Annotated in this window: 38 protein-coding genes (1 of these 38 running past the window's edge); 15 read left to right on the top strand and 23 right to left on the bottom strand. The window is 64.8% G+C overall.

The genetic code is table 11. The features are described from left to right. Positions 1-22, top strand: the end of a protein-coding gene (locus DXK32_RS16045; RefSeq protein WP_247877182.1) for a hypothetical protein. It extends 341 nt beyond the left edge of the window; only the last 22 of its 363 coding nucleotides appear in the window; its start codon lies beyond the left edge, outside the window; it ends in the stop codon at positions 20-22. A 122-nt stretch (positions 23-144) separates the two neighbouring features. Here DXK32_RS16045 and DXK32_RS16040 read toward each other — a convergent pair whose 3' ends face one another. From DXK32_RS16040 to DXK32_RS16015, 6 genes are all read right to left on the bottom strand, one after another. Further along, positions 145-1056 (bottom strand): recombinase family protein, encoded by a 912-nt coding sequence (locus tag DXK32_RS16040; RefSeq protein WP_114859426.1) that lies wholly within the window; start codon positions 1054-1056, stop codon positions 145-147. A 665-nt stretch (positions 1057-1721) separates the two neighbouring features. Beyond that, positions 1722-3119, bottom strand: coding sequence for a glycosyltransferase (locus DXK32_RS16035; RefSeq protein WP_247877181.1), 1398 nt, complete (start codon positions 3117-3119; stop codon positions 1722-1724). Between the two features lie 491 nt (positions 3120-3610). Next, entirely contained in the window at positions 3611-4501 is an 891-nt protein-coding gene (locus tag DXK32_RS16030) for a ParB/RepB/Spo0J family partition protein (protein WP_114859424.1), read from the bottom strand. Then, on the bottom strand, positions 4491-5498 hold the full coding sequence (locus DXK32_RS16025) for an AAA family ATPase (protein ID WP_247877180.1): 1008 nt from the start codon (positions 5496-5498) through the stop codon (positions 4491-4493). Before DXK32_RS16025 ends, DXK32_RS16030 begins: the two co-directional genes overlap by 11 nt. Positions 5499-5676: 178 nt before the next feature. Then, on the bottom strand, positions 5677-7986 hold the full coding sequence (locus DXK32_RS16020) for a DUF4347 domain-containing protein (protein ID WP_114859422.1): 2310 nt from the start codon (positions 7984-7986) through the stop codon (positions 5677-5679). Positions 7987-8414: 428 nt separating this feature from the next. After that, positions 8415-11279 (bottom strand): DUF4347 domain-containing protein, encoded by a 2865-nt coding sequence (locus DXK32_RS16015; RefSeq protein ID WP_114859439.1) that lies wholly within the window; start codon positions 11277-11279, stop codon positions 8415-8417. A gap of 476 nt (positions 11280-11755) precedes the next feature. On the opposite strand from DXK32_RS16015, the gene DXK32_RS16010 reads away from it, so the two are divergent. Next, entirely contained in the window at positions 11756-12874 is a 1119-nt protein-coding gene (locus DXK32_RS16010) for an NAD(P)/FAD-dependent oxidoreductase (protein WP_114859421.1), read from the top strand. 28 nt (positions 12875-12902) lie between these two features. Here DXK32_RS16010 and DXK32_RS16005 read toward each other — a convergent pair whose 3' ends face one another. The 11 genes from DXK32_RS16005 to rfbF all read right to left on the bottom strand — a co-directional run bounded on the left by DXK32_RS16005 (position 12903) and on the right by rfbF (position 23627). Further along, a complete protein-coding gene (locus DXK32_RS16005; protein ID WP_114859420.1) occupies positions 12903-13469 on the bottom strand; it encodes an HAD family hydrolase in 567 nt (188 codons plus the stop codon). Positions 13470-13781: 312 nt separating this feature from the next. Further along, complete coding sequence (rfbA, locus tag DXK32_RS16000; RefSeq protein WP_114859419.1) at positions 13782-14645, bottom strand: glucose-1-phosphate thymidylyltransferase RfbA; 864 nt, start codon at positions 14643-14645, stop codon at positions 13782-13784. Positions 14646-14672: 27 nt separating this feature from the next. Continuing rightward, the gene (rfbD, locus tag DXK32_RS15995; RefSeq protein ID WP_114859418.1) at positions 14673-15572 is read right to left on the bottom strand and encodes a dTDP-4-dehydrorhamnose reductase; all 900 of its coding nucleotides are present in this window, start codon (positions 15570-15572) and stop codon (positions 14673-14675) included. Further along, positions 15569-16624, bottom strand: a complete 1056-nt coding sequence (rfbB, locus tag DXK32_RS15990; RefSeq protein ID WP_114859417.1) for a dTDP-glucose 4,6-dehydratase — start codon at positions 16622-16624, stop codon at positions 15569-15571. The genes rfbD and rfbB overlap by 4 nt, the downstream gene beginning before the upstream one ends. Positions 16625-16643: 19 nt before the next feature. Beyond that, on the bottom strand, positions 16644-17195 hold the full coding sequence (gene rfbC / locus DXK32_RS15985) for a dTDP-4-dehydrorhamnose 3,5-epimerase (RefSeq protein WP_114859416.1): 552 nt from the start codon (positions 17193-17195) through the stop codon (positions 16644-16646). A gap of 56 nt (positions 17196-17251) precedes the next feature. Continuing rightward, positions 17252-19084: a glycosyltransferase family 2 protein gene (locus tag DXK32_RS15980; RefSeq protein WP_205215729.1), complete on the bottom strand. Its 1833-nt coding sequence runs from the start codon at positions 19082-19084 to the stop codon at positions 17252-17254. A gap of 5 nt (positions 19085-19089) precedes the next feature. Then, positions 19090-20025, bottom strand: a complete 936-nt coding sequence (locus DXK32_RS15975) for an NAD-dependent epimerase/dehydratase family protein (RefSeq protein WP_114859415.1) — start codon at positions 20023-20025, stop codon at positions 19090-19092. After that, a complete protein-coding gene (rfbC, locus tag DXK32_RS15970) occupies positions 20022-20552 on the bottom strand; it encodes a dTDP-4-dehydrorhamnose 3,5-epimerase (protein ID WP_114859414.1) in 531 nt (176 codons plus the stop codon). Before rfbC (DXK32_RS15970) ends, DXK32_RS15975 begins: the two co-directional genes overlap by 4 nt. After that, a complete protein-coding gene (locus DXK32_RS15965; protein ID WP_114859413.1) occupies positions 20552-21784 on the bottom strand; it encodes a class I SAM-dependent methyltransferase in 1233 nt (410 codons plus the stop codon). Before DXK32_RS15965 ends, rfbC (DXK32_RS15970) begins: the two co-directional genes overlap by 1 nt. Next, positions 21781-22854: a CDP-glucose 4,6-dehydratase gene (gene rfbG, locus DXK32_RS15960; protein WP_114859437.1), complete on the bottom strand. Its 1074-nt coding sequence runs from the start codon at positions 22852-22854 to the stop codon at positions 21781-21783. Before rfbG ends, DXK32_RS15965 begins: the two co-directional genes overlap by 4 nt. Further along, positions 22854-23627: a glucose-1-phosphate cytidylyltransferase gene (gene rfbF, locus DXK32_RS15955; protein ID WP_114859412.1), complete on the bottom strand. Its 774-nt coding sequence runs from the start codon at positions 23625-23627 to the stop codon at positions 22854-22856. Before rfbF ends, rfbG begins: the two co-directional genes overlap by 1 nt. Positions 23628-23859: 232 nt before the next feature. Here rfbF and DXK32_RS32185 point away from each other — a divergent pair, with 232 nt between their 5' ends. The 4 genes from DXK32_RS32185 to DXK32_RS15940 are packed head-to-tail and all read left to right on the top strand — an operon-like array spanning position 23860 to position 32681. Further along, positions 23860-24075, top strand: coding sequence for a hypothetical protein (locus tag DXK32_RS32185; RefSeq protein ID WP_162801195.1), 216 nt, complete (start codon positions 23860-23862; stop codon positions 24073-24075). Beyond that, entirely contained in the window at positions 24072-24908 is an 837-nt protein-coding gene (locus DXK32_RS15950; protein WP_114859411.1) for an ABC transporter permease, read from the top strand. Before DXK32_RS32185 ends, DXK32_RS15950 begins: the two co-directional genes overlap by 4 nt. After that, complete coding sequence (locus DXK32_RS15945; protein ID WP_114859410.1) at positions 24898-26307, top strand: ABC transporter ATP-binding protein; 1410 nt, start codon at positions 24898-24900, stop codon at positions 26305-26307. The genes DXK32_RS15950 and DXK32_RS15945 overlap by 11 nt, the downstream gene beginning before the upstream one ends. A gap of 29 nt (positions 26308-26336) precedes the next feature. Then, a complete protein-coding gene (locus DXK32_RS15940) occupies positions 26337-32681 on the top strand; it encodes a glycosyltransferase (RefSeq protein WP_114859409.1) in 6345 nt (2114 codons plus the stop codon). Positions 32682-32717: 36 nt separating this feature from the next. Here DXK32_RS15940 and DXK32_RS15935 read toward each other — a convergent pair whose 3' ends face one another. The 6 genes from DXK32_RS15935 to DXK32_RS15910 all read right to left on the bottom strand — a co-directional run bounded on the left by DXK32_RS15935 (position 32718) and on the right by DXK32_RS15910 (position 40831). Further along, the gene (locus DXK32_RS15935) at positions 32718-33806 is read right to left on the bottom strand and encodes a glycosyltransferase family 4 protein (RefSeq protein ID WP_247877179.1); all 1089 of its coding nucleotides are present in this window, start codon (positions 33804-33806) and stop codon (positions 32718-32720) included. A gap of 171 nt (positions 33807-33977) precedes the next feature. Next, positions 33978-34916 carry a replication protein RepA gene (locus DXK32_RS15930; protein ID WP_114859407.1) on the bottom strand — a complete coding sequence of 313 codons (939 nt, stop codon included), beginning with the start codon at positions 34914-34916 and terminating at the stop codon, positions 33978-33980. Between the two features lie 452 nt (positions 34917-35368). Further along, on the bottom strand, positions 35369-36328 hold the full coding sequence (locus tag DXK32_RS15925) for a UDP-glucuronic acid decarboxylase family protein (protein WP_114859406.1): 960 nt from the start codon (positions 36326-36328) through the stop codon (positions 35369-35371). A gap of 131 nt (positions 36329-36459) precedes the next feature. Next, positions 36460-38346, bottom strand: a complete 1887-nt coding sequence (cysC, locus tag DXK32_RS15920) for an adenylyl-sulfate kinase (RefSeq protein WP_114859405.1) — start codon at positions 38344-38346, stop codon at positions 36460-36462. Continuing rightward, positions 38346-39251, bottom strand: coding sequence for a sulfate adenylyltransferase subunit CysD (gene cysD / locus DXK32_RS15915; RefSeq protein WP_114859404.1), 906 nt, complete (start codon positions 39249-39251; stop codon positions 38346-38348). The genes cysC and cysD overlap by 1 nt, the downstream gene beginning before the upstream one ends. Before the next feature lie 89 nt (positions 39252-39340). Continuing rightward, positions 39341-40831: a glycosyltransferase gene (locus tag DXK32_RS15910; protein ID WP_162801194.1), complete on the bottom strand. Its 1491-nt coding sequence runs from the start codon at positions 40829-40831 to the stop codon at positions 39341-39343. 612 nt (positions 40832-41443) lie between these two features. On the opposite strand from DXK32_RS15910, the gene DXK32_RS15905 reads away from it, so the two are divergent. The 9 genes from DXK32_RS15905 to DXK32_RS15865 all read left to right on the top strand — a co-directional run bounded on the left by DXK32_RS15905 (position 41444) and on the right by DXK32_RS15865 (position 57575). Further along, positions 41444-43204: a class I SAM-dependent methyltransferase gene (locus DXK32_RS15905; protein WP_162801193.1), complete on the top strand. Its 1761-nt coding sequence runs from the start codon at positions 41444-41446 to the stop codon at positions 43202-43204. A 43-nt stretch (positions 43205-43247) separates the two neighbouring features. Continuing rightward, positions 43248-44291 (top strand): rhamnan synthesis F family protein, encoded by a 1044-nt coding sequence (locus DXK32_RS15900; RefSeq protein WP_114859401.1) that lies wholly within the window; start codon positions 43248-43250, stop codon positions 44289-44291. Positions 44292-44437: 146 nt separating this feature from the next. Beyond that, complete coding sequence (locus tag DXK32_RS15895; RefSeq protein ID WP_114859400.1) at positions 44438-45904, top strand: mannose-1-phosphate guanylyltransferase/mannose-6-phosphate isomerase; 1467 nt, start codon at positions 44438-44440, stop codon at positions 45902-45904. A gap of 120 nt (positions 45905-46024) precedes the next feature. Then, entirely contained in the window at positions 46025-47104 is a 1080-nt protein-coding gene (locus DXK32_RS15890; RefSeq protein WP_114859399.1) for a glycosyltransferase family 61 protein, read from the top strand. 29 nt (positions 47105-47133) lie between these two features. After that, on the top strand, positions 47134-49593 hold the full coding sequence (locus DXK32_RS15885; protein ID WP_114859398.1) for a glycosyltransferase: 2460 nt from the start codon (positions 47134-47136) through the stop codon (positions 49591-49593). Positions 49594-50065: 472 nt separating this feature from the next. Then, positions 50066-52390 carry a glycosyltransferase WbsX family protein gene (locus DXK32_RS15880; protein WP_205215728.1) on the top strand — a complete coding sequence of 775 codons (2325 nt, stop codon included), beginning with the start codon at positions 50066-50068 and terminating at the stop codon, positions 52388-52390. A 12-nt stretch (positions 52391-52402) separates the two neighbouring features. Next, the gene (locus DXK32_RS15875) at positions 52403-53314 is read left to right on the top strand and encodes a glycosyltransferase family 2 protein (protein ID WP_114859397.1); all 912 of its coding nucleotides are present in this window, start codon (positions 52403-52405) and stop codon (positions 53312-53314) included. 53 nt (positions 53315-53367) lie between these two features. Then, entirely contained in the window at positions 53368-55413 is a 2046-nt protein-coding gene (locus tag DXK32_RS15870) for an FkbM family methyltransferase (protein ID WP_114859396.1), read from the top strand. Between the two features lie 74 nt (positions 55414-55487). Further along, on the top strand, positions 55488-57575 hold the full coding sequence (locus DXK32_RS15865; RefSeq protein WP_114859395.1) for a glycosyltransferase: 2088 nt from the start codon (positions 55488-55490) through the stop codon (positions 57573-57575). Positions 57576-57671: the final 96 nt, after the last annotated feature.

The following is a 57671-nucleotide window of genomic DNA, read 5'->3' as shown; positions in this document are numbered from 1 at the left end:
CTGGACGGCATCGAGCGTTTGAGGGCGTCGCCCATGCGGCCCTCCTGCACTGAACCGCGCCGGGTTTGTCGAAGGCTATGAAGGTCGGGACAGCCCAAATAAACGTCTCCTCACCAGCCCACCGCGTAGGCGACGGGCCAACCGCTACACGGTCCCCGCGTCTCGTACCAGCCCCAGCTCCTTGGCCCGGTCTAGCAGGTTCTTCACCGACGACCGGCTCCAGCGCAGGCCACCACGTGGCGTGCGCTGCCCCATGCCCCGCAGACGGAGCGCGATGCCGTCGAGCGTGATGCCGGGTTCGGCCCGCGCCAGCCCCGCCACCATCAGCACGAGGTCGTCGCTGTCGACCCGCTTGGGCGCCGGATCGAGGACGTCCTGACGAACCAGTCCCACCGCGGCCAACCGGCGCACGGCGCGGATCAGGCTGTTGGGCGTCCATGGCTTATGATCCCACGGCCGGGTCCGCCCCTGCCCCTTCAACGCACGCACGACCTGATCCCACGGTGCCGTTGGGCGCAACGCCTCGACGGTCGGCAGGAACTCCTGGGCGTGCGCGACGACCAACTCGTCGCGGGCGGTTTCGCGGCCCTGCCGCGCCTTTTCCAGCGCCGCAGGGTCACGTCGGCGCAGGCCAGGATTGCCGGGTTCCTTGCCCTTGGCCACAGCGGCCTTGAGCCCGGCGATCGAGCGCTCGCGGATCAGGGCCCGTTCCAGCTCAGCGGCGGCTCCCAGGACCTGAAGGGCAAAGCGCCCCTGCGGGCTGGTGGTGTCGATCGGGTCGCCCAGCGACTTGAAGGCAACGCCGCGCTGCCCCAGCCCATCAATCACCTCAAGCAGATGGAAGAGCGAGCGCGCAAGGCGGTCGATGCGCGCCACCACCAGCGTGTCGCCCCGCTTCAGGCTGGCGAGCGCCTTGGCCAGCACCGGGCGGTCGCGGTCGCCGCCCGACGCGTGCTCCTCGAAGATGACCGAACAGCCGGCCTGCCGCAGGGCAAGGAGCTGCGAGTCCGTGGACTGTTCCTCGGTGGAGACGCGGGCGTAGGCGACGAGGGCCATGGGGCCTCTTGGACGGTTCAGGCGGAAAAATGTCCGCCAGGGCCCCTTTGTACAAAACGTCAGTTGATCTTATCCACCCGGATGAACATGGAGGCATGGTTTGGAGCAGGGGCATGCCGACCACGGTGCCCCGGCCAGCCGGCTCCCGGCGCGCGACAAAAGCCCAAGCACCCCGAACTGCGGACGGGGTGGAATGACGGCTCTCTGGACGTCCATGGAACCGGGCGGAAGCCGCGGAAAGCCACAAGGGTGTCGGTTCTAAACCGATCCGCTCTCTTCTAAACGGATCCCCTCTGCAAAGCGGCCCCGGGGCGAGGGCGCAGGCCGCAGCAAACCGGCTTCTAAACTGATCTGCCCGACAGCGACAACAGACAACGACAACGCCCGCTGCGATCGAGTGCCTATCCGCGAACAGAAAGTGATGGCGCCAGGAGGCCATCCACTGACGGAAGAAAATTATAAGAATAGTATCATGGGTCCTGCTGGCGAAGTCGGTTGGTCTGTCCCGGACATGCCCTACCCCATGACGTTTGGGCGAGGGAGCGGGGGTGCATCACCATGATGGTGCACCCCCGCTCATGACGCCGCTGCGGCTGTCTCGCCTTCGCAACCACTTCACGGCCATTGTTACCCGAAGGGCCAGGGCCGTATGTCGCATGACAGGATCAAAGAGCCTTCAATTTCTTCCAGGCAAACAGCACCATCCGCAGCAGCAGCCAACCGTGGGTGAAGCGGCTGATCTGCGTCTCGCCGTAGCTGCGGTCGGCGTAGCGGATCGGCACCTCGACGATCTCCAGATTCAGCTTCGACGCGCCGAAAATCAGGTCGAAGTCGCCGAAAGGATCGAAGTCGCCGAAGTAGTGGCGGTTGGCAACGATCTGGTCGTAGTCGCGCCGCCACAACACCTTCGTGCCGCACAGCGTGTCGGTGAAGCGCGTGTTCAGCAGGAACGAGAAGATGCGGGCGAAGGCGCGGTTGGCGATCCAGTTCAGGAAGCGCATCGCCTCATCGGCCATAGGATAAACCAGCCGCGTACCGTTGATGAACTCCCCCTGCCCGGACGCGATGGCGCGGTAGAATTTCGGCAGGCTTTCCGGCGGTACGGTCAGGTCGGCGTCGAGGATCATCAGGATGTCGCCCCGCGCCGCGGCGAAGCCGGCCCTCACCGCGTCGCCCTTGCCCTTGCCGGGCTGCTTCATGACCTTGATATCCCAGTCCGGATAGGCGGCCTGGACGCGCAGGCATTCCTCGTAGGTGCTGTCCTGGCTGTTGCCCTCGACGTAGATCACCTCGAGATCCGGGCAGAAGCGCGGCATGCGCCGGATGGCGTTCTCGATGTTGCCGCGCTCGTTGCGGCAGGGGATCAGTACGGTGCAGGACGGCTGCCGCTCCGGCGCCCGGGCGACCGGACGGCCCACGACGTAGTTGCGCAGGCACAGCTTCCGAACTCCCGGCAACGGGGCAATGCTGCGGTTGATGAGCGTGCCGAGACCGAGCAGCCGGCGCGGCACGAGCTGCCGCCATTCGCGCTTCACCGGCTGCCAGCCGGCCAGGGTCAGCAGGCCGGCGATGTCGGCGCTGGACAGCCAGTTCATCTGCCCCTGCGGCATCTTCAGGCCGAACCGTTCGGCGGCGGCCAGGACCGGCTCCCACAGGCGGGAATGGTAGCTGACGATGATGCGCGTCTGCGGCGTGGCGAAGCGATGGAGTTGGCGCAGCGTCTCCTCGATGTCGTCGAGGAAGCCGACGGTGTCGGACAGCAGGATGACGTCGAAGCGCCCTTCGATCTCCGCCAGGACGGCGGGGTCTTCCGCGTTGCCGATGTGGAATTCCAGCCCCGGATGGCGCTCCCGCGCCCGTTCGATCATCGCCGGGCTGAGGTCGATGCCCACCCCGCGTGACGGTTCCAGGAAGGACAGCGTGTCGCCGGTGCCGCAGCCGATCTCAAGGACCGACGCCTTCTCCGGAATGAGGAAACGCAGATAGGCGCGGTCGGCCTCATGGAAGTCCCGGTTGCGCTCGACCCAGCGGTCGCGCTCGGGAGCAAGGCTGTCGAACAGCATCCGCACGCTCTTTTGGCGGGGCGACAGGGGACCTGCGTCACCGGCTCGGGTGGGCGCACCGGCTGCAGCGTCTTCGAAACTCTCAACAGTCATAAATAAGGTCCGTGACAACGTGTTCGGAAGCAACCGGGCCTCCGCCGAACAGGGCAAGCCAAGCGCGGCAGCCGGCAAAGGCCGGTGGTCCGGACGACAGTCCAACGGGCGGGCGTCACAGTGATACCGAACCCGGCAAAATGCAACCGAGGTGTGGAAGCACTCACCAGAGGACACAAGCCGGTGGTTTGTCACCAAGCGGAGGCCCCGTGGACCTCTGGGACGGCGGCGGATGGGGAGCCTGCCATTATGATTGCCTCCCGCCACCCTGGATGGAACATGGACCCCAGGATGTTGGAAGTCCGGTCATCGCTGCCGAAGGGTCGGTTTCCTGACGGTGAGAATTCTCACCGTTATGCCCAGAAGGGAACAACGGTGAGAATTCTCACCGCCGGCCGTCACTCCGGATCACCGTCCAGGATGGCGTCGATGCTGCTGCGCAACGCGCGCAGAACCTCGCGGTCCACGCCGTCCAGCCGCTTCGGTTTCTCCTGGAAAGCCTGCAGGGCGTCCCGTGTTCGCAGGATGTTGCGGGATACGCGCAGGCTGAAGGCGCTCAGCACGGCCTCCGGCTCATCCTCCCGGCGGGGCGGTCGCGCGCCCGGCGAGGCGCCATCTCCGGCCCGGGGCGGGGCGGCGGCGGGCAGGGGATCGCTGACCAGCGTGTCCCACAGACGAAGCTGTGCCTCCGGATCGTCGAGGGCGGCGACTTGGTACAGCTTGTAGCGCGCGAGCTTCCTGGGGGCGGTTTCATACCGCTCGCGCACCGCAGCGGACACCTTCGTCAGGGCGATGGTGCGGGTGATCTCCGCCCGGTCGCGTCCCATGATCTGGCCGAGATCGGTGTGGGAATAGCCGTGCTTCTCCACCAGGGCCACGAAGGCGTCCGCCTCCTCGAACGGTGTCAGCTCGGCGCGCAGGACGTTTTCCACCACCGCCACCTCGGCGGTGTCGATGCCATCCGGCACCAGGATGCAGGGGACCGTCTGCTGGCCGAGGGCGCGGACCGCGCGCAGGCGCCGCTCCCCGAAGACGAGCTGGAAACGGCTCGGCCCCAATTCCCGCACCCCGATCGGCTGCTGCAGGCCGTGCTTGCGGATGGAGTCCGTCAGCGCGGCGAGGTCCGCCTCGTCGAAGCGGCGGCGCGGCTGGTCGGGATTGGCCTCGATCCACTCCACGTCCGGATACACGAGCTTCACGCCCTGCTCCGGTTCCGCGAAGACGGCGAGCGCGCCGCGGCTCATGGCGTTCAGCCGGGCGAGGTTTCCGGTTCCAAGCTTACGCGACATGGGCCACCTCCACACGCTTGTGGCGTTCGGCGGCGATGGCGTCGGCAAGCGCCCGGTAGGAGGACGCACCCGGCGCGTCGGGCACCGCTTCCAGAGCGGCGCGCCCGGCAAGGGCGGCGTCGCCGTAGATGGTCGCCCGCGGCACCGGTGGGAAGATGCGCAGCGTGCCGCCCAGCGCGCTGTGAAGCTGTTCCAGAGTCACCTGATGCTGGTTCAGCCGGGCGTTGTGCATAGTCGGCAGGATGCCCAGGACGGCGAGGCTGGGATGGCAACGCCGCTTCAGCTTGTTGATCGTCTTCAGCAGATGGTTCACGCCGATGGAGGACAGATATTCGGTCTGGCAGGGGATGACGATGACGTCCGACGCGACCAGCCCGTTGGCCGTGCACTGGCCCAGGTTCGGCGGGCAATCGATGAAGATGAAGTCGTAGGCTGACCGCGCGTCCTGCAACCGCTCCCGCAAGGCCATCGGACCGCTGGGATCGGCGGTCAGTTCCACCTCGACCGAAGCCAGCTCGATGCTCGACGGGGCGATTTCCAGACCGATGTCGCCGACCGGGACCACGATGTCCTCGACGGCGACCTCCTCGCGCAGCACATGGGCGAGCGACTTGCGCCGGCCCTCTTCATACTCGATCAGGTCGATGCCGAGATGCGCCGTGGCGTTGGCCTGAGGGTCGGCGTCGATGATCAGCACGCGGTAGCCCTCGCGCGCCAGGATGCTGGCGGTGTTGACCGTACAGGTGGTCTTGCCGACCCCGCCCTTCTGGTTGGCGAGGCAGACGACCAGCGCCGGGCCGTGCTTGCCCTCCACCACCGCCGTCTCCTTCAGCAGGAAGCGGACCACCGCATCGGGGATCTTCTCGCTGTTGCTTTCCCAGCGGGAGATCTTGGACCGGTCGTAGCGCCGCTCCAGCCGGTCGTTCAGCCAAGCCGCGAAGTCCGGCTGTGAAAGTTTGCGCTCCTCGCGCAGAAGCCTCATGTCTTCGCCACGCACGTCAACCTCCACAGCGAATGCGCTTGCCGTGTTCAACCGATACGACGGAGCCCCGAATCGGTCAAGGTTGATGGTCACTCCTGTTGCATCAACAGCCGACATCAACAGCAAAAAGCCGGCCCGGAGATTGCTCCGGGCCGGCGCTTTTCGGCGCTGTCTCAGACGACAGCGTCTCAGGTCACAGGTTGATGAAAGCCACGTAGTTCTGGCCGTCCACCGAACCGGTGGTCATGCTCATCGCGCCCACTGACTTGCCGGTGAAGGTCATGCTGGCGTCGATGGTGCCGTTGCCATCGATGTCGCAGTGGACTGTGGCGCCCTTGTAGCCTTCGGCGCCGCCCATTTCCTCCCAGGTCAGCTTGGAAACGCCCTCCTGATACCCCCACAGGGTCGACCACTCGCCCTGCTCCAGGTCGGTGACGGTGGACCAGGTCGTCGCGCCGCCACGGCCATCGACGAAGAAGGTGTCCTTGCCCGAGCCGCCGATCAGCCAGTTGGAACCCGCGCCACCGTCCAGCACGTCGTCGCCCGCCCCGCCCCAGGCCGCGTCGTCACCGCCCAGCAGATTGAGGAAGTCGTTGCCGTCGGACCCGCCCAGCACCTCGCCACGGTCGTCGCCCAGGAAGCTCCACTGCAGGCCCGCGAACGGGCCATCGTAGGCGTAGGCCTTCACGTCCTCCGTCACGCCGTCCACCGTGCGCTGCATCGACGCGAAGGGCCGGTCGTCCACCGGCGGTTCGGTGCCGGTGGGCGGCGTGGTGGTCGGCGGCTCCGTCGTCGGGGGAGTCGTGGTCGGCGGCTCGGTGGTTGGCGGCTCCGTCGTCGGAGGAGTCGTGGTGGGGGGTTCCGTCGTCGGCGGTGTGGTGGGCGCATCCACCAGCGTGACGGTGCTTCCGCTGATCTGGAATTGCCCGGCGGTGAAGCTGCCGGCGAAGCGCAGGGTGACGTCGGCGCCCGCCGTGGCGTCGGTGCCGATGTGCAGGAGGGTGACGCCATCCACCGTCTCCGCCTGGACCTGCCCGACGGTGAGCTGGCTGCCGTTGCCGGCGGTGGCGGTCCCCGACATCGCCGTGCCGGTGACGGTGAAGGCGTCGCCGACCATGGCCCCGGTGATGCCGCTGGTGAATCCGTTGGCCTGGGCGATGGTCATCGTCACCGTGTGACGAGCGCTGCCGACCAGATCGAGATTTTCCACGCTCGCCAGGGTCATGCCGGAGATGTCGATCTGCGGCGTCGCCGTGGTGATCTTGCCTTCCGGATCGGTCACGTCGTCGGAACTGATGCGCAGCGTGTCGGTGCCGTCGCCGCCATCGTAGGACACTGTGCCGGCATCGCCCTGGGCGGCGATGATGAAGGTGTCGTTGCCGGCCCCGCCCAGAATGACGTCGGCCTCGTCCATGGTGCCGTGTTCGCCACTGTAGAACACATCGTCGCCATCACCGCCGACCATGGTGTCGGCGTCCCAGTCACCGACCAGCGTGTCGTTGCCGGCCCCGCCCATCAGGCTGTCCTTACCGCCGCCGCCGACCAGCAGGTCGTCGCCGTCGTCGCCATAGAGCATGTCGTCGTCGGCGCGTCCGAAGATCAGGTCGTTGCCAGCCCCGCCATGGACGGTGTCGTTGCCGTTGCCGCTCTCCAGCGTGTCGTTGCCGGCCCCGCCGGTCACCGAATCGGCGCCGTCATGGGCCCAGAACCACACGGGGTCGTTGCCGGCCACCATGGTGTCGTCGAAGTTGGAGCCGACCCAGCGCTCGATGTCGATGAAGCTGTCACCCGCAGCATCGCCCGTGCTGTTGCCCGGGGTCAGCAGGTCGAGCACGATTCCCGTGGTGGCGGTCTCATAGGACGCCTCGTCGAAGCCCGCCCCGCCATTCAGCACGTCGGCGCCGGCCCCGCCGATCAGCGTGTCGTTGCCGCCGCCGCCGATCAGGGTGTCGTTCCCCGCCCCGCCCTCGATGACGTCGGGCTCGTCGTCGCTGGTCAGCAGGTCGGGACCCGCCGTCGGGGTACCGGTGACGGCCAGCACATGCGACCAGCCCTCGGTGCCCGCGAAGGGGGAGGGGGTGAAGATGGGCGCGGTGCGCACGTCGAGCGCCCAGGAGGCGTCCAGCGCGTCCGGGCCGACCAGCCCCGAGGATGCGGCGACCGTGGCGCCCGTGGCGGCGGCCAACCGGTCGAGCAGGAGGCGGCCGGCCTCGCCCGCACCGGCATGGCAGGCGTGGATGTGGATCTCGGTGCCGCGCGCGTCCGGCCAGGAGCGGTCGAGCAGCGAACCGGCATCCAGCGGCTGGGCACCGATCAGGACCCGCCCCGGCTCGCCATGGGCGACCAGATGCAGGACGGACGGGCGGGCGGCAAGGGCCGCGGCCAGCACGGCATGGCCATCGTCGGCGGCGGAGACGAGCGTGACCTGAACGCCGGGGCCGCGATGGCTGAGCAGTCCGTCGAGATCCTCAAGGCCAGCGTCCGCGATGATGACTTCGGTCAAGGGAGACTCTCCGTGGATTTTGTTGTGATCGCTGGGGCGCCCGGTCGCATCGTTCACGGATACGGGGTAGCGCGACACCCATTCACATGCGCCTTCGGAGATGCATCCTGCAATTGCCCAATAAGAAATAACACATCGTCATCATGAGAACTTAATTAGTGCGTTATCTTACTTGATAATGTAATTCTCATTATTCATATGATCAATCACTTACCTATGAAGACTGGATAAATATTCCGTCCATCAAGGGGGTATTGAGGAAAACATGGCGATCGCGACCTGAAATTTCGGAGAGCACGCCTCACCCAAGCGGGCTAACGTCATCCCGACCAAGCCACCAGAACAGGCCGCCAAAGCACAAAGAAGCCGGCCCGGAGCGAACTCCGGGCCGGCGGTTTTCAAGCCGTTTCAGATCAGGGCGTTTCGGATCAGAGGTTGATGAACGCGATGTAGCTCTGGTCACCAATCGAGCCGGTGGTCATGCTCATCGCGCCCACCGACTTGCCGGTGAAGGTCATGCTGGCGTCGATGGTGCCGTTGCCGTCGATGTCGCAACGGACCGTGGCGCCTTTGTAGCCGTCGGCGCCGCCCATCTCCTCCCAGGACAGCTTGGAAACGCCCTCCTTGTAGCCCCACAGGGTGGACCACTCGCCCTGCTCCAGGTCGGTGACGGTGGACCAAGTGACCTGGCCGCCACGGGCGTCGACGAAGAAGGTGTCCTTCCCCGCACCGCCGATCAGCCAGTTGGAACCCGCGCCACCGTCCAGCACGTCGTCGCCGCCGCCACCCGCCGCCGCGTCGTCACCGCCCAGCAGATTGAGGAAGTCGTTGCCGTCGGACCCGCCCAGCACCTCGCCGCGGTCGTCGCCCAGGAAGCTCCACTGCAGACCCGAGACCGGACCGTCGTAGGCATAGGCCTTCACGTCCTCCGTCACGCCACCCACCGTGCGCTGCATCGACGCGAAGGGCCGGTTGTCCACCGGCGGTTCGGTGCCGGTCGGCGGCGTGGTGGTCGGCGGTTCCGTCGTCGGGGGGGTCGTGGTCGGGGGCTCCGTGCTCGGCGTCGAGGGTGTCCCGCTCAGGGTGATCCCGCTGCCGCTGACCTGGAACTGATCCGCCGTGAAGCCCCCGGCGAAGCGCAGGGTGACGTCGGCGCCCGCCGTGGCATCGGTGCCGATGTGCAGCAGGGTGACGCCGTTCACCGTCTCCGCCTGGACCTGCCCGGCGGTGAGCTGGCTGCCGTTGCCGGCGGTGACCGCCCCGGACAGCGCCGTGCCGGTGATGGTGAAGACATCGCCGCCGGTGGCGCCGGTGATGCCGCTGGTGAATCCGTTGGCCTGGGCGACGGTCATCGTCACCGCGTGGCGGACGCTGCCGACCAATTCCAGCCTCTCCACGCTGGTCAGAGTCATGCCGGAGATGTCGATCTGCGGCGTCGCCGTGGTGATCTTGTTTTCCGGATCGGCGACATTGTCGGAGCTGATGCGCAGCGTGTCGGTGCCGTCACCGCCGTCGTAGCTCACTGTCCCGGCGTCGCTCTGCGCCGCGATGATGAAGGTGTCGTTGCCGGCCCCACCCTGGATGATGTCGGCTTCCGGCAGAGGGTCGTGCGCGCCGCTGTAGAAGACGTCGTCGCCGGCGCCGCCGATCATCGTGTCGACGCCCCAGTCGCCGATCAGCGTGTCGTTGCCGGTGCCGCCATCGAGCATGTCGTTGCCGCCGCCGCCCGCCAGCAGATCGTTGCCGGCCTCGCCGTACAGCATGTCGTCGTCGGCCCGCCCGAAGGCCCGGTCGTCGCCGGCGCCGCCGTAGATCGTGTCGTTGCCGATGCCGCTTTCCATCGTGTCGTTGCCGGCCCCGCCGATCTCGAGATCGTTGCCGCCGTGACCCCAGAACCAGACGCCGTTGTCGTTGCCGATCAACTGGTCGTCGAACTCGCTGCCGATCCAGCGCTCGATGTTGGTGAAGCTGTCGCCCGCGGCGTCGCCCGTGCTGTTCGCCGGGTTGCGCAGGTCCAGGATGATCCCCGCGGTCGAGTTTGCGTAGGTGACCTCGTCGAAGCCGTCGCCGCCGTCGAACACGTCGGCACCGGCGCCGCCCTCCATGGTGTCGTGCCCGATGCCGCCGATCAGCGTGTCGTTGCCGTCGCCACCGTACATCAGGTCGTTGCCCTGGCCGCCGTCCATGCTGTCGTCGCCGGCACCGCCGTACATGGTGTCGGCGTCGCCCTCGCCGAACAGGGTGTCGTTGCCGGCGCCGCCATCGAGCATGTCGTTGCCCCAGCCGCCGTAGATCAGGTCGTTGCCGTCCTCACCATAGAGCACGTCGTTGTCGGCGCGGCTGTAGATCTGGTCGTCACCGGCGCCGCCATAGACGGTGTCGTTGCCGTCGCCGCTCTCCATCGTGTCGTTGCCGGCCCCGCCGATCTCCACGTCGTCGCCCGCATGACCCCAGAACCACACGGGGTCGTTTCCGGCCACCATGGTGTCGGCGAAGTTGGAACCGATCCAGCGCTCGATGCCGGTGAAGGTGTCGCCCGCGGCGTCGCCCGTGCTGTTGGCCGGGTTGCCGATGTCGATGACCATGCCAGCGGTGGCGTTCTCGTAGGTGACGACGTCGAAGCCGTCACCGCCGTCGAACACGTCGGCACCGGCACCGCCGTCCATGGTGTCGTGGCCGATCCCACCGATCAGCGTGTCGTTGCCGCCATTGCCGATCAGAATGTCGTTGCCGGCCCCGCCGTTGATGTTGTCCGCCGCATCGTCGCTGGTCAGCGTGTCGTTGCCGTCGGTCGGCGTGCCGGTCACGGCCAGCTCATGGGCCCAGCCGCGCGCGCCGACTCCCTGAACCCCGGCGAAGGGGGAGGGGGTGAAGACGGGCGCGGTGCGCACGTCGAGCTTCCAGGAGGCTCCCCGCTCCGCCGGGCCGACTGGGCCCGAGGATGCGGCGACCGTGGCGCCGGTGGCGGCGGCCAAGCGGTCGAGGAGCAGGCGGCCCGCCTCGCCCGCACCGGCATGGCAGGCGTGGATGTGGAGCTCGGTGCCGCGCGCGTCCGGCCAGGAGCGGTCGAGCAGCGACCCAGCGTCCAGCGGCTGGGCGCCGATCAGGACCCGCCCCGGCTCGCCATGGGCGACCAGATGCAGGACGGACGGGCGGGCGGCAAGGGCCGCGGCCAGCACGGCATGGCCATCGTCGGCGGCGGAGACGAGCGTGACCTGAACGCCGGGGCCGCGATGGCTGAGCAGTCCGTCGAGATCCTCAAGGCCAGCGTCCGCGATGATGACTTCGGTCAAGGGAGACTCTCCGTGGATTTTGTTGTGATCGTTGGGATGCCAGATCGCCTCCTTCGCGGACATTGGGAAGGTGGCGACATCCTATGACATGAATTTGCATGGCATATTCCTGCAATCCTCTAAGAAGAAATAATCCACGCTCCTCAGTGTTACCGGAAAATTCCAAAACATAAGACCGGATAAGGCAATTTAATCAGTCGCATATTTTTGTCTTTATTGGCGATGTCCGGATAATCCGGCACCCCCGGAAGAGGGGCAGGAGAGGGCTAGCGCCCTCTCTACTCCGCATTTTCGAAGGGAGCAGAAGAGCGAATGGCCGTCACACAGATGCATCCGCCCTTCTTTCGCGGTACGCCCAGCCACTTTCGGCTTCCGTATCTCCGTGGGGAACGGCGCCGCGCGACCTTGGATAGCCTTGTGCGGCGGGCGGGCCTGGTCTCTTTATGGCCATGCATGGAAGATCGGAGAGGAACACGATGGAGCGGGTGGACTGCGTGGTGGTCGGTGCCGGGGTCGTCGGGCTGGCGGTCGCCCGGCGGTTGGCCCAAGCCGGCCGGGAGGTGGTCATTCTGGAAGCGGCCGATGCCATCGGCACGGGCACCAGCTCACGCAATTCGGAAGTCATCCACGCCGGCCTCTACTATCCCACAGGAAGTGTCCGGGCGCGCCTGTGCGTCGCCGGACGCGCCGCGCTGTACGCCTACTGCGCGGCGCATGGAGTCGAGCACAAGCGCGTCGGCAAGCTGATCGTCGCCACCGACGAGGCCCAACTGCCCAGGCTGGCGGCTATCAAGGCGCAGGCTGCGGCGAACGGGGTGGATGACCTCCACGAGATCTCCGCCGCCGAGGCGGTGGTGCTGGAACCCAATCTGCGCTGCATCGGCGCCTTGATATCGCCTTCCACCGGCATCATCGACAGCCACGGGCTGATGCTGGCCCTTCAGGGCGACGCGGAAGAAGCCGGCGCCATGCTCGCCCTGCTGAGTCCGCTGAACCGCACCCACCGCACCGCTGACGGTTTCGAATTGGAGGTCGGCGGGGCGGAACCGGTGCGCATCGCCTGCACCACCCTGGTCAACGCCGCCGGGCTGGGCGCCTGGACGGTGGCGCGGAGCCTGGAGGGATTTCCCGCCAATCGGGTCCCGCCGCGCGTGCTGGCCAAGGGCAACTACTATGCCCTGGCCCGGGGGCGCTCTCCCTTCTCGCGGCTGGTCTACCCGGTTCCGGTGGAAGGGGGCCTGGGCGTCCACCTGACGATCGATCTCGGTGGCCAAGCCCGCTTCGGCCCCGACGTGGAATGGCTCGCCCCCGAGGCTTACGACCGCATCGACTATGCGGTCGATCCCCGGCGCGCCAACGGATTTTACGGCGAGGTCCGGCGCTATTGGCCGGGCCTGCCCGACGACGCCCTCGTGCCGGCCTATTCCGGAGTCCGCCCGAAGCTGAGCGGCCCCGGCCAACCGCAAGCCGACTTCCAGATCCAGGGACCGGAAGCGCACGGCGTCCCCGGCCTCGTCAACCTGTTCGGCATCGAATCGCCGGGCCTGACCTCCTGCCTCGCCATCGCCGACGAGGTGGCGTCCCAACTGGCCTGAAGCCCCAGCCGACCCGCGCCTACCCCACTCAGGACAGGTGCGGGATCAGGTCGGCGGGACGGGCAAGCGTCAGGGTCGCCGCCGTTCCTTCGGACCCTTGGGCAGACACCCGGGCAGGAGTCTGGCTCCCCTCCGCCAGCAGGATGCGCCGCCCCACGCCGGCCGCCAATGCCGCCTCCATGTCGGTCGGTTGATCGCCCAGGAACACCGAAGCGGGCAGGGCAAGGTCGAGGCGGCGGGCCGCCTCCAGGATCATGCCGGGGTTCGGCTTGCGCCAGAAGCTGTCCCGGGCGTAGCGCTCCACCACGCCATCACGGTGATAGGGGCAATGGAAGACCCCGGCGAGTTCTACGCCGTGGCTTCGGAAGACCTCCCCCATCCAACCGCTCAGATTTAGGAAGTCCGCTTCGGCGTAGCGGCCGCGGGCGATGCCGGACTGGTTGGTGATCACAGCGATGCGAAATCCCCGGTCCACCGCGTGCCTGGCCAGAGGAAAGATGCCGTCCACGAACTCGAACCGGTCGCGATGGCCGACATAGCCATGATCGATGTTCACCACCCCATCACGGTCGAGCAGCAAAGCACGACAAGTCATGCTCATGTTCCCCTCACCCTAGGGCACGAACTCTTTGCGTGACCATGAAGCCTTCATGGTGAAGAGCCGATGAGACTGCGACTGATTGCCCACCCAGCCGTCGGCTCGTGTCGTTCATGCGGAAGAGGCTCAACTTTGCACCCCACACCCACACCGCAATGCACTTTCAATGACGAACACGCCGATCTGCCGCCCAGCATTCCTGGATCCGCCGGCGCCATGGTCCGACACGAGCCGCTGCATGTGCTCGGACATCACATTCAACACCATCCCGCCGCTCTGGTCCGAAACGGACCGGGACGGTTTCTGGAGTTACTCGGTCAGGCTCAGCAGGTAGCGGCCATACTCGTTCTTCTTCAGCGGCTCGGCGAGGCGGCGCACCTGCTCGGCATCGATCCAGCCGGAGATGAATGCGATCTCCTCGGGGCAGGCGATCTGCAGACCCTGCCGATGCTGGATGGTGCGGACGAACTCCGCCGCTTCCAGAAGGCTGTCGTGGGTGCCGGTGTCGAACCAGCCATAACCGCGCCCCATCTGTTCGACCGACAGGCGGCCGGCCTCCAGATAGGCGGCGTTGACCGAGGTGATCTCCAGTTCGCCGCGCGGCGACGGCTTCACCGCCGCGGCGATGTCCAGCACGTCGTTGTCGTAGAAGTACAATCCGGTGACCGCCCACTTGGAACGCGGGTTGACCGGCTTCTCCTCAATGCTGAGTGCGCGGCCCTGCGCGTCGAACTCGACCACGCCGTAGCGTTCCGGGTCGCGGACGCCGTAGGCGAAGACACGGGCGCCCTGGGTGTTCTCGCCCGCCTGGCGGAGCAGGCTGGTCAGGCCGTGACCGTAGAAGATGTTGTCGCCGAGCACCAGCGCGCAGCTGTCGTTGCCGACGAACTCGCGGCCGATGATGAAGGCCTGGGCGAGACCGTCGGGCGAGGGCTGCGCCGCGTAGGTCAGGTTGATGCCCCACTGCGATCCGTCGCCAAGCACGGTCTGAAACAGCGCCTGATCGTGCGGCGTGGTGATGATCAGGATGTCCTGAATTCCTGCCAGCATCAGCGTGCTGAGCGGGAAGTAGATCATCGGCTTGTCGTAGATCGGCAGGAGCTGCTTGCTGATCGCCCGCGTCACCGGATAAAGCCGGGTGCCGGACCCGCCGGCCAGGATGATGCCCTTCATGATCGCGCCGCCTGTCGTGGAATCGTCTTAGGATGCGGGGGAGGAAAGCAACTCGTCGAGCACACGGTCCAGGCTGTCTTCCCAGCGCGGTGCCTCGATGCCGAAAGCGGCCCGGATGCGGGTGCAGTCCAGCCTGGAGTTGGCCGGCCGGCGGGCCGGGGTCGGGTAGTCGGCCGTGGCGATGGCCTGCAGGCGCGGGCGCCGGCCGGTGGCCGTCTCCAGCCGCTGAAAGACGCGCTCAGCGAAGCCGTGCCAGGTCGTCTCGCCCGTTCCGGTAAAGTGGTAGGTGCCCCAGGGAGCGTCGCTTCCGGTGTCCTTGGTCTCAGCGATCCGCCCGGCGATGGCCACGATGGCGGCGGCGATGTCGGACGCCGCCGTCGGTGCGCCATGCTGGTCGGCGACCACGCGCATCTCCTCGCGCTCGCGCCCGAACCGCAACATGGTCTTGACGAAGTTGGCTCCATGCGCGGCATAGACCCAGGAGGTGCGCAGGATGACATGTTGCGGCAGCGCGGCGCGCACCGCCGCCTCTCCGGCCTCCTTGCTGGCGCCGTAGACGCCGAGCGGGGCAACCGGATCATCCTCGGTGTAGGGCGCCGGTTTCGTGCCGTCGAACACATAGTCGGTGGAAATATGGATCAGCGGCACGCCACGAGCCGCGCAGGCCGCGGCGAGGCGAGCCGGGCCGTCGCGGTTGACGGCGAAGGCAGCCTCGCGGTCACCCTCGGCCTTGTCCACGGCGGTGTAGGCAGTCGCGTTGACGACGAGATCGGGAGCGTGCTTCGCCACCGCCGCCTCCACCGTTTCCGGCCGGGCCATGTCGACGTCCGGCCGAGCCAGCCCGACCAAGTCGGTGCCCAGCGGCCAGGCGGCCCGCATCAGCTCGGTGCCGACTTGCCCGCTGGTGCCGAGGATCAGGATCTTCATGCCGCGTCGAGCCCCAGCCGTTCGCCACGGTAGGAGCCGTTGAGGATGGCTTCCCACCAGGAGCGGTTCTCCAGATACCATTCGACCGTCTTGCGCAGACCGGTCTCGAAGGTCTCCTGGGGCCGCCACCCCAGCTCGCGGGTGATCTTGGAGGCGTCGATGGCGTAACGCTTGTCATGGCCCGGCCGGTCGGCGACGAAGGTGATCAGCCGGTCGTGCGGCGCGCCGGCCGGGGCCAGCTCGTCCAGCAGAGCGCACAGTGTCCGCACCACATCCAGGTTGGTGCGCTCGTTGTAGCCGCCGATGTTGTAGCTTTCGCCGATCACGCCCTTCTCCAGCACCAACCGCAGGGCGCGGGCGTGGTCCTCGACGTAGAGCCAGTCGCGGACATTGTCGCCCTTGCCGTAGACCGGAAGCGGCTCTCCCTTCAGACCCTTGAGGATCATCAGAGGGATCAGCTTCTCCGGGAAATGGTAGGGGCCGTAGTTGTTCGAACAGTTGGTCAGGACCACGGGCAGGCCGTAGGTCTCGTGCCATGCCCGCACCAGATGGTCGCTCGACGCCTTGCTGGCCGAATAGGGCGAGTTCGGGCTGTAGGCGGTCGTCTCGGTGAAGAAGCCCTCGTCACCCAGCGTGCCGAACACTTCGTCGGTGGAGATGTGGTGGAAGCGGAAGGCCGCGCGCTCGTCGGCCGGCAGCGACGACCAATAGCCGCGCACCGCCTCCAGCAGGCGGAAAGTGCCCACAACGTTCGTCTGGATGAATTCCCCCGGCCCGTCGATGGAACGGTCCACGTGGGACTCAGCGGCCAGATGCATGACGGCGTCCGGCCGGTGTGCGGCAAAGACGCGGCGCAACTCCTCGCCGTCGCAGATGTCGACCTTCTCGAACGCGTAGCGCGGGTTGGTGGCGGCCCCCGGCAGCGAGGACAGGTTGGCGGCGTAGGTCAGCTTGTCAACGTTGACGACGAAGGCGTCGGTCTCGGCCAGAAGTTGACGGACGACGGCCGAGCCGATGAATCCAGCTCCGCCCGTAACGAGAATGCGCTTCATCAAGACACCTGCCCCTTCGTCAGAAACACTCGTCGAGCTCGGCAAGCCGCGGATGCTTGAGATCCTTGTCAGAGAGCAGGGCTTTGCCGGCCGCGATTGGCCACTCGATCCCCAGAGTCGGATCGTTCCACAGCAAACCGCGGTCATGCGCAGCCGAATAGAAGTTCGTGACTTTGTATACCACTTCGGTATTGGGTTCCAGCGTGCAGAAGCCGTGCGCGAAACCGACCGGAACAAGAATTTGGTTCCATTCCTCGGCGCTGATCACCGCGCTGACGTGCTGACCGAAAGTGGGCGAGCCCTTGCGGATGTCGACCGCGACGTCAAGGATGGCACCACGAACCACCCGCACCAGCTTGTCCTGCGCGAAGGGCGGCAGTTGGAAATGCAGTCCCCGCACCGTGCCCACCTCCGCCGAGAGGGACTGGTTGTCTTGCACGAAGTCGTAATGCAGCCCCGCCGCCTCGAACGTCTTCTTATTGTAGGTTTCCGAGAAGAATCCGCGATGATCGCCAAATTTCTTCGGGCGGATAATCTTCACTTCGGGAATGGAGAGTGCGACGACATCCATGGCCGGTGACCTTTTTGGTTCAATGTTGCGGCGTTCAAACCGGAAACGGGCTTTGGTCAGCAGAGGACAAGCTCGAAGTTCGGCGGCCGGGCGGCGAAATACGGGCTGTAGAAGGGGTCTGTCTTGACGCGCTCCCCCCAGCGTTCCAGGAAGATGGCCTGTTCATGCGCGGCGACGGAACGTTCACGGTTGCGACTCTCAAAATGGAACAGCTCCGCCTGCGCCGTGTAGACGATGCGCAGGCCGCGCTCCCAGACTTTTAGGCACAAATCGATGTCATTATAGTTAACGGCGAGTGACTCCTCGAAGCCGCCCACCTCCTCGAACAGCGCGCGGCGCAGCAGCATGCACGCCCCGGTCACGGCCATGTAGTTGCGCTGCCCAGCCGTGCTGAAGAAGTAGCCGGGATCGTCGCCGCTGAAGCCGCGCCGGATGTGGTCCGGCAACCCGGCGCAGAAGGTCACGCCCACATGCTGGAGCGTGCCGTCCTCGAAATACAGCTTCGCCCCCACCACGCCGACGCCAGGGCGCTGCGCCAAGCTCAGCATGGCCTCCAGCCAGTCAGAGTTGATGACTTCCGTGTCATCGTTGAGGAATAGCACGTAATCGCCCGTGGCGGCCCGCGCGCCCAGGTTCATCTTGGCGGCGATGTTGAACGCCGGATCGGCGTAATGGACGTATACCACCCCATAGGCATCGAGCGCCGCCGCCGTCTCGGGCCGTAGGTCGCCGTTGTGCACCACGATCAGTTCGAGGTTGTGGTAACTGGACGTCTCCACGATCGAGCGCACGCAGTTCACCACGAGGTCGACCGGCTTTCCCCGCACCTCGCTCATGCGAGCGGCGGAAGGAATGACGATGGAAACCTTGGGCTCCCCCTCGATACAGCGGCGCACGTCAAAGCAACCGCCGAAGCGGTTCGGTCGCACGAAGGCGAGCCGACCGGTGCGCTCCACCCGCGCGGTGAGCGCGCGCACCGCCGCATCGACGACATAGTCCTTGCTGTTCATCGATGCCGCGGTGGAACCGGGAATGGCGCGCCAATGGTAAAGAATCTTGGGAATGTGCGCGACCTTGCCGACATGCTCGGTGAAGCGCAGCACGAAATCATAATCCTGCGCCCCGTTGAAGTCAGAGCGGAAACCGCCGACACGCCGCACGAGGGACGTCCGGTAACAGGCGAAATGCGCCGTGTACATGCAGGATTCGAGATACTCAGGCGACCAGTCTGGCTTGAAGAAAGGCCCGTAACGCTCCGTTCCGTCCGAAGAAATCTTGTCCTCATCGGAATAGATGAAGTCGAGATCGGGATCGAGGGCGAGGGCGAGGGCAAACTCGTAGAGCGCGTTCGGGGCGATGGTGTCGTCGTGATCCATCAGGCAGATGAAATCGCCCGTGGCCATGTCCAATGCGGTGTTGGTAGCCTCTGCGATATGCCCGTTGCTCGTGCGGAAGGTGACCTTGACGCGAGGATCTTCGGCGGCGTGGCGCTCCAGGATGGCGCGCACATGCGGCTGCCGGGACGCGTCGTCGGCGATGCACAGCTCCCAGTCCGGATAGACCTGGGCGCGCACGGAATCCAAAAAGGCTTCCAGCACGTCGGCCGCCGTTTCGTAGGTCGGCACGACGATGGAGAAGCGCGTCCGGCGGCGAAGCTGGGCGGCTTCCGCCCGCATGGCCACCAAGCTGGCTGCGTCCAGGCGCTCGTGCGCGGCGATCCAATGCCCGTACGAAACTCTCGTCTCGAAATGGCGCAGGAAATCATCGACCAGAAGGTCGGTATGCTTGACGCGAGTCAGGCGCGCGAGGTTGCGCATCACCCAACGGGGACTCCACACCTGCGTGGCGATATGACGCAGCGCGTCGGGAGAGCTCAGCAGGCGGCTCAAGGACCTCAGCATCGCGGTCGCCACCACTCCACAGCATCCCTCAAGCCACTCTCCAGGTCGAAGCGTGGATGGAAGCCGACCTGGTCGCGCAGCACGCCAACGGCGGCGGCCAGCCGCGGCGGATCACCGGCCGGCGCCGGCCGCGCGCCGAGCCGCACCAGGTCCGGCCGGCCGATCAGGCGCGCGATGACGTCGACCACCGTGCTCAGCGGCAGGGCCGTACCCGACGCGATGTTGACCGGCCCGGTGTGGTTGCTTTCCAGAAGTGCGACGAAGGCGCGTGCGACGTCGGCAACGTGCATGAAGTCGCGCTCCTGCCGGCCGTGCGAGCACAGCGCGGGTTCGCCTTTGAGCAGGGAGGTTATCACGTCGGGCACGAAGCGGCTCGGCGCCTCGTGCGGTCCGTACAGGAAGAAGATGCGGCCCCAGGCAACCTCGACCCCGAGCGCCCCCGCGGTTCCCTCGGCGAGCGTGCGGAACGCGTTCTTCGCTTGCCCATAGAGGGTGTGCGGCGCCAGCGGGGTCGTCGCCTCCGACAGTTCGGCGTGGCTCCAGTCGTACTCGGCGCAGGTCCCGGCGAGCACCGCGCGCTTGCCCCCGCAGGCGGCGAAGGCACGGTAGAGCCGCAGGCTGGCGGCCACCCAGTCGAGGTTGTCGGGCGCTGTCCAGAACCTCCCCGGAACGGCATTCCAAGCCAGGTGCAGCAGGTGCGTCGGCCGCACCGTCTCGACCACGCGGGCGGCGTCGCCCTCGGCCAGCAGGTCGCACAGGTGGAAGACCACCCCCGCTGCCATTTCGGAAGGTAGGGGTGACCGTCCTGCGGCGTGCACCTCCCAACCACGGGCGACCAAGTCGGGCAGTGCATGGCGGCCGATGAACCCTCCACCACCCGTCACCAGCACGCGCCGGGGCCGCCGGTCAATCGATAACGGGCCGGTCATGGGGTAAACAGCGTGTAACCTGCGTCCCGCTCCGACAGGATCGGTTTGGGAATAGGCCAAGCTATGGCAAAGGCCGGGTCGTCCCAACGCACGCCGCTGGCCAACTCCGGCGCGTGCATGTCCGTCATCTGGTAAAAGACCTCGGCTCCGTCCACCAACGTTTGGAACCCGTGCGCGAAACCCGGCGGGATGTAGAGCGCGGTGTGGTTCTCCGCCGTCAGTTCCACCCCTTCCCAGCGCAGGTAGGTGGCGGAGTCGGGCCGCAGGTCGAGCAGCACGTCCCAGATGGCCCCGGTGGTGCAGCGGACGAGCTTGCCTTCCCGGCTCGGCGCCTTCTGGAAATGCATCCCGCGCAACGTGCCCCGGCGCGCGTTCCAGGACACGTTGCATTGGACGAAGGACGTGGATAGCCCGTGCGCGGCGAATTCGTCCTGACAGAATGTCCGGGCGAAGAAGCCGCGCGGGTCTTCGCGCCGCTCCAGCTCGACAGCGCAGGCGCCGGCCAGGGAGAGCGGGCGAAACCGCATCAGAGGACCTGCACCGTCGGAATGGGCACGACGAACTTGCCTCCCCAGGACCGGATCTCAGCCATCTGGGTCATGACTTCGTCCTTGAGGTTCCAGGGCAGGATCAGGACGTAGTCGGGCTTGGCCTCCAGGATCGCCTCCGGGGCCTTGATGGGAATGCGCGTGCCGGGAAGATAAAGTCCCTGCTTGTGCGGGCTGCGGTCCACGGTGAAGGCCACGAACTCCGGCCCGACCCCCAGATAGTTCAGCAGCGTGTTGCCCTTGGCTGGAGCGCCGTAGCCGACGACCGTCTTGCCGGCCGCGTGCGCGTCGATCAGGAACCGCAGGACCTCGCGCTTGGTGGTCTCGACCGTACGGCCGAAGCTGCGGTAGGTGGCGATGTCGCGCAGGCCGGCGGCGGCCTCGCCGGCGCGGATCGCCTCGACCGCGGCGGTCACCGGGCGGCTGGTGTCCTCAGCGTGGCGCACGAACAGGCGCAGCGAACCGCCGTGGGTCGGCAGTTGCTCGACGTCGAACACGGCGAGCCCGTGGCGGGCGAACACCTTCTCCACGGCCAGCAGCGACAGGTACGAGAAGTGCTCGTGATACACCGTGTCGAACTGGTTTTCCGCGATCAGGCGCTGCAGGTGCGGGAACTCGAAGGTGATGGTGCCGGTCGGCTTCAGCAGGACCTTGAAGCCGGCGACGAAGTCGTTGATGTCCGGAACATGGGCCAGGACGTTGTTGGCCGCCATCAGATCAGCCGACTTGCCCTCGCCCTTCAGGCGCTCGGCGGTCTCCACTCCGAAGAAGGCAACGTCGGACGGGATGCCCTTCTCGACGGCGACCTTGGCGACATTGGCCGCCGGTTCGACGCCCAGGACAGGCACGCCGCGCTGCTTGAAGTACTGGAGCAGATAGCCGTCGTTGCTGGCGATCTCCACCACGAGCGAACACTCGTCCAGGCCCAACCGGTCGACCATCTTCGCCGCGTAGGCGTTGGCGTGGTCGAGCCAGCCCTGCGAGAAGGACGAGAAGTAGAGATAATCGCTGAAGATGTGCTCCGGGCTCTCGAATTCCTCGAGCTGCACCAGGAAGCAGCCGGTGCACACGTAGACGTGCAGCGGGTAGAACGGCTCCATGGCCTGGAGCTTTTCCGGCTTCAGGAAGGAATTGGCCAGCGGGGACACGCCGAGGTCGACGAAGGTCTCGGTCAGCGGGGTTCCGCAGAAGCGGCAGCAGCTCTTGCTCACGGTTTTTTTCCGTCCATCTGCTCGTAGCGTTCAATCTGGTCGAGGGTGACGCGTTCAACGTTTTCGCCGGCGTGGTAGCGGCGGAACCAGTCGACGGTCCAATCCAGGCAGTCGGCAAGACCGAGGCGCGGTTCCCACCCGAGCTGCATCCGCGCCTTTGAGGAATCGACGCGCAGGTAGGTGGCCTCGTGCGGGTGGTCACCGCCGATCAGCTCCCACGCGGCGCCGTCGCCCCAGCGTCCCACCACATGCGAGACGATCCAGGAGACGGGGCGCGCGTCGTCGTCCGACGGGCCGAAGTTCCAGGCGTCGGCATGGTCAGCGGGATTCCCCCACAGCCTTTCGGCCAGCAGCAGGTAACCGCCCAGCGGCTCCAGAACATGCTGCCAGGGCCGGATGGCGTGCGGGTTGCGCACGGGGATGGCGCGTCCGGCCATCAGCGCGCGCATGCAGTCGGGCACCAGCCGGTCGAGCGCCCAGTCGCCGCCACCGATCACATTGCCCGCGCGCGCTGACGCGATGGCCGCGGCTTCCGGTTTGCCGAAGAAAGACCGCCGCCAGGCGGAGGTGACCAGCTCGGCGCATCCCTTGCTGGCGCTGTAGGGGTCGTAGCCCCCCATCGGCTCGGTCTCGCGGTAGGGCCAGGGCCACTCCCGGTTCTCGTAGCACTTGTCGGTGGTGACCACGACGCAGGCCCGCAGGCTCGGGCAGCGCCGCGCCGCCTCCAGGACATGCACCGTGCCCATGACGTTGGTCGCGAAGGTTTCGACCGGCTCGTCGTAGGACAGGCGGACCAAAGGCTGGGCCGCCATATGGATGAGGATCTCCGGCTCCGCCGCACGCACGGCCGCGTCCACGGCGGCGGGATCGCGGATGTCGCCGATGCGGGAGTCCATCCGGCGCTCCAGCCCGGCAAGCGCGAACAGGCTGGGGTCCGTCGGCGGCTCGAGCGCCAGACCAGTGACCTTGGCGCCCATATTCAGCAGCCACAGGCTCAGCCACGATCCCTTGAAGCCGGTGTGCCCAGTGACAAGCACCCGCTTGCCGTTCCAGAAAGCAGGATTGGCCATCACCAGACCTTCCAGGGAGCCCCGCCGCCCGCCCACAGCTTTTCCAAGTGGTTGCGGTCGCGGATGGTGTCCATCGGCTGCCAGAAGCCGTCGTGGTGGAAGGCGTGGAGTTGGCCATCGCTGGCCAGACGGGTCAGCGGCTCGCTTTCCAGCGTCGTATGGTCGGCCTCGATGTAATCGATCATCTTGGGCGACATCACGAAGAAGCCGCCGTTGATCCAGCCGCCATCGCCCAGCGGCTTCTCCCGGAAGCCGGTGACAGACGTGCCGTCGATCTCCAGGGCGCCGAAACGGCCCGGCGGGCGCACTGCGGTGACCGTGGCGAGCTTGCCGTGCGACTGGTGGAAATCGATCAGGTCGGCGATGTTCACGTTGGAGACGCCGTCGCCGTAGGTCAGGCAGAAGGTTTCATCGCCGATGAAATCGCGCACGCGGCGCACGCGCCCGCCGGTCATGGTCTCCAGCCCCGTATCGACCAGGGTGATGCGCCAGTTTTCGGCGCGACCATGATGCACTTCCATCGAATTGCTAGCCAGGTCGAACGTCACGTCCGCCATGTGAAGGTAGTAATTCGAAAAGTACTCCTTAATAAGATAACCTTTGTAACCAAGGCACACGATGAAATCGTTAATCCCATACTCTGAATATATCTTCATGATATGCCAGAGGATCGGACGACCTCCGATCTCGACGAGCGGTTTTGGCTTGATTTCGGTCTCTTCGGCAAGACGCGTTCCCATTCCCCCGGCGAGAATCACCGCTTTCCTGACCATCTTCCCCTCGCAACCCCTCATCACGATTTCCGTTCGGTGCAGGCCCCTATCCCAGCGCCAAACGGGTCTCTGGTTAGCACGGATAGCCCCAGCGTCGTCAAGTTGGCGTTTCCTTGGATTGCCAGAGTCGTCAGTGCTGGGGTATGAAGGCGCATGATGAACTGCATCAATTTCCGCCACGCGGACGATCGTGCTTCCGCCGAAACAATCGCGGCGGATAATATGTGCACACATGCTTGTCGTCGGGATTGCCGGTGCACGAGGGCGCGAACGTTTTTCCGCAGCGCTGCCAGGATTGCTTGGGCATCGCGGCAGGGTCATTATGACCTTTGGTGACTTGACGGCGCTTGAATTCATGCGTCACGCGCCCGGCACGTCCGTGCATCCGCCATCCGGCGCGCGTTTTTCCGAACATGGCATGCCAAAACACAACTTGATCGTGACATGACCTTCGCCTTCCGCACCGCCACGCTTCCGTTGCGAATGCTCCTGCGCATCTGGGGCAACCGCTTCCTGATCGTCCAGCTGATCCGGACCGAGCTTTCCAGCCGCTATCGCGCGTCCTTCTTTGGCGTCCTGTGGACGCTGATCAACCCGCTCGTGATGATGCTGATCTACACGCTGGTGTTCGGCGGCGTGTTCCAGGCAAAGACGCCTATGAGCCACAGGGCCGCCACAGGGCCGGCCGACTTCGGCGTCTTCCTGTTCACAGGTCTGATCGTCTTTTCGTTCTTCTCCGAAGTCATCAGCCGATCACCGCAGTTGATCCTGTCCAACGTCAACTACGTGAAAAAGGTCGTCTTCCCCCTGGAGGTCCTGTCAGTTGTTGCGGTCGGCGCGGCTTTGGTCCAGGCAGCGATGAACATGGTCGTTCTGCTTGCCTTTGCTGTGATCCTCTATGGAGTGCCTTCGGCGACCGCACTCCTGCTTCCCCTGGTGTGGCTGGCGTTGATCCCGATGGTGCTCGGGGTTTCCTGGTTCCTGGCGTCCGTCGGCGTCTACCTCCGGGACACGAGCCAAGTCATCGGCTTCATCATCACCTTCATGATGTTCCTCGGCCCGCTCTTCTATCCAGTCAGCGCCATGCCGGAAGAATTCCGCTGGCTCATCATGCTCAACCCGCTGACCTATCCCATCGAGGCCAGCCGCGACGTGCTGCTCTATGGCAACCCGCTCGACCCCGCCGCCTTCCTCATGTTCGGTGCGATCAGCGGTGCGGTCATGCTTCTCGGATGGGTGTGGTTCCACCGCACCCGCAAGGGGTTCGCCGATGTCCTCTGATATCCTTCTGTCCGTCCGCAACGTCGGCAAGCGCTACCAGATCTATCAGAACCCTCATCACCGGCTCTGGGAGATGCTGTCACGCGGGCACCGGTCCTATCACCGGGACTTCTGGGCCCTGCGCGATGTTTCGTTCGACGTGCACCGGGGCGAGACCCTGGGCATCCTGGGACGCAACGGCGCCGGCAAATCGACGCTGCTGCAGATCCTCTGCGGCACTGTGACGCCCACCGAAGGATCGGTCTCCGTCACCGGACGAATCTCGGCCCTGCTGGAGTTGGGCAGCGGGTTCAATCCCGAGTTGACGGGCCGGGAGAACATTTTTGTCTACAGCGCCATCCTTGGCCTGAGCCGAGCCCAGGTGCAGGAGCGCCTGGACGACATCCTGGCCTTCGCCGACATTGGCCAGTTCGCCGATCTGCCAGTGAAGACCTATTCCAGCGGCATGTTCGTCCGCCTGGCCTTCGCCGTCGCCATACACGTCGACCCGGAACTCCTGGTGGTGGATGAAGCCCTGGCCGTCGGCGATCTGAAGTTCCAGCAGCGCTGCTTCCGTCGGATCGAGGACATGCGCCAGTCCGGCATGTCCATCCTCTTCGTCAGCCACGACCTGGAAACGATCAAGCGCTTCTGCAACCGCGCCATCGCCCTGCACGACGGCCGGGCGGTGATGTCCGGCCACCCTCACGACGTCACCGCTTGGTACATCGCCCTCATGGCGGCGGACTTCGACGTGGCGAAGCTGAACTTTTCCCAAGGCGGGGACGCGGTGGAAGCCGAAGCGCCCATAGGGATCGAGGCAGCCGCTCCCACCTCCGGAAGCACCCCGGAGCCCGTCCTCGAGGCCCCCTCCGAGGCGACCGTCTCCACGTTGCAGCGCATGAACCGGCACGGCGACGGCACCGCCCGCATCCATCGCGTCTGGGCGTCGACGTCGCCAACCAGCGATCCGGTGATCGCGGTCCTGGAGAAGCCGGTCGAATTCTGTCTGGAGGTCGAATTCTTCGAGGATTACCCGACCTACATCTTCGGCCTGCTCATCAAGGACCGCTTCGGCACCGAGCTGATCGCCCTCAACAGCGAGCAGGAAGGCTTCAAGGTCCCGCCGGCGCGGGCCGGCGACCGGTTCGTCTTTTCGTTCCGTTTCATCACGACGCTGACGCCGGGGGAATATTCCCTGTCGGTGACCATGGCGTACGATCAGTATTCGATGAAATGGATGGATTGGGTGGATTACGCTCTGTCGGTCCGGGTGGTCGACGAGCGCACGGACCGTCTGGTGTTCGGCATGGTCCTGCCGCCCGAACGCGTGCTTTCGGCCCGGGCCCTGCCGAGAGCGGACTCTGCCCTGCTTCAAGGAGCGGCGGCAGACGCGCGCCCCCGTTCGGCAACCTCCTGACGCTCCGCCATCGGAACATGTGACCAGCCATGACGAACCCGTCCTTGTCTTACGAACTCGACGTTTACCAACGGTACAAGACGCTCAGGGACATTGTCGGCGGCTTCGAGGAATCCCGGATTTTCCAGGCCATCGAACGGCCGAGCATCCTGGACGTCGGGTCGGGAAACACCACCTTCACCCGCGAATTCCTGGGTGACCGCTACGACATCCTGCGCTCAGACACGGAGGCGCTGGACGAGCCCGACATCGTCCGGCTCGTCCCCGGCGTTCCGCTGCCGTTCCCCGACCGCTCCTTCGATCTGGTGATCTCCATGGACGTGCTGGAACACGTCCCGGCCGATCAGCGTCCCATGTTCCTGGCGGAGGTGGCGCGCGTTTCCCGCCACGCCTGCATCGTCGCCTGCCCGAACGGCATTCCCGAGGTTGCGGAGGCGGAAAAGCGCTTCGCCGCCCTTCACCACGCCCTGTTCGGCCCCCACCGCTTCATGGACGAGCATCGGGAATACGGCCTGCCGGCGCCGCAGGACATCCTGGACGCCCTGCACAGGGAAGGACTGGACGTCACGGTCATCGGCAACATCCCCCTGCCGCTCTGGGAAACCTGCATCTTCGCCGACCTGCTGGCGTACAGCGACGAAGAGGCCAAGCCCATCACCACGGTGCTGCACGAGTTGCAGAACAGGAGCCAGCCCGCCGCCAGCCTGACCGGAAGCGAGCCATACCGGAAATTCTTCGTGGCGGCCCGCACGCCCGAGCTTCTGACGGCGCTGAAAAACCCGCCCGAGCCCGAAGGCGGCATTCCCGCGCCTCTGGCCGAACTGCTCGACAGCAACGCCGGCTATGCCGGGATGATCACCGTGGAACTTCTGCGGGAATGGAGGCGCCGCAACGCCTCCTGGAGCGAAGCGGAGGCGCGCGCCAGCGTCCTGGACGGGATCGTGGCGGACAAGGACACCCACATCCAGGGCCTCCAGGAGGTGGTTGCGGGTAAAGACGCCCACATCCAGGGCCTGGAAACCTACGCGGCCGAAAAGGACCGCGAAATCGGCGGTCTGCATCAAAGCCTTCAAAAGAAAGAGAGCTTGATTGAGCAGAAAGATGCCCTGACCGGAACCCTCGCGCAGAGCTTCACCACCTGCGTGGCGGAAAAGGACCAGCGGATCAGCCTGCTTCACGACGCCCTTCATCAGAAGGACGCCATCATAGAGCAAAAAGAAACGGCCAACGCGATGCTCGAGCAGGAAAAAGGCAAACTCGGACTGCGGATCGACGCCCTGGACGCCGCCATCCGTGAAAAGGACGCGATCATCGCCCGGACGCGGATCCGGCAGGGAGTCGGACGGCTCATCGAAGCCCTGACCCGCCGGCTCGAGCAGACCGAAGCCGCGACGACCATTACCCGGGCTTCGCGGGGCGTCATTCCGCCACGCGTCCTGCGCAAGGCGCGGCACCTGCGGAAGGGGACCTCGCTGTTCCTGAGCGGAAGCCCGAACGCCCAATCCCTTCTCCTGGCGCTCCGCTACGCGGACCGGCTGTTCGACCATCGATTCTACCTGGCCACCAACCCGGATGTCGCAAGCCGGAGCAAGCCCCTGGCGCACTACGTGGCGCATGGCTGGCGGGAGGGGCGCAAGCCACACCCGCTGTTCGACCCCGCCTTCTACCTGCAAGCCAATCCCGACGTGGCGGCAAGCGGCGTCGAACCGTTGGCCCACTATGTCGATCACGGCTGGCGGGAAGGACGCAAGCCCAACCCGCATTTCGACCCGACCTTCTACCTGCGGACCAACCCCGACGTGGCGGCGAGCGGCACGGAGCCGCTCGCCCATTATCTCGCCCGCGGCTGGCGGGAAGGGCGCCGGCCCAACCCCTATTTCGATCCCGCCCGCTACATCGAGGCCAACCCCGACATCGGGGCGAGCGGCGCGGAACCGCTGACCCACTACGTCCTGCACGGCTGGCAGGAAGGGCGTCCCACCGGACTGGAGCAGGACGCCGCAGCCGAGAATGAGGCGGCGAATCCGGCGGGCCAAGCCGGGGAGGAGGGCGCGCCCTACACGCCGCCGGTCGGGCTGCTGCCCTGGTTCTCCCCACTCACCGTGAAGGTGGACCCGACGCTGGCGACGAACCCGCACCTCAACGTGCTCGTGCCCGGCCTCGCCATGAAGCACATGTCGGGGGGTCCGAACACCGCGATCAACTTGGCCTACCGTCTGGCGGCGCTCGGCGTATCCGTCCGCTTCATCGCCACCGACGCCCCGACCGACGCCGATCCCGCTCCGTTCTGGCGCCATGTCCGCCTGATCAGCGGCGTCGACCGCGCGCTGCCCAATGCGACCCTGGTGGACGCGTCCGACCGGACGAAGACGCTGCCCATCGGCGTCAACGACGTCTTCATGGCGACCGCTTGGTGGACCGCGCAGATGGCGAAATACGCGGTCGCCAAGACAAACCATCGCCGCTTCGTCTACCTGATCCAGGATTACGAGCCGATCCTGCACCCGGCCTCCACCCAGTCGGCCCTGGCGGAGGAGACCTATGCGCTCGACCACGTCCCGGTGATCAACACCAGCCTGCTGAAGGAATTCCTGGCGGAGCGGAAGATTGGCCGTCACGCCGACCCCGCCTTTTCCGAACGCGCCATCGCGTTCGAGCCCGCCGTGGACCAAGCCCGCTTCCACAAGGCCGAGAAGGCCGGCGGGCGCCGGACGCTGCTGTTCTACGCCCGACCGACGAACGGCCTGCGCAACCTGTTCGAGATGGGCGTGGCCGCTCTTCAGAAGGCCATCCACGACGGCGTCTTCGACCCCGCGGAATGGGATTTCGTTGGCATGGGCGAGGCCTTCGCCCCCGTCCAGCTGGGCCCGAGCGCCTGGCTCAAGCCGGCTCCCTGGCTCGACTTCGACGGCTACGCCCGGCAGATGCGGGAAAGCGACATCCTGCTGTCCCTGATGCTGTCGCCCCACCCCAGCTACCCGCCCATCGAGATGGCGCTGTGCGGCAAGCCGGCGGTCACGACGGTGTTCGCCAACAAGACCGCGGAGCGGCTGGCCGAGCTGTCGCCCAATATCATCGGCACCGAGGCGACCATCGAGGGCATCGCCGGCGGCCTTGCCGAAGCCCGGCGCCGCCTGGACAGCGGCATCTGCCGGTCCGGCGCGCACGGCCTCTATCCCAGCGACTGGGACACCAGCTTCGCCACGGCGGTCCCACGCCTGTTCGAGGCGCTGCTCGAGCTTTTCGGAGCGCCACCCCTGCCCGAGGCGGAGCGGCTGGGACAGGAGCCGGCAGGCCGCGTCTTCCCCGGCTACCGGTTCTGGCCGACCGACCGCTACGGCCTGCTGCGCTTGGCTTCGGTGCGCGAACGCAAGCCGCTGTACACCGATCCTGAGCCCGGGTTGCTCAGCTTCCTGACGACGGTGTGGAACACCGACCCGCGCTACGTCGCGGAACTGGCCGAAAGCGTCTTCGCCCAGGACTGCGGCACCGGATTCGAATGGATCATCCTGGACAACGGCAGCGTGCGCGAAGACACCATCGCGCTGCTGGCGGAACTGGGCCGGCATCCGTGCGTCCGGCTGTTCCGGGCCGAGGAAAACCTCGGCATCATCGGCGGCATGCGCTATTGCCTGGAGCGCGCGAAAAACCGCTACATCGTGCCGCTCGATTCCGACGACCTGCTGACGCCCGACTGCGTGCGCGTCGTGACCACCGCCCTGAAGCGGGCCGGCTATCCGGCCCTGGCCTACACCGACGAGGACAAGGTCCTGGGCGCGACCTTCCGCGACCCGTACTACAAGCCCGACTGGGACCCGGTGCTGTTCGCCAATTCCTGCTACATCGCGCACCTATGCTGCATCGACCGCGATCGGGCTCTGGCCCTGGACGTCTATGGGGACGTACGGACAGAGGGCAGCCACGACTGGGACACCTTCACCCGCTTCTACCGTGCCGGTCACACGCCGCTCCACGTCCCCGAACTGCTCTACACTTGGCGGATGCACGAAAGCTCCACCGCGGGCAACATCAACTCCAAGAGCTACATCACAGATTCCCAGCGCGCGGTGTTGGAGAAGTTTCTCGGCGAACGGAACGGCCGCTACACGGTCGAGCGCTCACCGCTGTTTGGCAACACGCCGGACTGGGTCTTCAAACGCACCCGTGAGGCGCCGTCCCCGGTAACCACCGTCGTCCTGCACGCCGACGGCGCCGCGCCGGGGCCGAAGCTCGATCCGACCATTCCCCACGACATCGTCCGCCTTGGCCCTGGGGCCAAGCTGGCGGACCTTCTGGAAGTCGCCCGGTCCTGCGCCGAACGCGGGGCGCTCGTCCACCTCCAGTGGGCGGGTGTCGAGGCCGAGGGACAGGAATGGCCGTGGGAAGCCATGACCTGCTTCGAGCTGTTCCCCGATACGGTGATTGTCGGCGGCCGTATCCGCCAAGGCGACCGGGTCACGGCCGCCGCTTCCTATCTCGGCTTCGGACATGGCTGCGGCACACCGGACGCCGGGCGCCAAATGGCCGATCCCGGCTACTTCGCCCAGATGTTCAAGATGCGCTCGGTCGGTGCGGTTCCGGTGCAGCACTGCGTCGTTTCGGCCACGTTCCTTGTCGAGGCGCTGCCCAGGTTGGTGCAGGCGGAGATCGGCTTCGCCCAGATCGGCGCTTGGCTGGGGGCCGCCGCCGCAGAACGCAACTGCCGGGTCGTCTATTCGCCGCTCTTCCTCGGGCGGGCGGGCGACTCCGACCCCGACGCGCTGGTCCCGGAGGCCGAACGCGCCGCGTTCCGGATGGCCTGCGGCGGCCAGCCTCCGGGCCGGCGCTTCCTGTCGCCCCATTTGGGGCTGACGATCGAGACCGCCTACACCCCGCTGTCCCGCGACGAGCGGCGTCGGCAGGAGGAGCAGGCGAAATCCTGGAAGGCGGCCTCTTATTCGGTCGGGCTGGACGCGGCACTGATCGCCCGGCTGGTCCGTCACCCGGCACCGGCGCACCCGCCGTCCATCGCGATCCTGACGAGCGTCTACGAAAAGACGCCGGTCGACTGCTTCCGGGATCTGGTGCGTTGCCTGTTCGAGCAAACCGTTCCCTTCGCCGAATGGGTGCTGCTGCGCAACGGACCGGTGCCGGCCGAACTGGACGGCATCCTGAAGGAGCTGGAGGCCGAACCGCGCGTCCGGCTTCTGGATGCGCCACAGAACCTCGGAATCATAGGGGCCATGGGCCGCTGCCTGGAGGCCGCCTCGGCCGAATGGATCGTCCCCATGGACGCGGACGACCTGTTGACCCGCGACGCCTTGCAACGGATTGCCGTCGAGATCGAGTCCTCAGCCCCAGCCTTTCTCTATTCCGATGAGGACATCCTGCAAAACGGTGTGTCCGGCTCGCCTTACCACCGCCCGGCTTTCGATCCGGTGCTCAACATCGCTGATTCCTACATCTGGCACCTGTGCGCCTTCCGGCGGGACAAGGCTCTGGAACTCGGCGTCTACTCCGACAAGGCCGCTGAATATTGTCATGACTGGGACACGGTCACTCGCTTCGCCACCGCCGGTGAGACCATCGCCCATGTTCCGGAAGTCCTCTATCATTGGCGGGTCCACCAGACCTCCAACAGCAACAGCGGCACGGCCAACACTGGCTCGTTGCGCTCCGCGGAGCGGGTGATGGGCAAGGTGATTGCCGCGCAGGCGAACCCTGGCCTCTACGAAATTGATGCCTTCCCGATCTTCCGGGGACAGGAGCAGTCGGCCATCCTGCGCCGGCCGGTGTCGCCCCTGCCCATCGATCTGGTCCTTCTGACCCAGGGCACGCCGGACGCCGGATGCGCGAACTCGCAAGCCGCCGCTTCCGCGCTGTGCCGGTCCGTCCACATGGTGGCGAATACGGATGCTGCAAGTCTGCTTGAGCGACTGGGGGATGCGCTCGCCTCGGTGACCGCATCCCATGTCCTGGTTCTGCGCGAAGGGCTGCGGGTTGAGGACGCTGCGCTGTGGGAAGCGATGCGCCTGTTCGAGATGCATCCCGACATGGTGTTGGTTGGCGGGCGTGTTCTCGATGGCCAGGAGCGGGTCGTGGAGTGTTGCGGCATCGCCACTCCGACGTCCAGCGGTGCTGTGCGGTTCCCCTGGCTCGGCCTGAAACGGGGCGACCCTGGCCCCTTCGCCATGGCGTTGAAACCGCAGACCGCCGCGACCGTGCCCGACGGCTTCTTCATCGCGGACGTCGCATTCCTGCGCGGCAACTCCCTGCGGGTTGCCGCGGCAGAGGCGCCAGCCGGCGGTCTCGGCAGTATCCTGGGCGATGCTGCCCGGCACATGGGCCGTCGGGTGGCCTATTCCCCGCTGATCGAAGCGAAGCTTCAAAGGTAGGAAGCGGGCTTGCGCTGAAGTGGCCGACGCTCTGCTTCAGCGGCCGCCGGCCGCTGCGCGCAGAGCGTCGACCAACTGCGGCGCGGTGACGGACAGCGCGTAGCGCTCCTCCACCAGTTGCCGGCCTGCCGCGCCCATGCGGGCCCGCAGCGCCGGGTCAGCGGCCAGCCGGCCGAGGGCATCGGCCCAAGCGTCCTCGCCGTCAGCCAGGAAGCCGTTCACCCCATGCTGCACCAGGGTGGTGTTGACTCCGACCGGAGAGGCAACGACCGGACGACCCGCCGCCATGTACTGGATCAGCTTGTAGCCGCATTTGCCGCGCTCCCAAGGGCTGTCCGGCAGAGGCATGATGCCGATATCGAAGCGGCTCAGTTCCTCGGTCTCGCCGTCCTCGCGCCAGGGCAGGCAGTCCGCCGGCACCGGCAAGGCGAGATTCGAAGCTCCAATGACCCGCAACCGCAGGATCGTTGCGAGACGGGCAAGCGCCCCCCCAACCATACCAAGATAGCGCGCTGTGGATGGCGAGCCGATCCACCCCACGATTGCCGGACGTCTTGGTTTGCCGCTGCCACATTCGTCGGAAACGGGAAGCAGCGGATAGCGCGCGAGATCCACAACCGTCGGCAGGAGGCGAACGTCGGGACAGCCGGCGCCACGCGCCCAGTCGGCAAGGTAGGGGCTGCCGGCCAGAACAATCCGTGCGTTGCGGGCAAGCGCTGTGAACTTGCCACCGAGCAGCGCGCGCACCGGCGCCAGCCGGTGGCCGGCGTAGCGCTCGAACCACGCATCGTCGATGTCCATGACATAAGGGGTGCGGCCAAGCCCTGCCGCGGCTTCCGCCTTGAAGGGCAGCCAAGGCAGGGCTTCTTTTTCCAACCAGACCACGCCATGGCGTCGCGCGCTGCGGAGAGCGGCAAGGCGCCGGGCATAGGCAGCGGCGATCTGACGCCGATCGAGCGGTTCACCGCCGTAAAGCCTTTGCAGATAACCGTCATCGAGCAACGGAGCCTCGATCACCTGGAAGCCGGCATCGCGCAAGGCCGGTAGGTAGGCGAGGAAACGCAGGCGGCTGCTCGCTCCCAACCGGCCATAGCGGGTCAGCATCAGAACCGAGGAAGCGGTCACCGTGACCGATCCAGCTGTCGTTCGTTCCGTTGGGCGCAACGATTTGCCGTCATCTGCTTAGGCCCGTCGGGTTTCGGCTGGGTGCCTGGTGAAGGACGACAATTGGAAGGTTTCTGTGACCGGGTGGGCAGGAGGGGCGCTTGGAGTCTTGTCGCGTCCCTTCACGGTCCGTCAGCGCATGAGTTGAGTCATCTTGCGCTCCGGAATTGGCGGCGGTGAGGGGTGCAGGAGAAGCCCATGCTCCTCTACGTCAACCCGCGCGTCGGGATAGACCGCGAGCGCCAGCTGCAGAGCCTCGATGAAGCGTTTCCGGAAATCGCGCAGCCGGGCATAACCCGCGCCGAACTGTTCGAACACCGCTGGCCAAGTGATGGTCGTTGCCTTGTTCAGACTGTGCAGCCGGTAGGCCAGCCAGATGTAGATGTCGATGCTTGTGCTGTTGTTCTGGATGTGCCGCAGCGCCGGCTCCCAAATGGGCACTGGATGAGCCTTCAGTTCGCGGAAGAAGGCTTCGGAGAGGAGGACGCGGTCTTCCCACAGCGTGCCTTGCGGCGAATTGTGTTCAGACGAGAAATGAATGCCGCCCTTGACGATCGAGTCCTTCTCGAAACCCAGGCTGTTGGCATCTTCCCAGGCGAAGGTCAGGTTGCATGCGGCGATCCGCGAGGCCTGTTCCCGGATGTCGCGGTATGTCTGCCCGCCCACCGAGAGGCCCATGCGGTCCAGCCAGTCGTGCATGCTGCGGCCCAGTTCGACCTCCCGGCTGTCGGTCTGGAGGGCACGGGTTTGCAAATAGAGCAGAATCATCCGCGCACGGCTTCCGTAAGGAACGCCGTAGAGCTTGAAACCACCGCCGCGTACCGGCAGTCGACCGGGTTCGATCAGCAGACGAATCCGGTGGCCGCGCCGCTCCCAAGGCTGGTCGTCGGGCAGACGGCGATGGGGAAGCGCGGTCAAGGCAAAACCTGAATAGGTAATGCCAAGCTCCTGCCGTTCCTCCTCCAAGACCGCCGCAGCGATGTCGATCAGCGAGCGCTGCTCCGGATCGCTCTGGAGTGCTTTCGCCTGCTCACGGCCCACCTGACTGATCAGGCGATGCAACTGGCCCATAGCGCGCTGTTCTCGCCGTTTGTTCCAGATCAACTTAGGTTTCGATCCATAACACGGTAGGTTGATGGCGGCAATTTGGAATCTTGTCGCGCAGACTATTTGTAAGGTTACTAGATTTACCTATTTGTTTGAGCGACAAGACTCCAGTAGAGAATCGCGAGTCGCGCGACAAGAGTCCAGGAATCCCGCGACAACACTCCAGTGGATAACCGGTTCCATCTGTGGAAGCTTGGGGTGACGCGACAAAACTCCAGGTTTTTCCTTGCGAATCGTGGGTTTGCGGCGAATCGGGCGGGAACGCGAGTCGCATCGCGACTCGTTCCGGCCATCGACTGGCGGTTTTTCAGCCGATGGACAGGTCGGAAAGGTGGAGAATGGAGCTGTCGAGCCTGGGGCGATGAGGGAAGGGCGCGACAAGACTCCAACCCCGCAAGGCCTGTCCGTGGCCGGTGTCAGGCGAAGAAGCGGTGGCGGAAATCGTCGATCGTGCGCGCCAGCCCCTCGTGCAGCGGTACCGCCGGTTCCCAGCCCAGCAGGGTCTTGGCCTTGGTGATGTCCGGGCGGCGCTGCCGGGGGTCGTCCTGGGGCAGCAAGCGGTGCTCGATGGCTGAGTGCGAACCGGTCAGCGCGATCACCCGCTCGGCCAGTTCCAACATGGTGAATTCGCCCGGATTGCCGATGTTGATCGGGCCGGTGACACCAGGGTCGGAGTCCATCAGCCGCATCATGCCGTCGATCAGGTCGTCGACGTAGCAGAAGGACCGCGTCTGCGCGCCGTCGCCGTAGACGGTGATCGGTTCGCCCCGCAGCGCTTGCATGATGAAGTTGGAGACGACGCGGCCGTCGTTGGGATGCATGCGCGGTCCGTAGGTGTTGAAGATGCGCATCACCTTGATCTGCACGCGATGCTGCCGGTGGTAATCGAAGAACAGCGTCTCGGCGCAGCGCTTGCCCTCGTCGTAGCAGGAGCGCGGGCCGATAGGGTTGACGTTGCCCCAATACTCCTCCGGCTGGGGGTGGACGACGGGATCGCCGTAGACCTCGCTGGTCGAGGCCTGGAGGATGCGGGCATTCAGGCGCTTGGCCAGCCCCAGCATGTTGATGGCGCCGTGCACGCTGGTCTTGGTCGTCTGCACGGGGTCGTGCTGGTAATGGATCGGCGAGGCCGGGCAGGCCAGGTTGTAGATCTCGTCCACCTCCACATAGAGCGGGAAGGTGACGTCGTGCCGGATCGCCTCGAAGCGCGGGTTACCCAGCAGATGGGCGATGTTCGCGCGCGCGCCGGTGAAGTAGTTGTCCACGCACACCACCTCGTCGCCGCGCGCAAGAAGCCGTTCGCACAGGTGCGAGCCGAGGAAGCCGGCGCCGCCGGTCACCAGGACGCGTCGATTGTAGCTGCGGATTCCGGCCATGGTGTTCCCCTTGGCAACGTTTCTCTGACAATGGCTCTTGGGCGGCCAGGCCCTTCGTGGAGAGGAATGCGCGCCGATGGCCGGATGTCCAGAAATTTGGGCGGGGGCGTGCGGCCGGCCGGGTGCCGCGGTCAGGCGCCGAGGATGCCCCGGGCTCGCAGATCCGCGATCACCCGTGCGGCGAGCGCGTCGGCATCCTCCACCGTGGTGTCGAGCCGCAGGTCCGGTGCCTCCGGCCGCTCGTAGGGGGAGTCGATGCCGGTAAAGTTGCGCAAGGTCCCGGAGCGGGCCTTGGCGTAAAGCCCTTTGGGGTCGCGCCGCATGCACTCCTCCAGCGGTGCGTCCACGAACACCTCCAGGAAACGGCCCTCCGGGAACAGGGCGCGCAGGACCTCCCGTTCGGCCCGGAAGGGGGCGATGAAGGCGCAGAGCACGATCAGCCCGGCCTCCGTCATCAGCTTCGCCACTTCCCCCACACGCCGGATGTTCTCGACCCGGTCGGCGTCAGTGAAGCCGAGGTCGCGGTTGAGCCCCAGCCTGACGTTGTCGCCGTCCAGCATCATGGTGTGGTGGCCGAGCGCGTGCAGCCGCCGTTCCAGCCGGTTGGCGACGGTGGACTTGCCGGCCCCCGACAGGCCGGTGAACCACAGGACCGCCGGGCGTTGCCGCTTGGCCGAGGCGCGCTCCTCCGCCGAGACGGCCAACTCCTGGCGGTGCAAGTTGGCGGCGCGGCGCAGCGGGTGCCGGATCATCCCGGCGCCGACGGTCCGGTTGGAGAAGCGGTCCACCAGGATGAAGGAACCGGTGCGGCGGCTCGCCGCGTAGGCGTCGAAGGCGAGAGGCGCCGCCGTAGACAGGTTGCACAGGCCGATCGCGTTCATGCCCAGCGTCGCGGCGGCGGTGTGCTCAAGCGTCTCCACGTTCACCGCGTGGCGCAGCGCGGTGACGGTCGCCGGCATCCAGCGCGCGCCGGCCCGCAGCAGGTAGGAGCGGCCGGGGATCAGCGGCTCCTCCGCCATCCACAGCAGGTGCGCGGCGAACTGGTCGGCCACTTCCGGCTCCTCGTCCGGGCCGGCCAGCAGATCGCCGCGCGCGGCGTCCACCGCTTCCTCCAACGTCACGGTCACCGCGTCGCCGGCCTGCGCCAGCGGTCGGTCTCCGTCGAAGGCGACGATGCGGGCGACCCGCGCGCTCCGCCCCGACGGCCACACCGTGACGGCGTCGCCCGGCTCCAGGCGGCCCGACAGCAGCGTTCCGGACAGGCCGCGAAAGTCCGATACCATATCCGGAGAGGGGCGGTTGACCCACTCCACCAGGAAGCGCAGCGGCCCGGCGGACGCATCCCCGTCCTCCACCGCGGCCGTTTCCAAATGCTCCAGAAGGGTGGGGCCGCGGTACCAGCCCATGGCGGCGGAGCGGTGGACGACATTGTCGCCGCGCCGCGCCGACAGGGGGATCGCCGTTACCGTGGCGAAACTGAGCGGCGCGGCGAAATCCGCGAAGGCCCGCGCGATGGCGGTGTGGACCGCTTCGTCGCAGCCGGCCAAATCCATCTTGTTGACCGCCAGCACGACGTGGCGGATGCCCATCAGGGAGCAGACGACGGCATGGCGGCGCGTCTGGGTCAACAGGCCCTTGCGCGCGTCGACCAGCAGCACCGCGAGGGTGGCGGTGGAGGCGGCGGTGGCCATGTTGCGGGTGTACTGCTCGTGTCCCGGCGCGTCGGCGACGATGAAGCTGCGCCGGTCGGTGGCGAAGAAGCGGTGGGCGACGTCGATGGTGATGCCCTGCTCGCGCTCGGCCTCCAGCCCGTCGACCAGCAGCGAGACGTCGATGCCGTTCTCCTCGCCGGTGCGGCCGCGGCTCTCGCGCCGCGCCTGGACCAGCTGGTCGTCGGGGATCAGCCCGGCGTCGTGCAGCAGCCGGCCGATCAGCGTGGATTTGCCGTCGTCCACAGACCCGCAGGTCAGGAAGCGCAGAAGTCCCCGTGCGGGGATGGGAGCGGTGCCGGAGTCCATCAGAAATAGCCCTCCCGCTTCTTGCGCTCCATGGAGGCGGGCTCGTCGCCGTCGATCAGGCGTCCCTGCCGTTCGGAGGTACGCGACGCGCGCATCTCCGCGATGATGGCCTCCACCGTCGTGGCCTCGGACTCGATGGCCCCGCTCAGCGGGTAGCAGCCGAGCGTGCGGAAGCGGACCCGGCGCCTTTCCGGAACCTCGCCCGCCTCCAGCGGCAGGCGGTCGTCGTCCACCATGATCAGCGTGCCCGCGCGGTGGACGACCGGGCGCTCCGCCGCGAAGTAGAGCGGCACCACCGGCAGCCCTTCTGCCGCGATGTAGCGCCAGATGTCCATCTCGGTCCAGTTGGACAGCGGGAAGACGCGGACCGATTCTCCCGGCCGGATGCGCGTGTTCCAGAGGTGCCACAACTCCGGCCTCTGGTCGCGGGGGTCCCAGCTGTGGGCGGCGGTGCGGACGGAGAAGACGCGCTCCTTGGCGCGGCTTTTCTCCTCGTCGCGGCGCGCGCCGCCGATGGCCGCGTCAAAACCATGACGGTCGAGCGCCTGGCGCAGCGCTTCCGTCTTCATGACCTGGGTGTGGGCGGCGGAGCCGGAGCGGATCGGGTCGATCCCCCGCGCCGCGCCCTCATGGTTCACATGGACGATCAGGTCCAGCCCCAGCCGGCGTGCCGTCTCGTCGCGGAAGGCGATCATGTCGCGGAACTTCCACCCGGTGTCGACATGGAGCAGCGGGAACGGCAGGCGTCCGGGGTGAAAGGCCTTGCGCGCCAGATGCAGCAGGACGCCGCTGTCCTTGCCGATGGAATAGAGCAGGACCGGCCGGGCGAAGGCCGCTACGACCTCGCGCAGGATGGCGATCGCTTCCGCCTCGAGAAGGCGCAGGTCGTCCGGCAGGTTTGGCATCGCGTTCCCAAGCAGGCACAGGGAACACACATGGGGGCAAGCGCACGAAGAGGCCAGAGGGCCAACGTTGGCGGGCGCGCTCGCTTTCGTTACCGCACCGTGCCGGAGGGTGGGCGCAGCCGTGCCGGCAGGCCGACCAGCCGCCCGATCGCCAAGCCGGTGAAGAGGCGCGCCGCCACCCCGCGGAAGGCCCGCCCACGGGGCGCGCGCCGCAGCAGGGCGGCCAACAGGCGGCGGCCTGGATGTGGTCCGGGCAGGAAAGTGGCCATCGCCACCCGCTGCGCATCGCTCTCCGGACCGTCCTTCGCTTCGCCGCGCCGGCGCAGCGTCTCGGCGAAGGCGGCGCGGCAGACCAACTCGGCGTCCGGCAGGCCGACCAGCAGGTGCAGCGGCCCGGCCAGCCGTTGCCGGGCCGCCGCCGATTGGGCCACGAGCGCCAGAGCCGGGGCGAGGGCGAGCGCGGCGACCAGCTTGGCGGCCAGCCGAAGTCCGGGTCGCCGCCGGTAACCCAGGCTGTTGGCCCCATGCTGGACATAATCACCCAGCGACTGAGGCAAGTAGGCGATCGTGCCCTCAGCGGCGGCGCAACAGGCGATCCAGTGGTCGTGGAAGGCGAGACGGCCGAGCGCCGGGAAGGGCAGGGCCAGCCGCAGCAGCGAGGCCCGGAACAGGCAGGCGCAGCCGGTGACGGCGTTGGCCATCAGCAGCGCGTCGAGGCTGTCGTGGCGGCTGTCCAGGCCGGGCCAGAAAGTTTCCGACACGACCCGGCCGGCGCCGTCCACAACGCGCATGTTGCCGAAGGCCAGGACGGCCCCGTCCCGTCGACCATCTCGGCTACCGTCCTTCAAGGCAGCCACCAGCGCGGCGACCCGACCGGGCGCCCAGCGGTCGTCCTGGTCGGCCAGGGCAACGAACTCCGCTTCGGGCGGGACGCGGCCCAGCGCGCGTTCGAAGTTGCGGTAGAAGCCGAGGTTCACGCTGTTGCGCACTGGGAGGAAGCGGCCATCGCCGGATGTCGCCTCCAGGATCTCCCGCCAGTGGGCGTCGTCGGAGCCGTCATCCTCGATCAGGCACACCCAGTGTTCGTGCGTCTGGGAGCGGATGGAATCGACCTGCGCCCGGAACAGGGCCGGGTCGGGATTGTAGGTGGCCATGGCAATGGCGACGAGTGGCGCGCCTTCCTCCAGCCCCTTTCCCAGGGACGGTACCGGCAGCGAGGGGGCCGCATTCTCTACGGCGACGGGTTCTGCCGGCCACTCCTCCCGCGTGCCGTCCGTCCACTCCAGCGCCAGGACGGGCCGCTGCGTCTCGCCAGCCGCGGACGCGGGCAGCGTGGCCAGCCCCCAAAACCCGCAGGCCAGATCCGCTTCGACGCCGTGGCGGCGCTGTGCGGCTTCGGCGTCGAAGCGGATCGTGTTCAGCTCCACGGCCGGGAAGTGCGTCGGGCCGACGATCACCATGGCCGCGCGCAGCCGGGCGCCCCGGCGGCGGGCCCATCCGGAAAAGCCCCAGACCAGGTCGCGGTGCGGCGGAACACGGGGTGGCAGGCCGGGATCGAGATGCAGGAGGGTGACGGACATTCCTCGGCCTTCGGCAGAGCCGGTGCGGCAGGACCGGTACGGCGGTGATGGGGGCGGGGCGCGCACTCTAACAGCCCTCCGGTGGCGTGGCGAGAACGCTTCGCCATTCCCAGGCAAGTCTGCGTTGTGCTTCTGTCTGCCCATGCTTGGCCGCTCCGATCGCGGCCTGTTCCAAGGAAACACGGAACAGGAAAAGACGGATGTCCAGCGGCAGGCCCCTTGGCAGCCCACCCACGGACCGTAGGTCCATTGGCCGCCAACTTCCCGTAGGGGCGTGGCTGGCGCCGTGCGGCCGGAGACCTTTCTGATCGCGGTCCTGGCCATCGCCTATGGCCTGCTGTTCGGTGGGCTGCTTCTGGCGCGGACGCCGCCCTCGCTCTGGGCGGGGCCGTGCTCATGGAGGTTCTGGACGCTTGGCGGAGTCTCTGGCTCGTCGGCGTCTGTTGCGGGGGCGGAGGCGCCCGCTGGCCGTGGGCCATTGGAAGTGCGGCAGGAAACAGGCGGCCTGCGGCGGGGCACGGCGTCAGCGTGGTTGCCTGTCCGTTGCGTATTCTGCTATTGCGGCTTTACTCCTCTCCCGGTCGATCCGGGCCCCTTGCAGGTTGTGAGCAGATGCACATCGACTGGAACACCAGCAGCGCCGCGCCCATTGACGCGGTTTGCCCGGCCTGTGCCGACGCCAGCCCGAAGTCCGTCCGCCTGACCGTCCAGTCGGCCGTCCCGCCCAACCCGCTGCTGCCCCTGGCCCTGTGCGGTCGCTGCGGCACCGCCTTCTTTCCGACACTCCGGCAGCCGGAATATGAAAGCGCCCAGGCGACCGACGCCGCGCTCGCCTTCTACCTGGAACAGGGAGCCGGCATCGACGTGATGGCCGAGCCGCTGTCCGCCATCGACCCGTCCAAGGTCCGCCGCTATCTGGAGATCGGCTGTGGCTTTGGCTTCTCGCTCGACGTCGCGCGGACCCTTTTCGGCTGGTCGGTCCAGGGCATCGACCCCGGCTTCGCCGCCCGCGCCGGGCGCGACCTGCTGGGGTTGGACATCTCGTCCACCTATCTGCGCACGCCGGCCGACGCCGGCCCCGACCCTTTCGACCTCGTCCTCTGCTCCGAGGTGGTCGAGCACATCTTCGAGCCGCTGGATTTCCTGTCCATCCTGCGTGGCGTGCTGGCGCCGGGCGGCACGTTGCTGCTGACCACGCCCAACGCCGGCGCGATCGCGCCCGACACCGCCGCTGGCGTCCTGGTGCCGCTGCTCAGCCCCGGCTACCACGTCACGCTCTACAGCCGCGAGGGCTTCGAGGCTCTGCTGCGCCGTGCCGGCTTCACCGCCGTCTCGGTGTCCGAACACGGGCCGACGCTGCGCGCCACCGCCGCGATGACGGAGGGAACGGCCGACCTGTCCCGCCGGCTCGACCGGGCGCGCTACCTCGACTATCTTGCCGAACGGTCGCGGACCGTCGCCGCCGACACCCCGCTCGGGCTCGGCCTGCGCTACCGCCGCTTCAAGGAGCTGACCCACGCCGGCCGCTTCACCGAGGCGCGCGAGGAGGTGGTTCCGGTGCTCGATGCCTGCCGCGCGCGCTGGGGCCTGGAACTGGACAAGCCGGATGCCCTGCCGTCGATGGCCGACTGGCCGGCCGACATCGCGGACTTCCACGACCGCGCCCCGTTCAGCCTGTGCGGCATCCTCTACTGTCTGGGCATCGCCGCGTGGCTGCACGACGACGACCGCGAGCGGGCGCGTCTCTACTTTCTGGCGGCGGGTGAGGCCGGCGAGCGGGCGCGCGCCGCGCTGCAGGCGGCGGGCGCCGACGACGGCGAGACCGACGACCTCGCCTGGCGCGCCCGCGGTCACGCCGCCGGCATCCTGGCCTGGAGCAAGCCGCTCGCGGCAGCCGACGGCATCGAGCGCTTGGCGCGCGACACCAGCCCTATCCTGGGCGAGCGCATCCCGCCCGCCATCCTGACCGGCCTGCGCCGGCAGACCTTCATAGACTTGGTCAACCTGGGTCATTACGCCGCCGCCGACCGTCTCGCCCGCGATGTCGAGGACGACCTTGCCCAGTGGGGGCCGGCGGAAGCGGCCTCGGCGGCCTTCGCTCTTGCCATCCTGTCGCTCAACCATCGCAAGGCGGTGAAGACGGCCGCCGGCTGGTTCGGCAAGGCCGCAGAGACGAGCCGCGCCCTGGGCACCCCGCTGCTGTGGCCGGCGCTTTACCACCAGGCCGAAGCCCTGGCTGCCACGGGGCAGAAGCCTCAGGCAGCCGAGGCGCTGCGCGGCCTCCTCTCCCCCGCGCCGGGCCTGCCGGCGGTGCCGGACGACCTGCGTGACCGGGCGGAGAAGCTGGTCCGATCCCAGCGGCTTTCCGTTTGATCGCGCTCCTGTTTTTGACCGCGCCGAGGATGGCACCGTCCCGATGATGAGCACTCTGGCCCGCCTTCTCACGTGCCTGCGCATCGGCTTCTTCTGGCTGGTCGCCCAGGTCAAGCTGCTGGGAGGGTATTTCTCCTACGGCGCCAGCTTCTTCCGCAAGGAAAGCTATGTGCGCGAGCGCTGGGAAGGGCACCGGCCGCTGGCTGACGCGCGCCGGGTCGTGGTGTTCGTCCATTATGACCGCCAAGGCGTGGTCCACGACTTCGTGCGGCATTACCTTCGCCAGCTCCACGACATCGGATTCGCCATCGTCTTCGTGAGCAACGCGCCGCGCCTGGGGCAGGTGGAGATGCTTCAGGAGATCTGCGCTCTGGTCATCCGGCGCGACAACGTCGGCTATGACTTCGGCGCCTACAAGGAGGGCATCGCAGCCGTTCCCGATCCTGGCGCCCTGGACATGCTGCTGCTCGCCAACGACAGCGTTTACGGCCCCTTGTATCATCTGGGCGGTCTGCTGGACCGGATGGGACCGGAGGAGGCCGATGTCTGGGGGGCATCCGACAGCTGGGAGCGCTCCTTCCATCTGCAGAGCTATTTCCTGCTGTTCCACAAGGCGGCCCTGGCCGCGCCGGCCTTCGCCGCCTTCTGGCGGCAACTGCGTTACGTCCAGTCCAAGACGTGGATCGTTCGCAAGTACGAGATCGGGCTGACCCGCACTCTGCGCCGATCCGGCCTGAATTGCCGGGCTGCCTTCCCGTATCGGCAGGCCGCCGCCGCCCTGATCGAGGCGGTGGTGGAGGGCAACGTCACCGGCGACGCGTTGCAGGACCCCGTGCGCAAGCGGTTCATCCAGCAGGTCTTCCACACGATCAACGCGGGGGTGCCGCTGAACGGGACCCATTTCTTCTGGGATTATCTGATCGCCCGCATGGAGTTCCCGTTCATCAAGCGCGACCTGCTCCAGAAGAATCCGGCGCACATCCCGCTGCTGAACTACTGGGAACGGGTGGTCCAGACCTCCACGGACTACGACACCGACCTCATCCTGCGCCATCTGGAGATGGCTTTGAAAAACCGCAGCGTTTGACACGGTGCCGACGCCAAGTGGTGCGCTGAAAGGAGGACCCACTTTGGCCAAGTTGACAGGAATCAGACACCTCCCGTAGTCACAATGGGTTGCCGCCGCACGGCACGCCTGGCGGTGGTCCCTTGCGACGCACACGATCGGCGATCATGACCAACATTTCGCATCACGCCCGTATCTTCCCCGTCATCCTCTCCGGCGGCTCCGGGGTCAGGCTCTGGCCGATGTCGCGGGAACAGTATCCCAAGCAGTTCCTGCCGCTGTGCTCGGAGCGCTCCATGCTGCAGGAAACCGCCCTGCGGGTTGCCGACCCGGCGCTCTTCGCACCGCCGCTGGTCGTCTGCAACCAGGAGCACCGCTTTGTCATCGCCGAGCAGATGCGTCAGGTCGAGCAGGAGCGCGGACAGAGCCGGGCGCCGGGCGCGGTGCGGATCGTGCTGGAGCCGGTTGGCCGGAACACCGCCGCCGCTGCCGCCATCGCGGCTCTGATCGTCGCGGAGCAGGACCCTGACGGACGGCTCCTGCTGCTGCCGGCCGACCATGTCATCCGGGATCAGGCCGCTTTCCTGGAGGCGGTGGGCGTCGCCGCCCGAGTGGCGGACGCCGGCCGGCTCGTCACCTTCGGCATCGTGCCGACCGCGCCGGAGACCGGCTACGGCTACATCCGCCGGGGCTCTCCCCTGGACGGGCATAAGGATGCCTACCGTGTCGCTGCCTTCGTCGAGAAACCGCCACAGGCGGAGGCCGAGCGGTACTTGGCCGAGCGGGACGTCTTCTGGAACAGCGGCATGTTCCTGCTGCCCGCGCGCCGGTACCTGGAGGAACTGGAGCGCTGGGAGCCGGCCGTGCTTGCCGCCTGCCGCACCGCGCTCGCCGCGGGGCGCGCCGATCTCGACTTCTTCAGGCTGGAGGAGGAGGCCTTCGCCACGGCTCCGTCCATCTCCATCGACCACGCCGTGATGGAGCGCACCGGCGCGGCCGCCGTGGTGCCCTGCGCCATCGGCTGGACCGACGTTGGCGCTTGGTCGGCGCTGTGGGATATCGGCGCCAAGGACGAGAGCGGGAACGTGTGCCACGGCGACGCGATTGCCTGGGACAGCCGCGGCTGTTACGTCCGCAGCGAGGACGGTGCACTTGTCGCCCTGCTCGGCATGGAGGACGCCGTGGTTGTCGCCACCGAGGATGCTGTCCTGGTCGCCGCGAAGGACCGGGCGCAGGACATCAAGCCGCTGGTTGAGCATCTGAAGGCCCAGGGTCGCGACGAACCGCGCCAGCACCGCCGCGTTCACCGGCCCTGGGGTTATTACCAATCGCTGCACGCCGGCGACCGCTTCCAGGTGAAGCGGCTGACCGTGGCGCCCGGTGCCCGGCTGTCGTTGCAGAAGCATTATCACCGCGCCGAGCACTGGGTCGTGGTGAATGGCACGGCCCTTGTCACCCGGGGGGAGGAGCAGCTTCTCCTGCGCGAGAACGAGTCCGTCTACATTCCGCTGGGCACGCTGCACCGTTTGGAAAATCCGGGCAAGGTGCCGCTGAATCTGATCGAGGTGCAGTCCGGCGCCTATCTGGGCGAGGACGACATCGTTCGCGTCGACGACCATTATGGCCGTCCGTAGAATGCAAGGTGTGACAGGCGTTGGACGGTGCTGTGTTTCCCTTTTTAAATAATATTTTCATCGATTTTTTAACGAAAGGATGCCATAGACCTGTCATTCCGTCATGACAAGACTTTGCACATGCGTCCGATTCCGATCAGCCTGTCCGACGACGCAGTCATCCTGACCCTGAACTCGCCCGGCTTTGATGCCAGCTATCCCCGGGTCGTCAACAAGGATCTGATTCCCGAGCCTATACTTCAGGCGATGGAATGGGCGTGGAACACGCCACGCTTTCCTGAACGGGCGGTGCGGGTGGCGCGCCTCAGCGACGTGTGGGTCGCCAAGGAAGGGTTGGTTTTCGATCGCGATGGCAATCTTTATCGCGAAACCATCACCCAGCATTCCGAGGCGGAGATCGACCAGGCCCACGCGGCCGTCCTGGCGGCCATGGAGCCGAATGGGGAGCGGCATGGGCCCGATCAGGATGGCCCTGTCCTGCTGTGCAAGAAGCGCGGCATCGGCAATTACGGGCATTGGCTGATGGAGATGCTTCCCAAGGCGCATCTCGCCCAAAGCCATCTGCCGGATCTCGGCTTGCGCTTCCTCGTCGCGAGTGTGCCGGAACGTTTGAATGACTCCATGGCCTCCTCGTTGTCCATGCTTGGAATTGACCTTGCCCGAACGATCGTCGCAGACGACACGCCGCGGTGCTTTGCTGATCTGCTGGTGGTGGACGGTCTGACCGAGCATGGCGGTTACATGTCACCGCTGGTCCTGGGCGGCGCCGATGCCCTGGTGAGGTGTGTGGCCTCCGCGGGCGCGGAGCGGTTGTTCGTCACCCGTCGCTCCATGGGCAGCCGCCGTGTCGTGGACGAGGATATCCTCGCCGCCCACGCGGAAACATGCGGCTATAGGGTGGTCGAACCGGGGTTGCTCGGCCTGCCGGAGCAGATCGCCCTCTTCAAGGGAGCGTCGCGGATCGTCGGCGTGATGGGGGCGGCGATGACCAACATCGTTTTCGCCCCGCCCGGCGCGCGTGTCGTCAACCTGACCCCTGCGGGCATGCCCGACACATTCTTCTGGTTCATCGCGACGCTGCGCGGTCTCGACTACACCGAGATTCGCTGCGCGCAGAGCGGTCCGGTTCGCGGTGTCATGCCCTGGGACACCGATCTGATCCTTTCTCCGCACGACCGGGATCGTATCTTCGTCGATTGAATTTGGGCACGGGAAGGCATGGGACGACGATGATACGCGATACCTTTGAATACTACATTGAGCGCGTAGAGGTCGGCGCCGAACTTCGGATCGAGGGCTGGGCCTTCCATCGTCAGCACGGACTCTGCTGCTTCGATGTCGTAATCGACAACGGGAACTGTTCCCCTGCCATCCATGTCCGGCGGGGGATTGAGCGCCACGATGTCGAACTCGCCTTCGGGTTTGCCATGGCGGAGCATTCGGGCTTCGCCGTGATCGCAGCGTTGCCGCTCGGCAGCGCGACGGTGGCCCTGCGGCTGACCGCCGGAAAGGAGAAGTGCCTCATCCCGTTGATGCTGCGCGAGGGCTTGTCGCTGCGCAGTTGGAAGCTCATCTGCGCGCGCGCGTCGGCGACGGTGGACTACCGCTTCCTGACCGAACGTGGACTGAGCTACGCCACCGCCCTGCCGACGGCGCTGACGCGGGCGGAGACCGCGCTTGCCCTGTCCCGGCAGGAGCCGGGCATCCATCCGCCGCTCGCCGCTCCCGTCTCCATCGTCGTGCCTGTCTATGGGGGTAAGCATTTCCTGACCCCGCTGGTGCACACGTTGATCGACACGGTGGAGTCCCGGCACCGGATTATCTTCGTCGACGACGGCAACCCCGACCGCAGCATCACGGCCTTCCTGGTGGCGCTCGGCACGTCGCTCGATCATGTGACCGTCTTGGCCAAGACGCGCAACGAAGGGTACCTGAAGGCGGTCATCGATGGGGTGGAGATCGCGACACGCCTGAATCCTGATGGCCATGTCGTCCTGCTGAACACCGACGTGGAAGTGCCGCCCGGCTGGCTGGAGCGGCTGATCGGACCGATCGAGCGAACGCCCTCCATAGCCAGCACCACTCCTTTCACCAACGCCGGCACCATCTGTGGCTTTCCCGGCATGCCCGAGGATAACGAGCCCTTCCTCGGCGTGCCGGTTGCGGAGATCGATGCGGGCTTCCGGGGCTTGGCGGATCTGCCTCCTGTGGAAGCGCCGACCGGCGTCGGTTTCTGCATGGGGCTGAACCGTCGGGTGCTGCGGGAAATCGGCTTCTTCGACTTGGCGGCCTTCGGTCGCGGTTATGGCGAGGAGGTGGACTGGTGCCGCCGCGCCATGCGGTACGGCTTCACCAACGTCGTGGTGCCCAACCTCTACGTCCACCATCGGCATGGAGGCAGCTTCTCCAGCGAGGAGAAGAAGGTCCAGATCGAGGCATCCGGCACGACCATCCGACAGCGCTATCCGGAGTTCGACGCAGAGGTGCAGGACTTCATCCGGGCGGACCCGCTGCGCCCTGTGCGCGCCGCCGCCGCGGTCCGCATCCTGGCAGACCAGAACGGGCAGGGGCGCACGCGGACGGTGCTGCTGTTCGACCACGCCGGCCATGGTGGAGCTGCAGCCTTCCGCGCCAAGGAGGTGGCCCGTCTGCACGCCCGGAACCAGACGGTCCTTCTCGTGCGGCCGGTCGATCGGCCTGCGCTGGGCATGCCGGACGGTGCGATGGACATCGAACTGTTGCACCGCGAGGCCACGTTCCGTTTCCCAGCGAATGACCTGAAGGATCTCGGCGCCCTTATTTCCATGCTGCCGCTGGCGGAGGTCGTGATCAATTCCCTGGTCGGTTACGACGACTTCGCGGCCGTGATGGCCTTCATCCGTATGTTGCGGGTGGAGAGAGGCGTGTCGTTGCGCCTGTTGCACCACGACTATTTCCCGGTTTGCCCTTCGCTCAACCTGATCAACACGGAGGATCGCTTCTGCGGCGTTCCGGCGCTGGAGAAATGCCGGGCTTGCGCGTCGGCCAACCGTTACTTTCGATGGCCGGGGAACCGCACAGACTTCGACATGGCCGCCTACCGCCGGGACTGGCAGAGCTTCTGCGATCTTGCCGATCGCCACGTCTTTTTCTCGAAAAGCGCGCTTGCCACGATGCGGCAGGCCTTCGCTCTGCGTGACGATCGGGTGCAGGTCATCCCGCATTTGGCCGACCACGTGACCGTAGCTCCTCTGCCGCCGCCTGCGTCGAGCCCGGTCGCCCGTGTGGCCATTGTGGGTGGGATCAATGTCGCCAAGGGGGCCAAGGTCCTGAACGCCATGGTGCGTTTGGCCGAACAGCACCGGCTGCCGATGCAGTTCGAGCTGTTCGGCAGCATCGACCAGCCGATCAATTCTCCGCATCTGCATGACAACGGCCGTTACGAGCCGAAGCGGTTGGGCCAGCTGCTCGCCGATCGGGGCTGTCACGTGATTTTCCTGCCTTCGATTTGGCCGGAGACCTACTGCTACGTTCTGGATGAAGTGGTCGGGATGGGGTTGCCAGTCGGGGTCTTCGACATCGGGGCTCCGGCTGAGCGGTTGCGTTCCTGGTCGAACGGCTTTGTCGTGTCTCCGATCACGCCGGAAGCGGCGCTTTCTGCTTTGCTGGGTGTGGTTGGCAGCAAGCTGCGATTTCCTACCTCCCCGTGACAAGCTGGTGAGGGGCGTTTACCATAGTGTGCGTCAACAGCAAATCGGCGTGATCTATAAGTCGGCGTGCAACGCCGACCTTTGGTTGCGGGAGGGCGTGGTGTCGGTTTATCCACGCCTTCGGTGCCGGAGACGGGCGGCCCGCATTCATGTTGGGGCTCGAGACGAAGGACGCTCACACCGCCTGTAAAAACATTGCTGAAGTTCCGTTTGTTGCCGAGCCAAGCCGAGCAAGCGTACCAAAGCGTCGGATCATTTGAAATAAAATTGCGCGTCGCTGGTTGAGTTCCCGAATGCGCTGACGGAAGCGGCCGCAGGATCGAGACAACTTTGTGTATATCCGACATCCTGGGCTTGTGAGGGTGCGCGACCTCAGGGTATAACCTGCCGATCCCTTCGGGATAAGGCTTTCGAAGTAAGATCCGATTCGGCAAATATTCGCACATACGGGATCCAGCGGAGTACGACACAAATGAATAACGAACTTCATAATGCCAAATCGGATGATGAGAGCCGCTCGGATATTTTTGATAATCTTGTGTATTCAGGGTTTGATCAGAATGATAATTCCGTTGCAAATTGCATTTCCCAAGAAAATTCAATAATTTGCTCCAGTAATGTTTCGGATATTGGGGGGCGTTCTCCCGTCTGTGGCGCTGTGGAAGCCGTTGACAAAAATCACATCATTGGATGGTGTATTGATAGCGAGGCCGCGCAGAGCCCGGTCGTCCTGAATGTGCAATTTTTTGGAATTCACATTGGCAAAGGCTTTGCCAAGGAGCCCCGGCTCGATGTGCAGGGAGCCGCTGGATTCCCCTGTATGCCGGGGTTCAACATTTCTTTTTCGTCTTGTTTTTTGAATGATAAAGATCAAGCCTCGCTGGCAAGCAGCGTTGCAGCCGCCCCGGACGCGCCGGCGGCGATAACGGTTGCTCTGTCTGGCAAGGCGGTGTTGCTGCCGATGATTTTTGAGGATCGGTTCCAGCTTACCAACGCCGCGCTGTTCGATCTCCTGAAGGACAACTCAAAAGCTCCGGAAGAAGACGTGGCCGTGAAGCGGGCGCCTGCCAACCCCATGGTTGAGCGCCAGGAGCTGATCAAGCACTACACGTCGTCCCTGACCACACCGGCGGCCGAGGCCGCTGACAGCGAGGACGTCCGGCTGATCGCTTTCTACCTTCCGCAATATCATCCCACGCCCGAGAACGACGCGTGGTGGGGTCCGGGCTTCACTGAATGGACCAACGTCAGCAAGGCGATGCCGCTGTTTCCCGGGCATGAGCAACCGAGATTGCCGGCGGATCTTGGATTTTACGACCTTCGCCTTGCCGAGGTTCGTGAAAAGCAGGCTGAGCTCGCGCGCGATTACGGCGTCTACGGGTTCTGCTATTATTACTACTGGTTCTCGGGCCGCCGGATCCTGGAAAGGCCGCTCAACGACATGTTGGAGAGTGGCACTCCGGACTTTCCTTTCTGCGTCTGTTGGGCCAACGAGAGCTGGTCGCGGCGGTGGGACGGCTCCGAGAAGGAGCTTCTCATCTCGCAGGAGCATCGTTTCGAAATCGATGCCACCCTGATTGACGATCTCATCCCCATGTTCGAGGACCCCCGCTACATTCGGGTCGGAGGGCGTCCTCTCCTCATCATCTATCGCGTCAGCCTGATGAGCGAGCCTGCCCGCCTTTTCGATCATTGGCGGGAGGTCTGCGTCCAACGGGGAATCGAACCGCCGCACATCTGCATGGCCGAGACGTTCGGGCTGCACGGCCCCCAGCAGTTCGGCTGCGACAGCGCGGTGGAGTTCCCGCCTCACAAAAGCATTTCGCCGCTCGTCAATGACCAGATCGACGGCCTCCCCGAGGACTATACCGGGAACATTTACGACTATCGCCTCGTCGTCCAGAACGACCTTCATCATGGCAGACCGGGTTACAAGCGCTTCAGGACCGTCATGCCCTCGTGGGACAACACGGCGCGACGGGGCAAGGCCGGCAACGTCTTCCTGAACGCGACCCCGGAACTCTATGAGATCTGGCTGCAAAGCGTTGTTGAGGAAACGCGGAAGTCCCGTGCTCCCGGCGAGCGCTACGTGTTCGTCAACGCCTGGAACGAATGGGCCGAGGGCGCTCATCTCGAACCCAGCCGGCGCCATGGGCGGGCATATCTCGAGGCGACACGCAGGGCGCTGAGCGACACGTCGGACTGGCGTCAGGTTCTGGCCAAGACGGAACTGAAAGGCGAAGTCGCGCGCGACGATTTGCCGACGCTCCTCGCCCAGCTTCGCAGTCGCTTTGAAGCCTATGAGCAATCCACCAGCTATCTCGCCGATCGGCTGAGCAGCACCCAGATCATGTGGGGGCAATCGGTTCCGACGCGTGTGAAGCCGGTGGAGTTCATCGAGCGTCCCAGAGTGCCGAGCGCCAGGATGTCCGTGGAGCGGCTGGGCGCGTTCCAGGCGAACGCTTTCGCCGTGCATCGCCGGGACGAATGGCTTCTGATCAAGGGATGGAGCGCATCCAAGGATTTCTATCTCGCGCAGAACACCCTGACTTATCTGACACTGACCAGCATGTCGCGGCCGGACGAGGTCTGGTATGTTCCCGTCTACTACCGTACCGAACGTGAAGATGTTATGCACCATCTGGGCCTTTCCGCCGGGGAAGGGCTCTGGTCCGGGTTTGACATCTCAGTCAATGTGAAATCCGTTCCCCCGGGCCGCTACCGGATTGGTGTGGAGTTCTCGAATGGGCACTACATCCTTTGCGGATACGCGCCTGTGGAACTGGCTCTGGAATAAGGGGGTCTGGACATGAACGCGCCCCTGATCAGCGTGGTCGTTCCTGCTTATGGTCATCAGGACTTCATCGCCCGTTGTCTGGCCTCCATTGCCGAGCAGGACCATGGCCCGGTTGAGCTCATCCTGCTCGACGACTGCTCGAAGGATGACACCTTGGCCGTGGCGCAGCGGTTTCTTGACCAGGACGGTGTCCGGTCGCGGTTCCAGCGTGTCGTTTGTGAGCGGAACCCCAGGAACCTGGGTGCCCACGACACCATCAACCGCGGCATTTCCATGGCCCAGGGCCAGTGCATCTCGCTCGTCAATTCCGACGATCTGTACTACCCCGGACGCCTGACGAGCCTTCTGAAGGCGTTGCAGGGCTCTGGGGCTCGGCTGGCCTTTTCCGCCGTTCAGTGCATCGACCTGACGGATCAGGTGGCCTTTGACGAGGACGCGGCGGCGATACCGACCACCGTTCCGCATCGTGCCCGCGCAAACCTGCCGACCCTTGGCTTCTCTTTTCTGCGCTACCAGCCGTCGATCTCCACAGGCAATCTGTTCTTCGAGCGCTCACTGTTCGACCAAGTCGGTGGATTTATTTCCCTGAAATACTGCCACGACTGGGATTTCATGCTCCAGTCCCTGCGCTGGACCGAACCTGTCTTCGTCGACCAGGTGCTCTACGGCTACCGGCTCCATGGCGGCAATTCGTTCCGTGAGTTGTCGGATCGGGCGGCGATTGAGTCGGAAATCGTGCTGACCCGGTATTTCAAGGGGATCAGAGCGCACAAAACGCAGAACCGGCTTGCCCCGGCCCCCTACAACTGGCCCCATGTCTTCGAGACAGCCACCGTGCTGTTCGAGGTTGATGGGATTTGGAGGAAGGCGAGCGGTGGTGATGCGGCCCGCTCCCGTGTCTACGACCGTAAGCGAGCAAGTTAAACGTTCAAATTTCGAAGGACGTTTCCCCATATTTATTTATCTTTGGAGTGCTCATGCTTTCTTGGAAGCGCGATAGCGGTGAAATTCTGGATCGCATTGGGCGATATACCGGAACTATGAAAATTGTATTGAAGACACTTGACGATCCAGTTTTGCTCGAACGTTGGCTTTCTCATCATATTGATATCGTTGGCCCTGAAAATATTATTATTGCTGATAATGGGTCGACGGACGAGACTGTTCTTGATGTTTATGATCGCTATAAGTCTGATATTTTAGTTTTTCAATTTGAAGGTTTTCATAATAAGATTCATGATCGATCCTGTTTCAATGCCCTGTATGAAGGATTGGGGAAATCAGGCGATTATGTTTTGTTTCTTGATACTGATGAAATGCTGGTCCGTTTTGATGGAAGCCGCTGGCACGCGGACTCCAGCATCGTCGAGTATGTCCAATCCATATCGCCGACATCGGCGATACCGACGACCTGGATTCACAACGCCCAGAGCAGTGACCGAATCTTTTCGGTGGGAACCGACCAGAAATGGCTCCGTGAAAACCTGAAATGGGGCAAACCGATCGTCCCCTCCTCCTTCATGGGCGCCGGGATCAACATCCATAACTCCCAATTTCCGGTGGATTGCTTCAAGGTCAAGGTCGGAACCGATCTGTTCCTGTTGCACTTGACGAAATTGTCGGCGGAGCAGCGTCTGCGGACCAATCGGAACAAGCTGGCGGCTCGAGGGTTCGCCCGGAAGGACGAGTCCTATGAGGATATCGTAGCCCGCGACCGTTTCAAGGGTGGCGATCCGACGGTTGTGCGTTGCGTCGATGAGATCGAAGTACTGCTGAAAGAGCGCAATCAACCAGTTGTTGCCTTTGCCGATGTCCCGAAAGGTCATCTTGAGTTGATGCAGGATGGTACGATCCGGTTTGCGGGTTTTGAGGAGGAAAAGGCTTTGCAGGCATTTCTTGAAGACGGTCACGCCGCGATCCAGGATTCTCTCAACCTGCCGCGTCCCTCTGTGAACCCGGATCGCGCGCCCTCGACGCTCGCAACTGGGGCCGAGACGGCAGAGGGTTTGCGGGCTGAGGGACTCCTCCGACGCGATCAGGGGGATCTCGCGGGGGCCGAGGTTGTCCTGCGCACCGGTCTTGAGCGCTTTCCTGACCAACGCGACCAGTATGGGCATCCCACGTTTCGCAAGGAACTGATGCGGCTGTACTTGCAAAGCCGGAGGTGGGAAGAGGCGACGGCACTGATTTCTGAGATTGATGGTCCTAGAGAAAGATACTGGCACGCCATTCTATTCGCTCGCGCCTACTCTCATATAGGCGAACTGGCGTCTGCCGAGTATTGGTGGAGAATTGTGAAAGACCATCAACCGGACTCTAGCGAAGTTATCGATGCCCTAAGAACTTTGCAATCCAAGCGGATTGCTGAAGGTGGGAAGTATCTTGTCCGTGGTAATAATGTTATCAGGGATATACTGAATGCAAATCCAAATATAAATGTAAGAGTTATATTTGATATTGGAGCCAATGTAGGAAACATTTCCCTTGACTTTTCAGTCGCTTTTCCTCATGCTCGGATTTTTTCTTTTGAGCCGGTGCGAGCGACACATGCAGAATTGAGCAAACGCTTGGCACACCGACAAGGTATTGTCGTGGAACGTCTGGCGCTCGGCAAAAATGTCGCCGAGAGCCAATTGGTTACTGCCTGGCCACTATCTACCGAGAACCAGTTTGTCGCCCAATCGGACCCAAGCGTTCCGACAGATGAGGTTATGGTTACGACAGGTGATTCGTATTGCCTTGATAACGGTATCGAAGAAATTGATTATCTGAAAGTGGATACTGAAGGCAGTGATATGGACGTTCTCATTGGCTTTAAGAGCATGCTGCAAAAAGGAAAAATTAAATTTGTTGAAGTAGAGGTTGGCATGAATAGGCAGAATAAAAAGCACGTACATTTTGTTGATTTTGTTGATTTTATTCAGCCTCTTGGGTTTCAATTTTTTGGTATCTATGAGCAAATAAAAGAATTTGATGAGCGCTTAGCGCTTAGGCGAGCGAACATAGTATTTGTAAAATGCTAATTTAAATTCGAAATGTATGGCTTCTGGCAGTCTAGCATTATTTCTTGTAGTGATGCAGTAATGGGAATGTGAAGATGGATGATTTTGCCATCAACATGGAGATTGCCGATGCCGATTCTCTCCGGGCCGAAGCATTTGTTCGGCGTGACCGAGGGGATATGGCCGGAGCCGAGGTGGCCTTCGGGGTTGGCATGCAGCGCTTTCCGGACCACCTCGACCAGTACGGCCATCCGACGTTCCGCAAGGAGCTGATCCGCACACTGCTCGGCCGGCGGGAGTGGAGCCGAGCTGAAGCTCTGATCCCCGCGCCAAGCGGACCAGGAGGCGATCATTGGCACACCATCCTGTTCGCGCGCGCTTGCCGGGAAGCGGGGGATGAGGCAGCGGCAGCGCAATGGTTCGAGCAGGTGGCCGCTTTTCTGCCTGAAGCCTTAGGTTTGAAGCCCCTGACGGGACTATCCGCGCCAGACCTGTTGAAGGACGCTTTAGGTCGCCTCAACCATGGTAACATAAGTGGTGCCGAAGAGGCGTTGCGGTTGGGCATGCAGCGCTTTCCGGACCACCTCGACCAGTACGGCCATCCGACGTTCCGCAAGGAGCTGATCCGCACACTGCTCGGCCGGCGGGAGTGGAGCCGAGCTGAAGCTCTGATCCCCGCGCCAAGCGGACCAGGAGGCGATCATTGGCACACCATCCTGTTCGCGCGTGCTTATGCAGAGGCTGGCGATATCGCCGAAGCTACGCGGTGGTGGTCGCGCGTGTCGGCCGGTAATCCGGCTAATGGCGAAGCCGAAGCTTTCTTTGAGAGGATGGCTCTTGTCGGCAATCAGTGTGATGAGGCTGCTGCGTTGCGTGCGGAAGCGATTCGTCTCCGCGATTCAGGTGATAAAATGCAGGCGGAGGTACTGTTTACACAAGGAATGGAGTATTATCCCAACTATCTAGACAATTATGGCCACCCAACGTTCCGTAAGGAACTGATGCGAATGCTACTGGACAGCCGTGAGTGGAGGAAAGCCGAAGCACTTGTCCCAGTATCAGGAGGCCCTGGCGGTAATCATTGGCACTATGCGATCTTTGCGCAAGCATATGAACAAGCCGATGATGCAGGTTTGGCTGTGGGCATGCACAGAATGGCATCGATTGGCTCTATCCTTGCTGACTTTAATACATTGAAACGCCGGATATCCAACAGTCTTACCCAAGTTCACCCTTTTATGGAAAAATTCTTTAAATTCAAGGGCATGACAGCTAGTCAAACAATATCGCGTTTTCACTCATTCGTAGAGCAGGCGGAGGCGAAGCTATACAATAAACATGATCCAAGGTCGCTTGCATCGTCCAAGACCAAAATACCGAAAATTCTTCATAGGGTTTGGCTTACCAATTTGCAGGCACCATGTGAACCTCCGAGTAATTATATCGATAGCTATATTGATCTTGCAAAGTCTGCCGACGATCCAGAATGGAAGTTTACGCTCTGGATCCAAGATGAGAAGCTTTTGCCTTCTACTTTGTCAGCTATACGTTCTGCAGGGCAACCGATCGCTATAAAGCATATATTTGACGAGATACCAACCGGAAGATGGACTGACTTATTGAATGTGTTTATCCGTGACAGGAAATACCCTTTTGCTGCAGATGTCCTTCGGATGAAAATTCTAAAGGAATTTGGAGGAATATATGCAGATATGGGTGCAAAATTTTCAAATAATTTTGCACGAGATGTTGTAATGAAAGATTTTAAGTATGCTTTCATCTTTTGGGATAATTTGTTCTTTCAAAACTCTTTGATGGCAATGCCGCCATCTACCGAATTGGCGGATGCCTACATGCGGATTGTGGAAGACCCCTACATCCTTCCTAAGGAGATTATTTCACCTTTGACTGGATCATCGGAGGGGAACGCTTTTTCAGGTTTGATGATTACAGCACTACTTCTTAGCTTACCATTAGGCGATGGAGATGTCTGCCCCCTCCTTTCCAATGGAAAAATTGTATCTTGGTCTTCGCAACAGTCGTGGTACACGAATACTGGAAAAGGTGAGGGCAAGTTTGGCAACGTCTACGTGCCCGACTCGGCACCAAGCTTTCTCTGCCGTGAGGGATGGGAAAGTCGACAGGGCTCTATATTTGATAATATTATTACAGATCAGGCATGACCTACACCCTTGTCTCTAATGGTCGGTGCCTAAGGCGTTAGCAGGCCGCGGAAAAAGGCTATGCCCGGCCTGCCGGTCGTGATTCTCTCTGGTCGC

This window comes from Azospirillum brasilense (genome assembly GCF_003349955.1).
GTDB classification, from domain to species: Bacteria; Pseudomonadota; Alphaproteobacteria; order Azospirillales; family Azospirillaceae; genus Azospirillum; species Azospirillum brasilense_B.
This window is presented reverse-complemented; position numbering and strand designations above follow the sequence as displayed.

Coding starts and splice junctions, on each gene's coding strand:
- DXK32_RS16040 (WP_114859426.1), bottom strand. CDS start 1,056: ATGGCCCTCGTCGCCTACGCCCGCGTCTCCACCGAGGAACAGTCCACG.
- DXK32_RS16035 (WP_247877181.1), bottom strand. CDS start 3,119: ATGCTGTTCGACAGCCTTGCTCCCGAGCGCGACCGCTGGGTCGAGCGC.
- DXK32_RS16030 (WP_114859424.1), bottom strand. CDS start 4,501: ATGTCGCGTAAGCTTGGAACCGGAAACCTCGCCCGGCTGAACGCCATG.
- DXK32_RS16010 (WP_114859421.1), top strand. CDS start 11,756: ATGGAGCGGGTGGACTGCGTGGTGGTCGGTGCCGGGGTCGTCGGGCTG.
- DXK32_RS16005 (WP_114859420.1), bottom strand. CDS start 13,469: ATGACTTGTCGTGCTTTGCTGCTCGACCGTGATGGGGTGGTGAACATC.
- rfbA (WP_114859419.1), bottom strand. CDS start 14,645: ATGAAGGGCATCATCCTGGCCGGCGGGTCCGGCACCCGGCTTTATCCG.
- rfbD (WP_114859418.1), bottom strand. CDS start 15,572: ATGAAGATCCTGATCCTCGGCACCAGCGGGCAAGTCGGCACCGAGCTG.
- rfbB (WP_114859417.1), bottom strand. CDS start 16,624: ATGAAGCGCATTCTCGTTACGGGCGGAGCTGGATTCATCGGCTCGGCC.
- rfbC (WP_114859416.1), bottom strand. CDS start 17,195: ATGGATGTCGTCGCACTCTCCATTCCCGAAGTGAAGATTATCCGCCCG.
- DXK32_RS15975 (WP_114859415.1), bottom strand. CDS start 20,025: ATGACCGGCCCGTTATCGATTGACCGGCGGCCCCGGCGCGTGCTGGTG.
- rfbC (WP_114859414.1), bottom strand. CDS start 20,552: ATGCGGTTTCGCCCGCTCTCCCTGGCCGGCGCCTGCGCTGTCGAGCTG.
- rfbG (WP_114859437.1), bottom strand. CDS start 22,854: ATGGCCAATCCTGCTTTCTGGAACGGCAAGCGGGTGCTTGTCACTGGG.
- rfbF (WP_114859412.1), bottom strand. CDS start 23,627: ATGGTCAGGAAAGCGGTGATTCTCGCCGGGGGAATGGGAACGCGTCTT.
- DXK32_RS32185 (WP_162801195.1), top strand. CDS start 23,860: ATGCTTGTCGTCGGGATTGCCGGTGCACGAGGGCGCGAACGTTTTTCC.
- DXK32_RS15950 (WP_114859411.1), top strand. CDS start 24,072: ATGACCTTCGCCTTCCGCACCGCCACGCTTCCGTTGCGAATGCTCCTG.
- DXK32_RS15945 (WP_114859410.1), top strand. CDS start 24,898: ATGTCCTCTGATATCCTTCTGTCCGTCCGCAACGTCGGCAAGCGCTAC.
- DXK32_RS15940 (WP_114859409.1), top strand. CDS start 26,337: ATGACGAACCCGTCCTTGTCTTACGAACTCGACGTTTACCAACGGTAC.
- DXK32_RS15930 (WP_114859407.1), bottom strand. CDS start 34,916: ATGGGCCAGTTGCATCGCCTGATCAGTCAGGTGGGCCGTGAGCAGGCG.
- DXK32_RS15925 (WP_114859406.1), bottom strand. CDS start 36,328: ATGGCCGGAATCCGCAGCTACAATCGACGCGTCCTGGTGACCGGCGGC.
- cysC (WP_114859405.1), bottom strand. CDS start 38,346: ATGGACTCCGGCACCGCTCCCATCCCCGCACGGGGACTTCTGCGCTTC.
- cysD (WP_114859404.1), bottom strand. CDS start 39,251: ATGCCAAACCTGCCGGACGACCTGCGCCTTCTCGAGGCGGAAGCGATC.
- DXK32_RS15910 (WP_162801194.1), bottom strand. CDS start 40,831: ATGTCCGTCACCCTCCTGCATCTCGATCCCGGCCTGCCACCCCGTGTT.
- DXK32_RS15905 (WP_162801193.1), top strand. CDS start 41,444: ATGCACATCGACTGGAACACCAGCAGCGCCGCGCCCATTGACGCGGTT.
- DXK32_RS15900 (WP_114859401.1), top strand. CDS start 43,248: ATGATGAGCACTCTGGCCCGCCTTCTCACGTGCCTGCGCATCGGCTTC.
- DXK32_RS15895 (WP_114859400.1), top strand. CDS start 44,438: ATGACCAACATTTCGCATCACGCCCGTATCTTCCCCGTCATCCTCTCC.
- DXK32_RS15890 (WP_114859399.1), top strand. CDS start 46,025: ATGCGTCCGATTCCGATCAGCCTGTCCGACGACGCAGTCATCCTGACC.
- DXK32_RS15885 (WP_114859398.1), top strand. CDS start 47,134: ATGATACGCGATACCTTTGAATACTACATTGAGCGCGTAGAGGTCGGC.
- DXK32_RS15880 (WP_205215728.1), top strand. CDS start 50,066: ATGAATAACGAACTTCATAATGCCAAATCGGATGATGAGAGCCGCTCG.
- DXK32_RS15875 (WP_114859397.1), top strand. CDS start 52,403: ATGAACGCGCCCCTGATCAGCGTGGTCGTTCCTGCTTATGGTCATCAG.
- DXK32_RS15870 (WP_114859396.1), top strand. CDS start 53,368: ATGCTTTCTTGGAAGCGCGATAGCGGTGAAATTCTGGATCGCATTGGG.
- DXK32_RS15865 (WP_114859395.1), top strand. CDS start 55,488: ATGGATGATTTTGCCATCAACATGGAGATTGCCGATGCCGATTCTCTC.